This window comes from Brevundimonas sp. C43 (genome assembly GCF_030732185.1).
In the GTDB taxonomy this organism is placed as follows: domain Bacteria; phylum Pseudomonadota; class Alphaproteobacteria; order Caulobacterales; family Caulobacteraceae; genus Brevundimonas; species Brevundimonas diminuta_C.
The window spans coordinates 2004345-2061179 of record NZ_CP132231.1; the positions used below are offsets into that span (position 1 = coordinate 2004345).

General features: G+C 65.7%; 50 protein-coding genes, 1 tRNA gene and 1 pseudogene (2 of these 52 running past the window's edge). 20 read left to right on the forward strand and 32 right to left on the reverse strand.

All coding sequences use genetic code 11. The features are described from left to right. On the forward strand, window positions 1–490 hold the 3' portion of the coding sequence (locus Q9R14_RS10165; protein WP_306002293.1) for a hypothetical protein. It extends 107 nt beyond the left edge of the window; only the last 490 of its 597 coding nucleotides appear in the window; its start codon lies off the left edge, out of view; its stop codon occupies window positions 488–490. A 253-nt stretch (window positions 491–743) separates the two neighbouring features. Continuing rightward, complete coding sequence (locus Q9R14_RS10170) at window positions 744–1154, forward strand: hypothetical protein (protein ID WP_306002294.1); 411 nt, start codon at window positions 744–746, stop codon at window positions 1152–1154. Here the strand turns inward: Q9R14_RS10170 and Q9R14_RS10175 are convergent. Further along, window positions 1151–3649, reverse strand: a complete 2499-nt coding sequence (locus tag Q9R14_RS10175; protein WP_306002295.1) for a site-specific DNA-methyltransferase — start codon at window positions 3647–3649, stop codon at window positions 1151–1153. The two genes, Q9R14_RS10170 and Q9R14_RS10175, sit on opposite strands and share 4 nt — an antisense overlap. 192 nt (window positions 3650–3841) lie before the next feature. Between Q9R14_RS10175 and Q9R14_RS10180 the strand changes: the two genes are divergently transcribed. The 4 genes from Q9R14_RS10180 to Q9R14_RS10195 all read left to right on the forward strand — a co-directional run bounded on the left by Q9R14_RS10180 (window position 3842) and on the right by Q9R14_RS10195 (window position 6619). Beyond that, window positions 3842–4645: a hypothetical protein gene (locus Q9R14_RS10180; protein ID WP_306002296.1), complete on the forward strand. Its 804-nt coding sequence runs from the start codon at window positions 3842–3844 to the stop codon at window positions 4643–4645. A 507-nt stretch (window positions 4646–5152) separates the two neighbouring features. Beyond that, entirely contained in the window at window positions 5153–5389 is a 237-nt protein-coding gene (locus tag Q9R14_RS10185) for a hypothetical protein (protein WP_306002279.1), read from the forward strand. A gap of 31 nt (window positions 5390–5420) precedes the next feature. Next, window positions 5421–5894, forward strand: a complete 474-nt coding sequence (locus Q9R14_RS10190; protein WP_306002278.1) for a GNAT family N-acetyltransferase — start codon at window positions 5421–5423, stop codon at window positions 5892–5894. A gap of 86 nt (window positions 5895–5980) precedes the next feature. After that, on the forward strand, window positions 5981–6619 hold the full coding sequence (locus Q9R14_RS10195) for a recombinase family protein (protein WP_306004142.1): 639 nt from the start codon (window positions 5981–5983) through the stop codon (window positions 6617–6619). Here the strand turns inward: Q9R14_RS10195 and Q9R14_RS10200 are convergent. From Q9R14_RS10200 to cpdR, 5 genes are all read right to left on the reverse strand, one after another. Further along, window positions 6616–6894 (reverse strand): hypothetical protein, encoded by a 279-nt coding sequence (locus tag Q9R14_RS10200; RefSeq protein ID WP_306002276.1) that lies wholly within the window; start codon window positions 6892–6894, stop codon window positions 6616–6618. The two genes, Q9R14_RS10195 and Q9R14_RS10200, sit on opposite strands and share 4 nt — an antisense overlap. A 446-nt stretch (window positions 6895–7340) precedes the next feature. Next, the gene (locus Q9R14_RS10205) at window positions 7341–8132 is read right to left on the reverse strand and encodes a hypothetical protein (RefSeq protein WP_306002297.1); all 792 of its coding nucleotides are present in this window, start codon (window positions 8130–8132) and stop codon (window positions 7341–7343) included. Between the two features lie 116 nt (window positions 8133–8248). Beyond that, window positions 8249–9763: a DUF6538 domain-containing protein gene (locus Q9R14_RS10210; protein ID WP_371929716.1), complete on the reverse strand. Its 1515-nt coding sequence runs from the start codon at window positions 9761–9763 to the stop codon at window positions 8249–8251. Between the two features lie 74 nt (window positions 9764–9837). Then, a tRNA-Val gene (locus Q9R14_RS10215) sits at window positions 9838–9912 on the reverse strand. Between the two features lie 136 nt (window positions 9913–10048). Continuing rightward, on the reverse strand, window positions 10049–10405 hold the full coding sequence (cpdR, locus tag Q9R14_RS10220; RefSeq protein ID WP_017506825.1) for a cell cycle two-component system response regulator CpdR: 357 nt from the start codon (window positions 10403–10405) through the stop codon (window positions 10049–10051). A gap of 112 nt (window positions 10406–10517) precedes the next feature. Here cpdR and Q9R14_RS10225 point away from each other — a divergent pair, with 112 nt between their 5' ends. After that, window positions 10518–11342 carry an N-formylglutamate amidohydrolase gene (locus tag Q9R14_RS10225; RefSeq protein ID WP_306002299.1) on the forward strand — a complete coding sequence of 275 codons (825 nt, stop codon included), beginning with the start codon at window positions 10518–10520 and terminating at the stop codon, window positions 11340–11342. 257 nt (window positions 11343–11599) lie between these two features. Here Q9R14_RS10225 and Q9R14_RS10230 read toward each other — a convergent pair whose 3' ends face one another. Next, window positions 11600–12283, reverse strand: coding sequence for a DUF599 domain-containing protein (locus tag Q9R14_RS10230; RefSeq protein ID WP_055803258.1), 684 nt, complete (start codon window positions 12281–12283; stop codon window positions 11600–11602). Between the two features lie 140 nt (window positions 12284–12423). Here Q9R14_RS10230 and ppa point away from each other — a divergent pair, with 140 nt between their 5' ends. Continuing rightward, window positions 12424–12984: an inorganic diphosphatase gene (ppa, locus tag Q9R14_RS10235; protein WP_039246191.1), complete on the forward strand. Its 561-nt coding sequence runs from the start codon at window positions 12424–12426 to the stop codon at window positions 12982–12984. Window positions 12985–13049: 65 nt separating this feature from the next. Here the strand turns inward: ppa and Q9R14_RS10240 are convergent, their stop codons facing one another. Then, window positions 13050–13580, reverse strand: a complete 531-nt coding sequence (locus Q9R14_RS10240; RefSeq protein ID WP_306002300.1) for a GNAT family protein — start codon at window positions 13578–13580, stop codon at window positions 13050–13052. Between the two features lie 135 nt (window positions 13581–13715). On the opposite strand from Q9R14_RS10240, the gene hslU reads away from it, so the two are divergent. Continuing rightward, window positions 13716–15017, forward strand: a complete 1302-nt coding sequence (hslU, locus tag Q9R14_RS10245) for an ATP-dependent protease ATPase subunit HslU (protein WP_306002301.1) — start codon at window positions 13716–13718, stop codon at window positions 15015–15017. Here the strand turns inward: hslU and Q9R14_RS10250 are convergent. Continuing rightward, window positions 15007–16311, reverse strand: a complete 1305-nt coding sequence (locus tag Q9R14_RS10250; RefSeq protein ID WP_306002302.1) for a YihY/virulence factor BrkB family protein — start codon at window positions 16309–16311, stop codon at window positions 15007–15009. The two genes, hslU and Q9R14_RS10250, sit on opposite strands and share 11 nt — an antisense overlap. A gap of 62 nt (window positions 16312–16373) precedes the next feature. Between Q9R14_RS10250 and prmC the strand changes: the two genes are divergently transcribed. The 3 genes from prmC (at window position 16374) to Q9R14_RS10265 (ending at window position 19156) form a co-directional block, all read left to right on the forward strand. Beyond that, entirely contained in the window at window positions 16374–17285 is a 912-nt protein-coding gene (prmC, locus tag Q9R14_RS10255; protein ID WP_306002303.1) for a peptide chain release factor N(5)-glutamine methyltransferase, read from the forward strand. A 328-nt stretch (window positions 17286–17613) separates the two neighbouring features. Continuing rightward, window positions 17614–18803, forward strand: a protein-coding gene (locus tag Q9R14_RS10260; protein WP_306002304.1) for an IS3 family transposase whose coding sequence is annotated in 2 segments (ribosomal slippage) — window positions 17614–17866 and window positions 17866–18803 — 1191 coding nt in all. Because the reading frame shifts where the segments join, the coding sequence is not laid out codon by codon here. Continuing rightward, entirely contained in the window at window positions 18800–19156 is a 357-nt protein-coding gene (locus Q9R14_RS10265) for an endonuclease domain-containing protein (protein ID WP_306002305.1), read from the forward strand. The genes Q9R14_RS10260 and Q9R14_RS10265 overlap by 4 nt, the downstream gene beginning before the upstream one ends. A gap of 194 nt (window positions 19157–19350) precedes the next feature. Here the strand turns inward: Q9R14_RS10265 and Q9R14_RS10270 are convergent, their stop codons facing one another. From Q9R14_RS10270 to clpB, 3 genes are all read right to left on the reverse strand, one after another. Then, window positions 19351–19896 (reverse strand): hypothetical protein, encoded by a 546-nt coding sequence (locus Q9R14_RS10270; protein ID WP_306002306.1) that lies wholly within the window; start codon window positions 19894–19896, stop codon window positions 19351–19353. Between the two features lie 209 nt (window positions 19897–20105). Beyond that, on the reverse strand, window positions 20106–20609 hold the full coding sequence (locus Q9R14_RS10275; RefSeq protein WP_306002307.1) for a hypothetical protein: 504 nt from the start codon (window positions 20607–20609) through the stop codon (window positions 20106–20108). 54 nt (window positions 20610–20663) lie between these two features. Further along, entirely contained in the window at window positions 20664–23252 is a 2589-nt protein-coding gene (gene clpB / locus Q9R14_RS10280) for an ATP-dependent chaperone ClpB (protein ID WP_306002308.1), read from the reverse strand. Window positions 23253–23426: 174 nt separating this feature from the next. Between clpB and Q9R14_RS10285 the strand changes: the two genes are divergently transcribed. After that, complete coding sequence (locus Q9R14_RS10285; protein WP_306002309.1) at window positions 23427–24068, forward strand: LysE family translocator; 642 nt, start codon at window positions 23427–23429, stop codon at window positions 24066–24068. A 22-nt stretch (window positions 24069–24090) separates the two neighbouring features. On the opposite strand, the gene Q9R14_RS10290 is transcribed toward Q9R14_RS10285, so the two are convergent. Continuing rightward, window positions 24091–26382, reverse strand: a complete 2292-nt coding sequence (locus Q9R14_RS10290; RefSeq protein WP_306002310.1) for a TonB-dependent receptor domain-containing protein — start codon at window positions 26380–26382, stop codon at window positions 24091–24093. 175 nt (window positions 26383–26557) lie between these two features. Between Q9R14_RS10290 and Q9R14_RS10295 the strand changes: the two are divergent. From Q9R14_RS10295 to Q9R14_RS10305, 3 genes and pseudogenes are all read left to right on the forward strand, one after another. Continuing rightward, a pseudogene (locus Q9R14_RS10295) lies at window positions 26558–28443 on the forward strand (BCCT family transporter). A gap of 46 nt (window positions 28444–28489) precedes the next feature. After that, window positions 28490–30130 carry a serine hydrolase gene (locus Q9R14_RS10300; protein ID WP_306002311.1) on the forward strand — a complete coding sequence of 547 codons (1641 nt, stop codon included), beginning with the start codon at window positions 28490–28492 and terminating at the stop codon, window positions 30128–30130. A gap of 89 nt (window positions 30131–30219) precedes the next feature. Beyond that, window positions 30220–30684: a hypothetical protein gene (locus Q9R14_RS10305; protein WP_306002312.1), complete on the forward strand. Its 465-nt coding sequence runs from the start codon at window positions 30220–30222 to the stop codon at window positions 30682–30684. On the opposite strand, the gene Q9R14_RS10310 is transcribed toward Q9R14_RS10305, so the two are convergent. From Q9R14_RS10310 to Q9R14_RS10325, 4 genes are all read right to left on the reverse strand, one after another. Further along, entirely contained in the window at window positions 30681–31424 is a 744-nt protein-coding gene (locus Q9R14_RS10310) for a DUF4893 domain-containing protein (protein WP_228763783.1), read from the reverse strand. The two genes, Q9R14_RS10305 and Q9R14_RS10310, sit on opposite strands and share 4 nt — an antisense overlap. A 60-nt stretch (window positions 31425–31484) precedes the next feature. Further along, window positions 31485–32159, reverse strand: a complete 675-nt coding sequence (locus Q9R14_RS10315) for a DUF4893 domain-containing protein (protein WP_306002313.1) — start codon at window positions 32157–32159, stop codon at window positions 31485–31487. Between the two features lie 39 nt (window positions 32160–32198). Continuing rightward, window positions 32199–33485: a hybrid sensor histidine kinase/response regulator gene (locus tag Q9R14_RS10320; protein WP_306002314.1), complete on the reverse strand. Its 1287-nt coding sequence runs from the start codon at window positions 33483–33485 to the stop codon at window positions 32199–32201. Between the two features lie 83 nt (window positions 33486–33568). After that, window positions 33569–34606: a DUF4167 domain-containing protein gene (locus Q9R14_RS10325; RefSeq protein WP_306002315.1), complete on the reverse strand. Its 1038-nt coding sequence runs from the start codon at window positions 34604–34606 to the stop codon at window positions 33569–33571. A 353-nt stretch (window positions 34607–34959) separates the two neighbouring features. Here Q9R14_RS10325 and Q9R14_RS10330 point away from each other — a divergent pair, with 353 nt between their 5' ends. Then, window positions 34960–36192, forward strand: coding sequence for an NAD-dependent epimerase/dehydratase family protein (locus tag Q9R14_RS10330; protein WP_306002316.1), 1233 nt, complete (start codon window positions 34960–34962; stop codon window positions 36190–36192). Between the two features lie 8 nt (window positions 36193–36200). Further along, window positions 36201–37094, forward strand: a complete 894-nt coding sequence (locus tag Q9R14_RS10335) for an SDR family NAD(P)-dependent oxidoreductase (protein WP_306002317.1) — start codon at window positions 36201–36203, stop codon at window positions 37092–37094. A 129-nt stretch (window positions 37095–37223) separates the two neighbouring features. On the opposite strand, the gene Q9R14_RS10340 is transcribed toward Q9R14_RS10335, so the two are convergent. The 6 genes from Q9R14_RS10340 to Q9R14_RS10365 all read right to left on the reverse strand — a co-directional run bounded on the left by Q9R14_RS10340 (window position 37224) and on the right by Q9R14_RS10365 (window position 44297). After that, on the reverse strand, window positions 37224–37835 hold the full coding sequence (locus Q9R14_RS10340; protein WP_017506335.1) for a DUF1134 domain-containing protein: 612 nt from the start codon (window positions 37833–37835) through the stop codon (window positions 37224–37226). 124 nt (window positions 37836–37959) lie between these two features. Continuing rightward, a complete protein-coding gene (locus Q9R14_RS10345; RefSeq protein ID WP_306002318.1) occupies window positions 37960–39300 on the reverse strand; it encodes an APC family permease in 1341 nt (446 codons plus the stop codon). 43 nt (window positions 39301–39343) lie between these two features. After that, the gene (pheT, locus tag Q9R14_RS10350; RefSeq protein WP_306002319.1) at window positions 39344–41767 is read right to left on the reverse strand and encodes a phenylalanine--tRNA ligase subunit beta; all 2424 of its coding nucleotides are present in this window, start codon (window positions 41765–41767) and stop codon (window positions 39344–39346) included. Between the two features lie 7 nt (window positions 41768–41774). Continuing rightward, window positions 41775–42200 (reverse strand): pentapeptide repeat-containing protein, encoded by a 426-nt coding sequence (locus Q9R14_RS10355; protein WP_306002320.1) that lies wholly within the window; start codon window positions 42198–42200, stop codon window positions 41775–41777. A gap of 4 nt (window positions 42201–42204) precedes the next feature. Further along, the gene (pheS, locus tag Q9R14_RS10360; RefSeq protein ID WP_295198250.1) at window positions 42205–43281 is read right to left on the reverse strand and encodes a phenylalanine--tRNA ligase subunit alpha; all 1077 of its coding nucleotides are present in this window, start codon (window positions 43279–43281) and stop codon (window positions 42205–42207) included. Window positions 43282–43322: 41 nt separating this feature from the next. Next, entirely contained in the window at window positions 43323–44297 is a 975-nt protein-coding gene (locus Q9R14_RS10365; protein WP_306002321.1) for a polysaccharide deacetylase family protein, read from the reverse strand. Window positions 44298–44465: 168 nt separating this feature from the next. Here Q9R14_RS10365 and Q9R14_RS10370 point away from each other — a divergent pair, with 168 nt between their 5' ends. Continuing rightward, window positions 44466–46061, forward strand: coding sequence for an ATP-binding protein (locus tag Q9R14_RS10370; protein ID WP_306002322.1), 1596 nt, complete (start codon window positions 44466–44468; stop codon window positions 46059–46061). A gap of 91 nt (window positions 46062–46152) precedes the next feature. Here the strand turns inward: Q9R14_RS10370 and rplT are convergent, their stop codons facing one another. The 6 genes from rplT to Q9R14_RS10400 form a co-directional block, all read right to left on the reverse strand. Next, a complete protein-coding gene (rplT, locus tag Q9R14_RS10375; RefSeq protein ID WP_017506327.1) occupies window positions 46153–46506 on the reverse strand; it encodes a 50S ribosomal protein L20 in 354 nt (117 codons plus the stop codon). Between the two features lie 55 nt (window positions 46507–46561). Then, on the reverse strand, window positions 46562–46759 hold the full coding sequence (rpmI, locus tag Q9R14_RS10380) for a 50S ribosomal protein L35 (RefSeq protein ID WP_003166435.1): 198 nt from the start codon (window positions 46757–46759) through the stop codon (window positions 46562–46564). A gap of 162 nt (window positions 46760–46921) precedes the next feature. After that, window positions 46922–48208: an MFS transporter gene (locus tag Q9R14_RS10385; protein ID WP_091748941.1), complete on the reverse strand. Its 1287-nt coding sequence runs from the start codon at window positions 48206–48208 to the stop codon at window positions 46922–46924. Window positions 48209–48235: 27 nt separating this feature from the next. Continuing rightward, the gene (locus Q9R14_RS10390; protein ID WP_306002323.1) at window positions 48236–50218 is read right to left on the reverse strand and encodes a S9 family peptidase; all 1983 of its coding nucleotides are present in this window, start codon (window positions 50216–50218) and stop codon (window positions 48236–48238) included. 123 nt (window positions 50219–50341) lie between these two features. Continuing rightward, window positions 50342–50863, reverse strand: a complete 522-nt coding sequence (gene infC / locus Q9R14_RS10395) for a translation initiation factor IF-3 (protein WP_055752751.1) — start codon at window positions 50861–50863, stop codon at window positions 50342–50344. 125 nt (window positions 50864–50988) lie between these two features. After that, on the reverse strand, window positions 50989–51966 hold the full coding sequence (locus Q9R14_RS10400; protein ID WP_306002324.1) for a glycosyltransferase family 9 protein: 978 nt from the start codon (window positions 51964–51966) through the stop codon (window positions 50989–50991). A gap of 71 nt (window positions 51967–52037) precedes the next feature. On the opposite strand from Q9R14_RS10400, the gene Q9R14_RS10405 reads away from it, so the two are divergent. Further along, entirely contained in the window at window positions 52038–52778 is a 741-nt protein-coding gene (locus Q9R14_RS10405; RefSeq protein ID WP_306002325.1) for an alpha/beta hydrolase, read from the forward strand. A 1-nt stretch (window position 52779) separates the two neighbouring features. On the opposite strand, the gene aguB is transcribed toward Q9R14_RS10405, so the two are convergent. The 3 genes from aguB to Q9R14_RS10420 all read right to left on the reverse strand — a co-directional run. Then, window positions 52780–53643, reverse strand: a complete 864-nt coding sequence (aguB, locus tag Q9R14_RS10410; RefSeq protein WP_306002326.1) for an N-carbamoylputrescine amidase — start codon at window positions 53641–53643, stop codon at window positions 52780–52782. Further along, the gene (locus tag Q9R14_RS10415) at window positions 53640–54659 is read right to left on the reverse strand and encodes an agmatine deiminase family protein (RefSeq protein WP_306002327.1); all 1020 of its coding nucleotides are present in this window, start codon (window positions 54657–54659) and stop codon (window positions 53640–53642) included. Before Q9R14_RS10415 ends, aguB begins: the two co-directional genes overlap by 4 nt. 131 nt (window positions 54660–54790) lie before the next feature. Then, window positions 54791–56835, reverse strand: the 3' portion of a protein-coding gene (locus Q9R14_RS10420) for a carboxypeptidase regulatory-like domain-containing protein (protein ID WP_306002328.1). The gene runs 1357 nt beyond the window's last position; 2045 of the gene's 3402 nt are visible here — the last part of the coding sequence; its start codon lies off the right edge, out of view — the gene reads right to left on this strand; the stop codon is at window positions 54791–54793.

A 56835-nucleotide genomic window follows, 5' to 3' on the forward strand; every position in this document is an offset into this window, starting at 1 on the left:
CAGAGACGCTGACTTCGCCGCGCTCTACGTCGCCCTGACTTTGGAGGATTATGCCTCGCGGTGCGCCTCGGTCGCTGGCGACAATTGGAGTTCATCCGGCAGTGCGGGCAAGCAGTATGAGAATGTGCCCGAGATGGCTGACTTCGGCTCCAACGTCGAATGGAAAGCCTTGGGCATCAAGTTGACGTCGAAGGCCCTGTCGTTCCGTGTTCGTGTGGGCCACACGCGCGAAATGTTGTCGGACCTCGCCCAACATATCGCCGAGCAAATTAGCGAGGACGCACATGAGCACTGTGTGAAGCTCGGTCTTGAGGCCATCGCTATCGCCGAGGATTTCCGCAAGGACCGTAAGCTCGGTGCCGCTCATCCCGTGTCCCATTGGAGCGCGAAGACATGGCTTATGGAGAAGTCGGCGCAGATCGCAGAAGCCAAAGCCGAGCGAACCGCAAGAGAGGAGCCGGATTTGCTATCCGGCGAGGCAGAGGGATGATCCAGACCGCGAGATAAATAGTGGGTATGGATATCTACCGCTATTTTCACCTTAACGGTCTATGCGGCTCCAAGAGGGAGTTCAGCAGCAAATATTTGGGCCGAGCAGCTAATTATCTCTGCCTCCGTGGCGGTCGTGGACCTTCGGCTGACGCTCTCATTGAACTCTTCCAAAGTTTATGGCGCGAGGGCCGGTTCGCGCTGGCCATCCGGGTTGGATGGGCAGTGTTGTGGCTGACGCCAGAGGCGCGGCGATGACCCACTGTGTTATCATTTTCCCCGACGACGGCGACGCCACGCTGTCGGCCGTCCTTCACCAGACCAAGACTGGCGCGATCATTTCCAGTCCGATGGAGGACAGGCTCCTGATCTGCGCCACAGAAGCGGACGCCGTTTTCATTCGCTGCGGTTTGGACCTCCAGCCGGTTTCAGACACCTCCTTCATCCTCCCGGTCAGCGACCAAGCGAACGTGAGTGCTTGGCTCGCCACCAATGGACTTCTTCAACGCTGCGAGTGGCGGGCGTTGGAGCACTTCGAGTTCATGTCGCTCGCGGCCACTGACCGACTAATTGAGATTTTCATCGGTGTGACCGGTGACACCCCGAAGCTCTTGCCACTGAACCTCTGGCCAGACGTTTTCAGGTCAACCGTGCGGGCGGCTTAAGCCGCCAATGCGAACTGATCGGATAACCAGACTCTATATTCATCGCCCTGATGTTTCTGGCCCGCGAATGCCGCAACGAGACGCCGCTCGGCCATAGCGCAGTAGTTGGTGGACTGGTCGATGCCAACAAAGCGTCGTCCTTCCATCAACGCCGCCACTCCAGTCGATCCAGAGCCACAGAATGGATCAAGGACCGTTTTGGCTTTCGTTGCGGCAATGATCATGCGCGGCAGTTCGACCGGGAACGGGGCCGGATGAGGATTGTCGCGATCCGGCAGAAGCTTGATGACATCCTTCAGACCATGCTTGTCGCGGAACCTGAACTTCGGCTTGGCGAAGACATAGATCACCTCGTGCGACGGGGTGGCGAACGCCGAGTTGAAGTTCATGCCGGAGCCACGATCCCACACAATGATCTGCCGAAGCGGAAGACCGGGGTTCAGATCGTGGGGCGTCCGCAAAACGCCTTTCTGAACCCGGTTCTTATGCTGATAGAAAATGGCGCCGTCCTCGGGGATGAGGCGCCAGCACTCCCGCAGAAACTCCTTCTGCCATTCGACGTAATCGGCGTAAGGCATCGCGTCATTGTGGCCGTCGTAGCCATCGCGAAGCTTGGCGCGTCCCCACTTTCCATTCTTCGTCGGGAAACCGCCTTGTCCTTCACCGAGATTGTAGGGCGGGCTGGTCATGATGATGTCCACCGAACCGCTTTCGAGCTTCCGCATCTCATCGAGGCAATCGCCGTTGATGATCTCGGCGGACGTCAAGTGCGGTCGGATGCGATCCGGCGCGGCGTTCTCAAGCGGGTTTACCCGATCCGACTGGGACGCGGCGATGTCGGCCGGAGCCGTATCCAATAGGTCACCCTGAAGGTCGTTGCTCGGCACGGCGCAAAGAATGCGCGTGCGGCCTTTTTCAAACCAGTCGGCATCACGTTCGACGCCGATGAAGCTGCGACCCGTAGCCATCGCGGCGGCGCCAGTCGTCCCGCTGCCGTAGCAGTGGTCGAGCACGACATCTCCGGGGTTGGAGTAGGTGCGGATCAGATATTCCGCCAGAGCTTGAGGCTTCTGGGTGGGATGGCCGTGGTCACGCTCGCAGTCGAACTCCAGAACCGATTGGGGATAGTTCGCGGTGTCGTTCGTCCACTCGTCCTTGCTGTAGGTATCCCGATAGACGGCTCCCACTTTCCCGCGACGAGTGACCTTCGCGGCCTTCGGCGTCACACCCTGCGGATTGTAGGTCATTTTTCCACGAGGTCGCGCGAACACCAGCACCTCCTCATGGCTCACCAGATGACGCCGATTGGAGTGAAGGAACCCGACCGGGCGGTTCTTCTTCCAAATCAGTTGCTGTCTGAACCAAGTGCGGTTCGACAGGATCAGGTCGATGGAGAAGGGCTGGGCGGCATGGATCACGATCATACCGTTAGGTGCGAGGATGCGTTTATACTCGCTCCACATCTCGGCCACCGGGAGCGTTTGGTCCCACTCGCAGTTCGTCGTGCCATAAGGCGGATCGACGAGGATCAGGTTCACCGACTTCGGCAGGATCAGCTTCATCTTCTCGATGGCGTCCCCACTGTGGAGATCGGCGAAAAGCTCGACGCCGGTCTCGGTCTTGCCGACGACATGGCGATCAACCAGTCCCAGACGCTTCTCGATGATCGGCCAGTAGCTCGGCTCACGTTCGATGAGAACCGCAGAACGACCGTGTTCGATAGCCGCCGCACCCGTCGTCCCCGAGCCGCCGAACGGGTCGAGCACGACATCACCGAGGTTCGAGCAGGCCAGCACGATGCGCTCGATCATGGCTTGCGGGAACGGGCACGGATGCTCGGTGCGCTCCTTCGCCGTGCCGTGAACCTGCGTGAAGGCCCAGATGTCAGCAGGGTTGGCGCCCGCCGGATTGTTGCGCTTGTCAGCCGACGTCGAAGGACGGCGCACATCGTCGAGATTGAACGTGGGGGTGATCGTCTTCGGACGACCGCGCCCGCCCTTCAGCGCACCGGGCTTCACCAGATAAAGCCAGCGTTCCGAGCGAGTGGAGAAGCGTTGCGTAGTGTTCTGCTGGGCGCGGCGATCCCAGACGATCTCCTGAACGAGCGTCAAGCCGGTGCCCGCGATCAGTGGGAAGAGATAGTAGGTGATGGGCACGCGGCTGTTAGGACCAGCCTTATGCATGCCGACGTTGATCCACATTGACCCGCCGGGCTTCAGCACGCGCGCCGCCGCCGTGATCCACTGGCGCGAGAACTCGATGTAGTCCTCGACGCTCGCGAAGCTGTCACCGTAAGGCATGCCGATGTTCAGATAGGGCGGCGACGTCACGACCAGATCAACCGATCCAGCGACCATCGCGTCCATGGAAGCGATGCACTCACCCTTCACGAGTTGCGCGGTCGGCGCGACGGGCGGCGGCGTGGTGGTGGGCAAGTTATCGTTGGCGGCCGGAGCCTTCTGAACTTGTGCGACCTTCTGGCGGCGGATGACCATGTGCTTGTGATGTCCTCATCGGTTGGTGATGAGGGCGTTGTGATGTCTGGCGTCATTGCGGTCGAGGACGGGGAAATGATGTCCGAGGGCACCTTTTCACTTCGGCATCCGAGTTCTCATGTTGGCGTCAGAGTTCTCATTCCCGGCCACTCCGAAACCTGATTGAAAGCTTCGGGGTGCGAGGCTGGACGAATGTCCGAGGCCCCTAATTCCTACCGTTCGATCACCAAATCCGCGCTCGCTGCGCTCCTCGGTATTTCCGAGAACCAGCTTCGCACCCGCGCAGAAGCGGCCGCCGATCTTGGGGTCAGTCAAGGCACTCTCGCCAATCTGGCCATGCCGGATTCCGAGGGCATCGGCAGCGGCCCAGCCTACTACCGATCAACGACCAGCCCCACAGGCGGAACCGCGTGGTATCCAACATCGGAAGTCGAAGCCTTTGGGAGACATCGCGCTGCGCCGATCAAGCGCAGCTATGATCGCAAAACTGGTCAGCAGGATTGGACCAAGCTCCAAGACGACGTGGATCGGCTACCTGTCCACACCGTCGTCTCGATGATCGAGGAGTGGCGGGATAGCGAACTCTATCGACGCGCCCAAGCCATCCTCCATGACCCTAACCCGATGGCTGGCCGCGCGACCTACGAGGAAGAATGCCAGTTGTTCGGAGCAGCGCATAAAGGTGGTCGCGTCGAAGCGTTTGCTGCCATCGCCGGTTCAGACGATGCTGCCGCCCAGCGAAAGGCAATCTTCGAGAGTCTCGACGATCAGACGAATGCCGTAGCGGCACACCTTCTCGCGCTTGCGGCGTCGCGTGGCCTGTCTGTCTCATCCGCGCATCCATCCTTCTTCGTCCTGACGACGATGTTCGAAAGGGCGTGGGGCGAGGTTCTGGAGGCCGAAACACGCTGGCGGAACTTCGACTACACGGGAATGCCAAAGCACCGACCGAGCACGATTCTTGAGATCACGATATCCGCTGGACTGAAAACGTGATCGACCTGCTGATCCTCGTTGGAACATGACCTCCAACGGTGTCCGCCACCTTACCTTACTTATAACCGTCGAGAACTGGCGGCGGCCATATTAATCGACGTGGGAAGAGAGGGTTCTGGAAGGAGCGGAGCGACCACTTCGTCTTTCGGCCGAACTTTCCCCCATTAATGGCTTTGCTAATAGAGGTCTTATTAGGAGAGCCGATAAAGGGGGAAAGTCCTCCCTCCCTGTGCCCAAGGGTGCCGCCGCCAGATCGGTCGGGAAGATGGCGGCATAGTCGGAGCGAGGTCGGCTACGATCCTGACAGAGGCTTCAGCCTGATCGTGGGATCGTCGGCTGGAAGATCGCACGATAATCCCGCCACGACTGTTCTCGAAAACAGGGGTGGAAATCGCTGTGTTTCACGGCCCGCAAACCCAGTGTTGGCGTAGTCGATTTTTTGTGCCCGCTTCCATCTGTTTGAGGGATCAGCTTGTGCCCCTCGCAGAGCCATGTTCTGCTTCAGCCATGGGACGGCTCCTCGACAAGCTGAAGCGCGGCGCCCCCGCCTACGACGTAAAGGTCGAGCGGGACGGCTTCACGCTGATCGGCAAGCCTGACCACATCGACGAGTTCAGCAACATCGTGCGCGAGGCGGCAGAACAGGCGGGCGAGGAGTTCGTCGTCTTCACGACCAGCGATGGCCACCAAGGCTACAGCCAGATGTTCGTCATGCCCTTGGAAGACATCTCCTCGCCCGGCTAAAGGCGTCGCCCCTCCGATATCCGACGACGCCATGAACAACGACATCCGCATCCGCGCCTACCGCGCAGAAGACCTCGATGTGCTGATCGACCTGTTCGCCGGATCAGTTCGGAGGGTGGCCAGACGAGATTACAGCCCGACCCAGATCGACGCATGGGCGCCGGTCGCGGTGAACCGAGAGCAGTGGGCGACGCGCCTCGGCGGCCGACCGACCTTCGTGGCGGAAGTCGCCGGAGAAATCGCGGGCTTCAGCGATCTGGAGCCAGATGGCCACATCGACATGATGTTCGTCCATGCAGACCACCAAGGCCAAGGCGTCGCGCGTGCCCTGCTGGATCACATCCACGACCATGCGAACCGACACGGCATCGACCGGCTGTTCACCGAGGCCAGCATCACCGCCCGCCCGTTCTTCGAACGCAACGGCTTCGAGGTGATCGAGGCGCAGGACGTCGAACTCCGGGGCGAGACCTTCCGCAACTACCGCATGGGCAAGAGCCTCTGACGCCCGTGCGGTGATTACGGCCGCTATTCACCGCAAAATCTGCGGCGAATAGGTCGGGGCCGATCTGGTTGACGGCCTACCGATCCATGAGAGCCTGTTCTCCAATCACCGGATCGGAGAACACCCTGACCAAGCGTGTGGCGTTGTATTGCCGTGTGAGCACGGCGGACAAAAACCAGACCGTCGAGAACCAGCTTCGTGATCTGCGAGCCGTGGCCCAGAGGCAGGACTGGGAGATCGTGGCGACGTTCCTCGACGAGGGCATATCCGGCGCCAAGGGACGAGACAAACGACCGGGCTTCGACGCTTTGCTGAAAGGGGTCGCACGCAGAGAGTTCGATCTGATCGCTTGCTTCTCGGTCTGCCGGATCGGCCGATCCCTGCCTGACCTGATTCACTTCCTCGGCGACATCCAGACCAAGAACGTAGACCTCTACGTTCACACGCAGGGCCTCGACACCTCGACGCCTTCCGGCCGGATGATGTTCTCGATGCTTGGCGTTTTTGCCGAATTCGAAAGGGCCATTCACAGGGAGCGCGTGTTCTCGGGCCTCCGGCGGACGACGAAGAAGAGCGGTCGCAAGCCCATGCCCGACGACCGTGTGGAAGCGATCAGGAAATCGTTGCGAGACGGTCAGGGCATCCGCGCCACCGCCCGGCTGCATCGTGCGTCGCCCATGACCGTGACCGCCATCAAGCGGTCGATGGAGAGCGTCCCGGCTTAAGCCAAAGCCAGCTTCGCGTTCACCTGATCTTCCTCGCGGCTGAACTGGAAGCGCACCTCGACGCCCCCATTACCCAGCGGGTAGTGCGGCCAGTTCGACGGCTCGATGCCGATAGACATCACTACCGCCTTCGCCCGCTCGGCCAGAACCTGCTGGGCCAGCGCGTTCAGCGACAGCTTCCCGACATCGTAGCCCGCCTTGGCCAGCACCTCGGCGAGCCGCTGCTCCTCGGCGTCAACATCGGACGCAGAGACGACGTGATCCAGCTTCCACACGTTGACCTTCTCCCCGTCCGATCAGAGCCTCGGCGACTCTCTCATCGCCAGCCGCAGAGCCGCTCTCATGGACGACATCGACGATCAAGACGCTTCGGAACGCTCACCGGAAAGCGTGGCAGGAGCGTCCCCTGTCGCGTCCACCATTCCCTCCCAAGACATTGCAAGCGTTGAAGAAACCGCTCTCGGGCGGTCGAAAACGCCTGTTTGCTACAGCGGCTTGCTACAGCAGCAGTGTCTGGATCAGCCCGAAAACGGTTCTGAAACAACGACTTCAGATGATGCGGCTTGCTACAGCAACCTGCTACGAAAACCGTCCCAACGGCTCCCTCAACCGTGTTCACGGCCGCCCCATCGTCGGCGCCCAAATCCTCCCGGCCTGATCATCCGGGGAAGGGTCTTTCACGTTCGGGTGGCGGTGCCCCGGAAGGTTCAGCCGACATGCTTTAGAGCGTGATCACCAGACCAATCGTCGTGAAGATCAGTCCGACAACAGCAATGAGGAACAGGATCAGGTGGTTAGTTGTGATCCACCGGATAAGGGAGACAAAGCTTCCTCCTCGCATCTGCCACCAACTCGTGTTCGTCTTCAGCGCGCGGTCGTGCGCCCGTGACGCAAGGTTGGCGATAACATCGACCTTCCGCAGCGTGGACCTGTGTAGATCGACGTATCGACCGGCGTCGAAAGCCTCTGCCTCGCCCGCGCCGTTCAGCATATCCAACGCTTCGATTTTATTCTGCTGAAGCAGCGTCTCAAGCCTCGGATGGCCTGTGTATCCGACCCCGTAGATGTCGATAAACAGCCTCGCCAGATCGACCTTATAGCCATCGTCCACGACGTAAGGATCACCCCCCAGCACCCGGTAGCGATGCTCTATGGCAGCGAAGCCATAGTTGATGTCTCGCATGTTCCAATGGAGGAAAGTGATGGTCCTATAGCCGGAGATATGTTGGAAAAATTCGTCCAGCATCTGCCGTTCGAGGCCATCGTATTCCTCGGCGATCTGACCGGGCGGCACACGGCGTCTTTCCGCTACCTGATGGATCGAAAACGAGACCGTTTGGCCGGAATGTAGTTTGCGGGTCGCAATCGACGTGATGCGAGGCGAGAACCCATTCGGCCTGTCGTAGAAGCTCTCACACGAATAGTGGATGACCCAGACACCGACTGGATCAGCGAACAGTTTGTCCAGCGTCTTGCGGGCTTCCCGCTGCCTTCTGGCGTTTGGTGCTGTCAATTCCGCCCCCCCAAGGCATGCCCTATCGGGCATTCGGCCCGACCCTATGCGAACCTGTATAGGGAAACCCAGTTTTCTATGCATGTCGGGAAAACGTGCATAGACTTGCGGGCTTTCTATCCTCCACGAGGGCTGGGCAGTAGGTGCTCCAAGTCCAAGCTTTGATAGTCCAACCGACTTATGGCCTCGGCCAGTCGGGCGATCCCAAGGCCCTTACCGTAAGCATCTGAAACGCTCTCTCCGTCTCGACTGGAGGCCGCCCAACCGCCAAGAGCCAAGGCCGCTTCATGGTCCACCCCGGCGTTTCGAAGAGCGTCCCGGTAGCAATGTCGAAACGAATGGAAGCAGGTCTTGGGACGCGCTGCCCCGGCTTTTTCAAGGAACCGGGCAAACCATTTCGAGAAGCTGTCGGAGTAGTAGCCCGCCTTGGAGCGCGGCAGTTCATGGAAGAGCTTCTTACCGCCCGACCTTTCGGAAACGAAGGTCATAAAGCCCGCAGCGATCAGCATCGGATGAATGGGTATCAGGCGTTCGCTCGAAGCAGTTTTCAGTCTCTTGTCACCAGCGTTCTGCGTCGATCCGCCGGTGATCCAGAAACAATCAACTCCATCCACTCGGCGAACGTCAGCGACATCCAACTGGCAAATCTCGTTAAGCCGCATGCCGCTGTAGAGGGCTATTAGCGGAATCCAGAAACGCGCGCGTCGCGGGCGATTTGGTCCCGGCGTGGCAAAATGCCATTCGTCATCGACGCACCCTCTGTAGATCGGTGCTTCAAAAATTAATCGTAGCTGCTCTGACGAAAATGGAAGCCGCTTGTCCTTGTCCCGAATGGGGTCAATCACGTTCAGCCCGGTCGCTGGGTTCTTCCCAATCCATCCTTCGTTTGCGGCGAAAGTCAGCAGGGCGCGAAGTTTCGCCATGTAGCCATTAATCGAGCCGGGGGAGAGGGTCGTTTGTAGACCCTGCCTCTTCGCCATCTTGGCGGCTTGGACGGCACTCAAGGTCGGAAACCGCTTCACAGGATTCGAAGGTAGCCAGCGGAGCACCTCCAACAGTTCACGGCATGCCGAACGGTCTATGGACGTCAGAGAACGATTCTCTCCCCAGACGCTCGACGTGATCCAAAGAAGCCCATCGTAGATCATCTGGGTTTTGGGTGCTCGGACCTTCGATGGGTCGGCATGGAAATGGCGGAACAGATCGCCAAAGGTCATAACGGGGACCGGTGCTGCCTCGACCACGACTGGCTGTCGCGTGGCAATCTCGGTGGCAGGTGCATCAGCAGCCGATATTCCCCCCGCTGCCCAGAACGACCGCTCCAGATTAGCGATCACCACCTTGGATTTTCGGATGGCCTCGGATCGGTTGCCTGTTCCGAGAGATCGCCAGACCTCCGTTCGACCGACTGTCGGCTGAACCTTCCGGGGCACCGCCACCCGAACGTGAAAGACCCTTCCCCGGATGATCAGGCCGGGAGGATTTGGGCGCCGACGATGGGGCGGCCGTGAACACGGTTGAGGGAGCCGTTGGGACGGTTTTCGTAGCAGGTTGCTGTAGCAAGCCGCATCATCTGAAGTCGTTGTTTCAGAACCGTTTTCGGGCTGATCCAGACACTGCTGCTGTAGCAAGCCGCTGTAGCAAACAGGCGTTTTCGACCGCCCGAGAGCGGTTTCTTCAACGCTTGCAATGTCTTGGGAGGGAATGGTGGACGCGACAGGGATTGAACCTGTGACCCCCTCGATGTCAACGAGGTGCTCTCCCGCTGAGCTACGCATCCGCCGTAGGGCTCCGAAAAACGTCTTCGGAGCGGGAAGAGCGGTCGTATAGCGGCGAGGCCGGTCGGCATCAAGCCGATTTAACGGCAAGAATACGATTTCTCGCCAAACGCCGCTCGGCCCAATCGCAGCGAAGGTTCAGGCGGCGACCATCCGCTCGACCTCATTGACCAGGTCGCGCAGGTGGACGGGCTTGGACAACACCTTCGCGTCCGGCGTGGCCTGGGCGGCCGTCAGGGCCACGGCGGCGAAGCCGGTGATGAACATGATGCGCAGGCCGGGTTGGCGGGCGGCGGCGACGCGGGCGACCTCGATCCCGTCGGCGCCTGGCATGACGATGTCGGTCAGCAGGAGGTCGTAGGGACCGTGTTCCAGGGCGTCGATCGCGTCGTCGCCGTTCTCGCAGTCGATGACCTGGTGGCCTGCCCGCTCCAGCGCGCGCGTCAGAAATCCGCGCAACGAACCGTCGTCTTCGGCCAGGAGAATACGCGCCATTCGAGAAACACCCTTGAAACAGACCGCAAACCTAGAGCCCGAACGGTAAACCGCCGATGAAATTCGCCGATCAGCCGACTTCCTTCCACAGCGAAACGCGCTAAGCGGGAGCATGACCGACGGCGGCGACAGCTTTTCGATCACCGCCCCAGCGGCGGACGCGCCCGCGACGGCGCTGGTGTTCGCCTCGCCTCACTCCGGCGACCTCTATCCCGACGACATGGGTGCGGCGCCAGGCCTGTCGCGCGCCAGCCTGAAAAGCGCCGAGGACGCCCTGGTCGGGCGCTTGATCGCAGAGGGACCGCCCAGAGGAGCCGCGCTGATCGAAGGGCGGATCGGCCGGGCCTATGTCGATCTGAACCGTGATCCGTCCGAGCTGGACCCGGCCTTGATCGAGGATCTGGAGGGGCCGGTGGGGGCCAAGACGGCGGCGGGGTACGGCGTTATCCCCCGGTTGGCCGGCGACGGGACGCCGCTCTATGCGCGCCGGCTGACGCTGGCGGAGGCCACGCACCGCATCGCCAGGGTCCACGCGCCCTATCACCAGGCCCTGGGCGAACGGATGCAGGCGACGCGCGCGAGGCACGGACGAGCCGTGCTGATCGACTGGCATTCGATGCCAGCGCGCGCCGTCGGGGCCGAAGTCGTGCTGGGCGACCGTTACGGCTCGGCCTGCAGCGCGCGGCTCAGCCGACGGCTACGCGGCTTGTTCGAGGGGCTGGGCTGGCGCGTGGCGCAGAACCATCCCTACGCCGGCGGCTGGTCGACCCAGCGCTGGGGCCGTCCGGACGAGGGCTACGAGGCCATCCAGATCGAGCTGAGCCGCAAACTGTATCTGGACGAGACGACGCTGGCCCCCAACGCGACCTACGCCAAGACGCACAAGGCCCTGTCGCGCGTGATCGCCGCCCTGTGCGCGGACGCGTGGTCGGCCTGACTGATCGCTGATCAGATCAAAAAAAAGCCGCACCCGAGGGTGCGGCATAAAAGTCTATAGGGAGGAAACGCCCAGGAAGGGCAAGACGCCCGGAGGCGTCAGAGGTCAACTTAGGTTGCGATGCACAATGGGTCAAGACCCATGCGCGCCCGCTTGGTCACGCCTTGTTACGCAAATATGGCGGATCGCCTGACAAGACGGCGCTCTTTCGACCAAAGTCGGACGGGCGTTCGATTTCGCAACTGCGAAGGGATGGGTCAGTTGTCCAGCAGCCGCCGTGCGTTGCGAATGGCGCGGGCGGCGGGCGACGCTTCCTGACGATAGATCAACAGGCCGAACGAGGACGCCACGCCCAAGGCCAGCCACAGCGGCCCGAAAAGCCAGGCCGCCGCCGCCAGGGCGAAGTAATAGCCGCGCACACCCTGACTGAAGGAACTGAGCGCCGGGTTCAAAAGCTGGCCCGCCGCCTCGCTGAAGGCCTTGCGGTCGGTCTTGGTGTGGATCTCCGGCGCCGCGCCGATCAGCGCCAGGGCGTAGTTCATCTGACGCAGCGCCCAGATGAAATCCAGAAAGCCGCGCGCCAGGCAGATCAGCACCAGCGCCAGCTTGGCCTCCAGAATCTTCATCGGCACGTTTTCGGCGCCGACGGCGGCGAACCCCTGAAGCGCGCTCTCGCCGCCGAACAGGATGCCTGCGACCGCCGCGATCAGCAGCAGGTTGGTGGAGGCGAAGAAGGAGGCGGAGTTGATCGAATGACCCATCAGCTGGCTGTCGATCAACTTCATCTCGCGATGGGTCATGGATTGCATCCAGGCCGCGCGGACATGCTCCATGTCCTGGTTCAGCGAGCCGCCCCGTCGGCTGATGAACGCCAGGATGGGGCTGTATCCCAGCCAGCAGATGAAGAAGAGGGCCAGCGCCGCCCAATCGGTCCAGGTCATGATCCAGATGTCCGCGATGATGCGCCGCGACGCAAGCCCGCCGGAGGCGGCCTTCCCCACAGGTCGCCCTTGCCGTGACGGGCCGGGGAGCCTATCACCCTTCGCCTTTCAAAGTTTCGCAGTCGCAGCAAAGACCCGCCATGAACCTCGACGCCATTCCCGTCGGCCCGAACGCTCCCTGGGACATCAACGTCATCATCGAAATCCCGCAGGGCGGCCTGCCGGTGAAATACGAGATGGACAAGGAATCGGGCGCTCTGTTCGTCGACCGCTTCCTGCACACCGCCATGTACTATCCGGGCAACTACGGCTTCGTGCCGCACACCCTGTCGGACGACGGCGACCCCTGCGACGTGATCGTGCTGAACCCGACGCCGGTCGTTCCGGGCTGCGTGATCCGCTCGCGCCCCATCGGCGTGCTGAAGATGGTGGACGAGGCCGGCGGCGACGAGAAGATCCTGGCCGTGCCGGTCGACAAGCTGAACCCCTACTACACCGAGATCGCCAGCTATCGTCAGCTGCCCGCTATCCTGATCGAGCAGATCGAGCACTTCTTCACCCGCTACAAGGATCTGGAGAAGGGCAAGTCGGTCAAGGTCGAGGGCTGGGGCGACGCCGGCGAGGCCGCCGACCTGATCGCCAAGGGCATGCAGGCCCATCAGGACAAGCTGGCCAAGAACAAGGCCGCCAACGCCGCCTGATACGGGCGATAAGCGCTTGAAGCCTTAAGGCGTCCTCCGATCAGGGGACGCCTTTTTGCTGACCGTCAGGCTCGCCATTCGTGTCGCAGAAGGGCGTACTGACACGTGTTGACGTAGATCGGCTGGCCCGCGGCGTCGTTCACGAACGAGATAAACTCGCGGAACAGTCCTTCTCGCCGCATGCCCAGCCGTTCGCAAAGCCTCTGTGACGCCAGATTGTCGTCCTCAACATAGGCGTACAGGCGACGGGCCGCCTTGTCCTTGAAAAGATGGTCGACCAGGGCGCGAGCCGCTTCGGACGCATAGCCGGCGCCCCCATAGGCGCTGTTGAAGTTCCAGCCGATGGACCAGGTGTCCGGCGCCTCGAACATTGCGAAGACATCACCGATGACATGGCCGTCGGCCTTGGACTGGACGGCGATATATTCGCCCTCGGCTCCACGCTTGAGGACTTCCTTTTCGGCCGCCACCATGTCCTGAAGAGTCATCGCGGCGAAACAGGCGGCGCGCGGCTGATGAAGGTAGGCGAACAGGTCTGCGGCGTCGCCGGCCTCAAAGCGTCGAAGGGTCAGACGATCCGTTTGCAGGGGTGTCATCGTTGGCCTGGGGTGCAGCGTGCGCGTTTCTGACGATCGGCATGACGCCCTTTCGCCGATGACGATAGGATTTTGTGCGCGCTGCGACGCCCCGCCCCTCTCCCGCAACGGTTCGGCCTCTCCTATCTGCGTCGCATGACCGAACTGACCCCCCGCGAGATCGTCTCAGAACTGGATCGCTATATCGTCGGCCAGAACGACGCCAAGCGCGCCGTCGCCGTCGCCCTGAGGAACCGTTGGCGCAGGAAGCGCGTGCCGGCGGACCTGCGCGACGAGGTGACGCCCAAGAACATCCTGATGATCGGCCCCACCGGCGTCGGCAAGACAGAGATAGCGCGGAGGCTGGCGCGGCTGGCGGGCTCGCCCTTCCTGAAGGTCGAGGCGACCAAGTTCACCGAGGTGGGCTATGTCGGCCGCGACGTGGATCAGATCGTGCGCGACTTGGTCGAAAGCGCGCTGATCATGGTGCGCGAGCGCCGGCGCGGCGACGTGCGGGCCAAGGCCGAGGCCGCCGCCGAGGACCGGATTCTGGACGCCCTGGTCGGACCCGGCGCGGGGCCGGCGACGCGTGACAGTTTCCGAAAGAAGCTGCGCGCCGGAGAACTGGACGACAAGGAGATCGAGCTCTCGCTAGCGGACACCGCGTCGCCGATCCAGGGCCTCGACATTCCGGGCGGCGGCAATGTCGGCCTGCTGAACCTGTCGGAGATGCTGGGCAAGATGGGCGGCGGGCGCACCAAGACCGTCAAGCTGACGGTGCGCGATGCGACGACGCCGCTAATCGCCGAAGAGGGCGACAAGCTGCTGGATCAGGACAGCCTGACGCAGGAGGCGCTGAAACTGGCCGAGAACGAGGGCATCGTCTTCCTGGACGAAATCGACAAGGTGGCGGCTCGCCAAGGCGCATCCGGCGCCGACGTGTCGCGCGAAGGGGTGCAGCGCGACTTGCTGCCCCTGATCGAGGGCACCACGGTCTCGACCAAATACGGGCCGGTGAAGACCGACCATGTGCTGTTCATCGCCTCGGGCGCCTTCCACGTCGCCAAGCCCTCCGACCTGCTGCCCGAGCTTCAGGGGCGGTTGCCGATCCGGGTCGAGCTGAAGGCCCTGACGCGCGACGACTTCAAACGCATCCTGACCGAGCCGGAAGCCAATCTGATCCGTCAGAACCAGGCCCTGCTGGCCACCGAGGACGTGACCCTGACCTTCACCGACGATGCGGTCGAGGCGATGGCCGATGCGGCGGTGGCGGCCAACAGCGCGGTCGAGAACATCGGCGCGCGCCGGCTTCAGACCGTGATGGAGCGCGTGCTGGAGGAGACCAGCTTCAAGGCCTCGGACCTGTCGGGCCAGACCGTGACCTTCGACGGCGACGCGGTGCGCGACAAGATGGACGCCCTGACCAAGGACGTCGATCTGAGCCGCTTCATTCTGTAGCGACGCGCTCGGCGGCCTTGCGGTTCTGGCGGCCGCGCAGGCGATCCGCCACCCGTTCGGCCTGGCGCTGGGTGAAGGCCAGGGCCGCAGGGTTGCCGCGCCGGGCGCCGATGCTGTCGGCGACCTGGGCGCCCCGCTCGCCGATCGGCAGGGGCTTGCCGGTCGTGGTGTCCACGGCGGTCTGGTGCTCGATCTCGGCGTTCAGCTCGGCGCCCATCAGGATCACCTGCACCGACAGCCAGGTCCACAGCAGAAAGCCCATCATCGCCGCCAAAGGCCCGTAACTGTCGGTCCGCACGAAGTTGGACAGATACCAGCTGAACAGGAAAGAGACGGTCAGGCTGAGCACCGCCGCGAAGATCGCGCCCGGCGTGACCCAGCGCCAGCGCGCGCGCTGACGGCAGGGGCCATAGCGGTAGATGACGGTCAGGGCCGCGATATAGCCCGCCAGCAGCAGCGGCCAGCGCAGCGGCGCGATCAGGCCCCACTCCTCCTCGAGCCCGAACAGCCGCACCACCACCGGCACGCCGACGACCAGGACCGAGGTCAGGAGAACGGCGATGATGGCCCCGACGGTGAAGGCCATGCAGATCAGGTTGTAGCGCACGATGTTGCGGCGCTCGACCTCGTGGTAGGCGACGTTCAGGCCGTAGAACAGCACCTTGACCGCCCCGTTGGCGGTCCACAGCGACAGGGCCAGGGTCCAGGCCAGGGTGAAGGTCAGCTGGCTGTTGGAGTTCTCGGCCAGCCGCTGCATCTCCCCGCCCAGGAACTCGGCGATGCTGTCGGGCAGCAGGGCGTAGAGGAACTGCAGCCGGCCCCACGCGTCGGTCGGATCGGCGAACAGGCCGTAGAGGGTGACGAACGTCCCCAAGAGCGGGAACAGCGACAGCAGGGTGAAGAAGGTCACGCCGCCGGCGACGAAGCCGACCCGGTCGCCGAAGTAGGACCCGCCGGTGCGCCAGACGATGTCAGACCAGCCCTTGTGCGGAATGTGCTCGGGCCGTTTGGCCATGCGGCCGCGACCGGGCTCCTGAGCCTCATAGTCCTCGGGCGTGGGGACCTTGGGCGGCAGGGGTTCGGGGCGGGGGGCGCGCAGTTCGACCCCGACCTTGTGCCCCTGGCTGTAGAGCAGGTGGGCGGCGCCGGCCCCGGCGGCCAGACCCCCGGCGGCGGCGGCCAGGAACTTCCACACCCGGCCGCGCTCGACCGGCGCTGACGTCCGGGCGAACAGGTTGCGAAGCGGGGCGAGACGGGAGGGGCGGCGCGCAGTCATCCCGACGCGAACGGTCAAGCTGGCCTCGCGTTCCTCCCGTCGCGCTTGAAATCGTCGCCGGGCCGGGCCAATCAACGCCCATGACCGACCCCATCACGCCCAAGTCCGACACCGACGCCCCGACCCTGCTGACCGCCTGGAAGGCGGCGCAGGCCCGGCTGAAGACCGGCCGCATCGACAGCCCCGCCATCGACGCCCGCCTGCTGCTGGAGGCCGCGGCCGGCGCCAGCCGCATGGACATCCTGACCGACCCCTATCGGCCCATCACCGCCGACCAGTTGAGCGCCTATGAGGCCATGGTCGAGCGCCGGCTGAAGCGCGAGCCCGTCTCGCGCATCGTCGGCAAGAAGGGCTTCTGGAAGATCATGCTGAACGTCACCCCCGACGTCCTCAGCCCCCGCCCCGACACCGAGACCCTGATGGACGTGTCCATGCTGGCCTTCGGCAAGGCCGAGGTCTTCGACGCCATCGACCTGGGCACAGGCTCGGGCGCGATCCTGCTGGCGCTTCTGGCCGAGCGGCCGGCCGCGCGCGGGGTCGGCACCGACATCTCGTCCGAGGCCCTGGCGGTGGCCAAGGAGAACGCCGCCAACCTGGACCTGAACGAGCGCGCCACCTTCCTGCGCACCGAATGGGCCGCAGGCTTCGGCGACGCCAGCTTCGACCTGGTGCTGTCCAACCCGCCCTATATTCCGACCGACCATATCGCGACCCTGGACCCGGAGGTCCGCGACCACGACCCGCACCTGGCCCTGGACGGCGGTCCGGACGGCTTGCAGGCCTATCGCGACCTGGCGCCCGAGGTGAAACGCATCCTGAAGCCGCTGGGCGTCTTCGCCGTCGAGATCGGCTTTGACCAGGGCCCGCAGGTCAAGGCGCTGTTCGAGGCCGCCGGCTTCACCGACGTCAAGATCATCAAGGACCTGGGCGAACGCGACCGCGTTGTCACCAACGGCCCGGACCCGCGCACCAACCCCATCCCGCAGGACTGACCGAGATCAGACGGTCGGCGGACAAAAACACCGTCTAATTCGTCTAATTCGTCTGATCTGGCCCTCCCCGACCGTGCGACACGTCCCCTGCGGACGAACCGAGACAGGATCGCACGGTTTGGGGGTGTGGGCAGAAGGATGACGCTGCCCGGCGGCAGGGTGTTGGAATCGTTGGCGGTAGGCGTCGCAGATGCGCAGGCTGGCGGCTTTGCGTTAGGGTGCGCCACGAGGAGCCGCCCATGACGACCAACCGCCTGACGCCGCGTGACGTGACCCCCTGAAACTCCTCCAGGAATAGCTAGAGTCCGCCCAACGAAGGACGGATAGAATGAAGCGATCAAGATTCACGGAAGAGCAGATCATCGGGATCCTGCGGGAGCAGGAGGCCGGTGTGGCGACGGCGGAGATATGTCGGCGTCACGGGGTCAGTTCGGCGACCTTTTACAAATGGAAAGCCAAGTTCGGCGGGCTCGATGTGTCGGAGGCTCGGCGGCTGAAGGCGCTCGAGGATGAGAATGCTCGGCTCAAGCGGATATTGGCGGACGCGATGCTGGACAACGTGGCGCTGAAGGACCTGCTGGGAAAAAAGTGGTGACGGCCGCCGGCTATCGCGAGGCGGCTGGTCATCTGCAGGCCGTCTACGAGATGAGCGAACGGCGGGCGTGCCGTGTGCTGGGTGTTGATCGGACGAGCGTGCGCTATCAGGCGACGCGCCCGGACGACGGCGCCCTGCGCGACCGGCTGAAGGCTCTCGCCCAGGAGCGTCGCCGGTTCGGCTATCGCCGCCTGCACGTGCTGCTGCGGCGCGAGGGCCATGCGGTCAACAGGAAGCGGGTTCAGCGAATCTATCGCGAGGAGCGACTGACGGTCCGTCGACGCGGCGGTCGGAAGCGCGCCATCGGCACCCGAAGACCGCTGGAGCTGCCACTGGTGGCGAACCAGCGCTGGTCGCTGGACTTCGTGGCCGACCAGATGACTGACGGGCGGCGCTTCCGCATCCTGACGGTGATCGACAACTGCACGCGTGAATGCCTGGCGCTGGTGGCCGACACCTCGCTGTCGGGCGCGAGGGTCGTGCGGGAGTTGGACGCCGTCATCCGGCAGCGGGGCCGGCCCGACACCATCGTCAGCGACAACGGCACGGAGTACACCTCGAACGCTGTCCTGGCCTGGGCCGACGACACCGGCGTCGGCTGGCATTACATCGCGCCGGGCAAGCCCCAGCAGAACGGCTTCAATGAGAGCTTCAACGGGCGGCTGCGTGACGAGCTACTGAACGAGACGTTGTTCCGATCCCTGCCGCACGCCCGCGCGGTACTGGAGACCTGGCGGCGCGATTACAATGAGCGGCGTCCGCACTCGAAGCTCGGGTGGCTGACGCCGCAGGCTTATGCAGAAGCGCTCACCGGACAGATCGGCCGGTCCGCTGCGCTGGTTGGGGGCTGCGCTGACCGGCCTCTTGCCAACCCCGACAGCCCCAGCTCAGATCAACCCGGGACTCTCGCTATGGCTGGATGAGAAACGGGGGTCACGTCACGCGCGCCCGCGGACTGCGCCAAGTCGGCGGCTTGGCCGAGGAGCGGATATGGGCGCGGTTGCGCGGCGGCGCCGTCGACGGTTGGAAAGTGCGACGCCAGCACCCGGTCGGCCGGTTCGTGGTCGATTTCGCCTGCGTGCCGCTGCGGCTGGTCATCGAGATCGACGGCGGAGTGCATGAGCGCGACGAGGTCGTCTTGAACGACCACTATCGCCAGCAGGCGATCGAGGCGCTGGGCTGGACCGTCATCCGCTTCACCAACGCCGAAGCCCTGGCCGACCCCGCCCGCATCGACGCCGCCATCCGCGCCCACGCCAAAACGCTAGGCCTGTGACCTTCCCTCTCCCATTGGGAGAGGGCTTGAGCGCCCGAGAGCGCAGCGAGCGGCCTTGCGCGAAAGGGTGAGGGTCGCCCGCCGCACACCAACCGCTGCGGCACGACCGTTGCGACGGCTCACGCCGACTTCGACGCCCAACCCTCATCCGTCCGCTTCGCGGCTACCTTCTCCCAACGGAGAAGAGGCGACGTTTAGGCAGCCATCAAAGGCAAGTCTTTCCAATCTGCGCTGGCGGGTCGAACATGAGACGTCACTTGGGAAATGAGCGCTAGCGACTCCGATGGCCACGCATTCAAATCTTCCACAACCGCCTCGCGGGGCCAATCAGGCTGTGCGCGTTGCACATCGGAGAACTTAGTGTGAGCGAACGCTACGGATGGAGGGGCCGGACTGATGATTTCGAAAAGTGCGAAGCGCCCGCTGTTAAGTTTCACGCCGAAATCAAAATCGTATTGACTGCTACTCGCACCGAGCACCGCAATTTTGGAATGAACCATCGGGGTAGAATAAGCTCTTTCAAGTTTGTCTTTGACTACCTCAAAGAGCGCGCGCTCCCGGTTGCGCGTTGACCTGTCCAACATTTGGGCAGCCCATGACCGAGAAGCTTCGGCGACTAGAGCCATAGCTGACGCTAAATTATCCGCGCTTACATCGTCAGCAACAAATGCCTCCCCTTCAAATCGGAGACCGGAAAAATCGGCGATTGCTTCAGCACGTTTGCGATCGCCGGGACGCATGTGATGCACGCCCTCATCTAGAACCGCTGTGCGCCCTAATCCGTCGTCAGAAACACGAAAGCTGCCACTTCGAGTGGGAACAACCGTAAGGCTGATCAGCTCTCCGCTAGGGAACAATGTGGTCGTAGGCACACGAATTACACCGTCAGCAAACCAAGGCTTTTGGCTGCCGGCTATAGCGTCTCTGAGAACTTCGTATTGGTCTGACACTAGAAAAGTTCCGGCCGGTGCGGCGGGGGCGGAATGCTCCCTACAATATTGCATCTCTCTAGAAAGAACATCATCGCGGCGTCCAAATCGGTCAGATTCGATTCAACGTAGGCATCATATCGCTCTCTGGGTTGTCGCTGCCGGGGCCAACGCCGGTTGAATTCCCATGGGTAGTAGCGGGTAACACCTGCCGGCAGCCTGCTCCCCCTCAACTCACGAGGTAGCGTGGGCCGAAGGGAGTTGACGTGCTGCGCCTTGGGTTGAAAGCTCAGCCTTTGAATCGGATCGCCGTCAGCAATAAGCAATAAACTTACCGACTGACGCTGAGTGCGAATGGTCGCATTCCCGCGCACTTCGAGCCCGCGAACGCTGATGCCGTCGAGCAACAGCGTGACAACAAGAAGCGCCCGACCGTCACTGTTGGGGTCTTCTCGCCAGTTAGGCTGTCCAGCAACAACCTTGGTTGAGGCAAGCAGGCGGTCAATCTCGTCAAGCGAAAGCATATCTGAGCATCGCGTGGTTTTCCCCATCGCGTAAACCCCAGATTGTCGCAGTCTTCAATGCACCCGCATCTTCCCGATCTCCAACCCGCCTTCGCCGGCGGTGACGGCGATCACGCCGCCGTCCTCGATCTCGCCAGCCAGCAGTTTGCGCGCGATCGGGTCGACCAGGTCCTTCTGGATGACGCGTTTCAGGGGCCGTGCGCCATACGCCGGGTCGTAACCGCGGTCGGCGAGCCAGGTCAGGGCGCTGTCGTCCAGGTCCAGGGTCAGGCGGCGGTCGGCGAGCAGTTTTTCGAAGCGTGACAGCTGGATGCGGACGATGCCGCCCATCTGGTCGCGGCCCAGGCGGTGGAACAGGATGATCTCGTCGATCCGGTTCAGGAACTCGGGCCGGAAGTGGGCGCGCACGGCGTCCATGACGAAGGGGCGCACGGCCTCCACGTCGTCGCCCTCGCCCTGATCGGCCAGATACTGGCTGCCCAGGTTGGAGGTCATGATGATCAGGGTGTTCCTGAAATCGATGGTGCGCCCCTGCCCGTCCGTCAGGCGGCCGTCGTCGAGCACCTGCAGCAGCACGTTGAAGACGTCGGGGTGGGCCTTTTCGACCTCGTCGAACAGGACGACCTGATAGGGGCGACGGCGCACGGCCTCGGTCAGGGCGCCGCCCTCGTCATAGCCGACATAGCCGGGCGGGGCGCCGATCAGGCGCGAGACGCTGTGTTTCTCCATATATTCCGACATATCCAGGCGGGTGATGGCCGCCTCGTCGTCGAACAGGAAGTCGGCCAGCGCCTTGGTCAGTTCGGTCTTGCCCACGCCGGTCGGGCCCAGGAACAGGAAGCTGCCCAGCGGGCGGTTGGGGTCGTTCAGGCCGGCGCGGGCGCGGCGCACGGCGTCGGAGACGGCGGCCAAAGCCTCGTCCTGACCCACCACGCGACCGCCGAGCGCGGTCTCCATCTGAAGCAGTTTCTCGCGTTCGCCCTCCAGCATCTTGTCGACGGGCACGCCGGTCCAGCGGCTGACGACGGCGGCGATCTGTTCGGCGTCGACGACCTCGGGGGTCAGGGGGCCTTTCCCGCTGGTCTCGTTCGCCTCGGCTTCTTCGAGTTGCTTTTCGATCTGGGGGATTTGGCCGTAGGCGATCTCTGACGCCCGGCCCAGGTCGCCCGCGCGCTGGGCGTTGGCGAGTTCCAGGCGCAGGCGGTCCAGGGTTTCGCGCAGCTGAGCGCCTTGGCCCACCTTGTCCTTTTCAGCCTTCCACTGGGTGGTCAGGTCGTCGGACTGGCCTTCCAGATCGGCGATCTCGTCCTCCAGCTTTTCCAGACGGTGTTGGGAGGCCTGGTCGGTTTCCTTCTTCAAGGCCTCGCGTTCGATCTTGAGCTGGACCAGGCGGCGGTCGATCTCGTCCAGGGCCTCGGGCTTGGAGTCCACGGCCATGCGCACGCGGCTGGCGGCCTCGTCGATCAGGTCGATGGCCTTGTCCGGCAGGAAACGGTCGGTGATGTAGCGGTTCGACAAAGTGGCGGCGGCCACAATCGCGCTGTCGGAAATGCGCACGCCGTGGTGGACCTCGTACTTCTCCTTCAGGCCGCGCAGGATGGAGACGGTGTCCTCCACCGTCGGTTCGGCGACGAAGACCGGCTGGAAGCGGCGGGCCAGAGCGGCGTCCTTTTCGACGTGCTTGCGGTATTCATCCAGGGTCGTTGCGCCCACGCAGTGCAGCTCGCCGCGCGCAAGAGCCGGCTTCAGCAGGTTGGACGCGTCCATGGCCCCGTCGCCCTTTCCGGCGCCGACCAGGGTGTGCATCTCGTCGATGAACAGGATGATCCCGCCTTCAGCCGCCGAGACCTCGGACAGGACGGATTTCAGACGCTCCTCGAACTCGCCGCGATATTTGGCGCCGGCAATCAGGGAGCCCATGTCCAACGCCATGACGGTCTTGTCGCGCAGGGATTCGGGCACGTCGCCGTTGACGATGCGCAGGGCCAGACCCTCGACGATGGCGGTCTTGCCCACGCCGGGTTCGCCGATCAGGACGGGGTTGTTCTTGGTGCGGCGGGCCAGGACCTGGATGGTGCGGCGGATCTCTTCGTCGCGGCCGATGACCGGATCGATCTTGCCGTCGCGGGCGGCCAGGGTCAGGTCGCGGGCGTAGCGTTTCAGGGCGTCATAGCCGTCTTCGGCGCCGGCGCTGTCGGCAGTCTTGCCCTTCCTCACCTCGGCGATGGCGGTCTCCAGCTTGTCGGCCGTGACGCCCGAAGCCTTCAGCACCTCGGCGGCGACCCCGCCTTCCCTGGCGAGCGCGGCCAGCAGCCGTTCGGTGGTGACAAAGGCGTCGCCGGCGGTCTTGGAGGCTTCCTCGGCGGCGGCGAAGACGCGCGCGGTGTCGCCGTCCAGATAGAGCTGGCCGGAGCCGCCGGTGACCTGGGCGCGCTTCTTCAGCGCGGTTTCGACATCGGCCTCAGCGCGGCGGGCGTCACCGCCGGCGGCGGTGATCAGGTTTCTGGCCAGGCCGTCGCGTTCCTCCAGCAGCACCTTGAGCAGATGCTCGGGCGCGAACTGCTGGTGACGGCGGGCGAGCGCCAGCGACTGTGCCGACTGGACGGCCTGTTTGGCGCGGTCGGAATAGAGTTCGAGATTCATGGTGTCAGTCCCCTCGGGAGGCGGATGGATTTCAGCGCGCCCTCTGCTGAGCAGCACGCCGTTGAGATCGAGGTGGGTGTGACGATCGGGTCACACAAGGGGTCCGTAGGGCGGCTTTCGGGGCTGTCCGTTTCGCCGCCCCGCGCCTAGGCTCTGACTGAACAGGAGCGCCTCGTGATCGCCCATTCCGCCTGGCCCGTCGATCCGGCCGTCGTCGGCCCTTTTCTGATCGCCGTGGCGCTGATCGAGCTGACGCCGGGGCCGAATATGGGCTGGCTGGCGCTGGTCGCCCTGGCGCGCGGACGGCTGGCGGGTTTCGCGGCGGTGGCGGGGGTGACCCTGGGGCTGGCGGTGTGGATGCTGGCGGCCGCCTATGGGCTGGCGGAGGTCTTTTCCGCCTGGCCGCCGCTGTATCAGGGCCTGCGCTGGGCGGGCGTGCTGTTTCTGCTGTGGCTGGCGTGGGAGGCGTGGCGCGCGCCGACGATCGAGGCGGCGGCCACGCCGGACGCGCGGTCGCTGCGCGGCCTGTTCGTGCGCGGCCTGATGGGCAATCTGCTGAACCCCAAGGCTGCAGTCTTCTATGTCGCCCTGCTGCCGACCTTCATGCGGCCCGACCACGGCGCGCCGCTGAGCCAGGCCCTGACGCTGGGGAGCCTGCATCTGGCGGTCGCCGTCCTGGTGCACAGTTTGATCGTGATCGGCGGCGCGGGCGCGGCGCGGCTGGCGCCCCGGATGCGGGGTCGCGCCCTGCGCATGGTGATGGCCGGCGGCCTCGTCGTGGTCGCCGCCTGGTTGGCCTGGGAGACGCGAACCTGAGCCCGCATCCCCCGTCAGGCCGTCAGCCCCCGGTCGGGCCGGTCGAGAAGTCGAACTGTTCCGGCTGGCGGCGCGGACCGCCGAAGTTCCAGGTCAGGCCGATATAGAAGGCCCGCAGCTTGATGTCCTGCTCCGAGCGTTCGCGGAACTGCGGCGTCTCGTAGATGGTCGTGGTGTTGAAGGTGTTGAACAGATCGCGCGCGGTGAAGTTGAACGACAGCTGCTCGCTCAGCTTTCTGCGATAGCCCAGATTGACCATGCCGCCGGCCTCGCGCCGGCCCTGGGCCAACAGGCTGTCGCCCTGCCAGAAGCTGGAGACCTGGACGAAGTCCTTGGCCGTCGGCTGCCAGTTCAGGCTGAGACGGCCGCTGGCCAGCGTCGCCTCGCGGTCGCCGCCGCCGACGACGGCGCCCGAGTCGATCTCCTGGCGGAAGACGTTGACGCTGGCGCTGTAGCGCAGGGTCGGATGCAGACGCCCGTTCGCCGTCGCCTCCACCCCCAGGTCGCGACGCGAGCCCAGGTTTTCCGGACGGGTCAGGAAGACGCCGCCGCCGATGTCGGACGCCACGTCGGTGAAGGCCTTGTCGGTGTTCCGCAGATAGGCGGTGGCCTGATAGAAGCTCTGGCCCTTTCGCATCTGCCACATGGCCTCGAAGCTGTCGGTCTCCTGCGGCTCCAGATCCGGATTGCCCGAGCGGACGTTCAGCGGGTCCTGATAGACGACGAAGGGGTTCAACTGGCTGGGCTGGGGCCGCTGGATGCGGCGCGAATAGCTGGCGCGCAGGGTCTGTTCGGGCGTCAGCTGATACTGGACGTGGGCGGTGGGATAGGCGCGGAAATAGTCCTGGGACGCCGCGGCGCCGCCGGTCAGATCCTTGATCTCGATGTCCGCCTGCTCAAGCCGCAGGCCCAGCTGGGCCGACAGCTTCTCGCCCAGCGGCCGCTCGTAAGTGGTGTAGAGGGCATGCACCGTCTGGGTGGCTTCGAAGCGATTGTTCAGGGCCGGGACCGGCGCCAGGGCCGCCTGCGAGGGACCGCGCAGGAACTCGGCGTCCTGCTCGGGCCGCTGGGCGTTCAGCTCATAGCCCAGGCGCAGCTTGCCGCCGTCGGACATCGGGCGGGTATAGGCGCTGGTAAAGCCCCAGGTGACCTGATCGACCGCGGTCTTGGTCCGCTCGTACAGAGCCGCGCCCGCCGGGGTCAGGAAGGTGGTCAGGGTCTGGCTGGTGGTGTCGTTGGCATTGGAATCGTAGCGCAGCTCGTTGGACCACTCATGGCCGTCGCCGTCGAAGCGGCGCAGCACGCGCGCCGTGGCGCCCCAGTTGTTGAAGGTGAAGTCGGAATCGCCGACCCGGCGATAGGCGCTGGTCACCGCGCCGGCGGCGTTGAGGGTTTCATACAGGCCGTCGCCCGAACCCGTGCCGTCGAAGGCCACGCCGCGCAGTTCGCCGGTCAGCTGGGTCTTGTCGTCCAGCTTGTATTCGGCGGTGAAGCGGGCGAAGGCGCCGTTCTGCTCGGACCCGACAGGCTGTTCGACGGTCGTGGTCGAAACCACCGCGCCAGTGACCGGATCCAGCTGTTCACGGACGCGGTTGAACGTCAGTTCGGTCGGATCGGAGCGATAGCTGGCGTCGCCCGACAGGGTCAGGCGATCCTTCTGGTACGAGCCGCTGAGGCCCGCGTTCCAGCGGCCGTTGTCGCCGACGTTGACGCGCAGCGAGCCGGTCGTCTGGGTGCCCGGCTTGGGCGCCGTGGGCTTGGTGATCAGATTGATGACCCCGCCCGAACCCTCGGGGCTGTAGGCGGCGGACGGATTGGTCATGACCTCGATGCGGGCGTACTGGCTGGCCGGCAACTGGATCAGGGCCTGGCCGCGACCGGGACCGGTCAGGATGCCGGACGGGCGGCCGTCGACCAGGATGGTGACATTGGCGTCGCCGCGCAGCGACACATTGCCCTCAGGATCCACGTCCACCGACGGCACGTTGCGAAGCGCGTCAGCCAGACTGCCCGTCGTCGCCTGAAGGTCGTTGGCCAGGCTGTAGCTGACCGAGTCGATCGAGGTGCGCACGTCATTGGCGCGGGCGTTGACGACCACGTCGCCGACGCTGGCGGGCTGCTGTTGCTGGGCCGGTTCGGTCGTCTGAGTGCGCGGCGCGGGCGTCTGGGCCGCCGTCGCCGGGGTCTGAGCGGCCGGCTGGCTCGTCGTCGCCGGCGGCGGGGTCTGAGACGGCGTTTGAGTCTGGGCCAGAGCGGCGCCGGGCAGGGCGACGGCGGCCGCACCCAGCATGAGAACGAATTTGGAAGAGGTCATGCCCCGGCGATCCTGAAAGAGTGCGCGGGCGTCTGTTTGCGCCCGTCGATAAGCCTGACTATCGATGTTACTTTGAATCGCAAAGTTACATCTTCTTCATCGAGACGGCGCGGTTGTGGCCAAGCTGGGAACTGTCAGCTTCGCCATACGCTTTGACCCGATGCTGACCACGAAGATGAACCCCCGCGTGTTCTGGGGCGCGAGCGCCATCATCGCGCTGCTGCTCCTTGTCGCCATCGTCGCGCCGGGAGAATCCGACCGCCTGTTCCAGAGTGTTCAGGCCTGGGTGATCGACACCTTCGGCTGGCTTTATATCGCCTCGGTCGCCGCCTTCGTGGGGCTGGTGCTGGTGCTGGCGATCGGCCCCACGGGCGCGCTGAAGCTGGGGCCGGACGACGCCGAGCCGGACTTTCCCTATCTGTCCTGGCTGGCCATGCTGTTCGCCGCCGGCATGGGGATCGGCCTGATGTATTTCGGCGTCGCCGAGCCGATCCAGCACTATATCAATCCGCCCGAGGGCGCCGGCCGCACCTTCGACGCCGCGCGTCAGGCCATGGGCATCACCTTCTTCCACTATGGGCCCACGCCTGGTCGATCTATGCGCTGGTGGGCCTCAGCCTGGCCTTCTTCGCGCACCGCAAGGGTCTGCCGCTGACGCTGAGGTCAGGCCTGTCGCCCTTGCTGGGCAAGCGCGTCAACGGACCCATCGGCGATGCGGTCGACATCTTCGCCATCTGGGGCACGGCGTTCGGCATCGCCACGTCCCTGGGTTTCGGCGTGTCGCAGATGAACAGCGGCCTGACCTATCTGCTGGGCGTTCCCAACACGGCCTGGGTTCAGGTCGGGCTGATCGTCGTGGTCATGGCGGCGGCGACCGCCTCGGTCATGAGCGGGGTCGGCAAGGGGGTGCGCCGTCTGTCGGAGCTGAACCTGGTTCTGGCGGTGCTGCTGATGCTGTTCGTGCTGGTGGTCGGGCCGACCGGCTTCCTGTTCAAGGCGCTGGTCCAGAACATCGGCTTCTACCTCAGCCATTTCGTCGAGCGGACCTTCACCCTGTACGCCTATGAGCCGCGCGCCTGGATGGCGGACTGGACCCTGTTCTACTGGGCCTAGTGGATCGCCTGGTCGCCCTTCGCTGGGATGTTCATCGCCCGGATTTCGCGCGGCCGAACAGTGCGGGAGTTCCTGTTGAACGTGCTGCTGGTGCCGGCCGGCTTCACCTTCCTGTGGATGACCGTCTTCGGCAATACGGCGATCAGCCTGGACATGGGCCAGGCGGCGGGCGCGATTTCCAACGCCGTTTCGGCCGACCTGTCGACCGCCCTGTTCTACTTCCTGGAGCAACTGCCGGGCGCGGCCTTCACCTCGGGCCTGGCCATCCTGCTGGTGGCGGTCTTCTTCGTCACCTCGGCCGATTCGGGGGCCCTGGTGATCGACACCATCGCCTCTGGCGGCGCCGACGACACGCCGCGCTGGCAGCGGGTCTATTGGTGCCTGCTGCTGGGCCTGATCGCCGCGACCCTGTTGCTGGCGGGCGGGCTGGGCGCGCTACAGGCCGCCACCCTGGCTGCCGCCCTGCCCTTCGTCCTGATCATGATCCTGCTGTCGATCGGCCTGGTGCGCCAGATGACCGCCGACGTCGCGGGCCGCAGCCTCGAGACCGAAGGCGCCCCACTGGCGCAGCAGCTGAAACGCATTCTGGCCCCGGCCAGCCGCAGCGATATCAACGATGAGATCGAGCGCCACGGCCTGCCTGCGCTGGAAACGGTTCACGCCGCCATGGAGGCCGAGGCGGCGGAGTCCGAGATCGGGCGCGACGACGGCGTCGCCTGGCTGACGGTCAAACAGGGCGAGCGCACCTTCATCTATCGCCTGGGCGCCCGCTCGCGGCCGCGTCCCGCCGTGACCCAGCGCGAGACGCCCGAGGGCCGTCGCCTTCTGGAATGGCGACTGACCGCCCAGACCGGCCAAGGCGAACGCCCCCACGACATCACCGGCTTCACCCGCGACCAGATCGTCGCCGACGTGCTGGAAAAGCTTCAACGCTGGCGACTGGCATAGACGACGAAGGGGCGCTAGCGTCCGGCGGTCTTCGCTGGAGTTCGCCATGTCCCTTCGTCTGTCGCGCCGCACCCTGTTCGCTTCCGGAGGCGCGGCGGCGCTGGCGGCGGGACCCGTGTTCGCCCAGAGCGCGCCGGCGAATGACGATGCGTCGCTGGCGGCGGTGGTGGACGCCTATGTGGCCAAGTGCATGGCGGCCTGGCCGGATCAGCCGGCGCTGGGCGTCGCAGTGGTCAAGGACGGGGCGGCCGTTCTGGCGCGCGGTTATGGCGTCAAGGTTCAGGGCAAGCCGGCGCGGGCCGATGAGCACACCCTGTTCGCCATCGCCTCCAACACCAAGAACGTCACCGCCGCCGCCCTGGCCATCCTGGTCGACGAGGGCAAGGTGAAGTGGGACGAGCCGGTTCGGACCTATCTGCCCGGCTTCACCCTGTCCGATCCCTATATCGGCGAGCACATCACGGTGCGCGATACGCTGAGTCACCGGGCCGGGTTCGGCCTGGGCGCCGGCGACCTTCTGTTCTGGCCCAACAGCGACCGCACCCGCGCCGAGGTGCTGGCCCAAGCCGCCTTTGTGCCGATCGAGGACGGATTCCGGGCGCGCTATCACTATTGCAACCTGATGTTCGTGGTCGCGGGCGCGGTGCTGGAGGCCGTGTCTGGGATAAGCTGGGAGGCCTTCATCCAGACGCGCATCCTGGACAAGGTTGGGATGACCGAGACTGTGCCGCTGGCGCGTCTGGCGGATGCGTCCAAGTCCGCCCTGCCCCACGGCCGGGTCGGGCCGCCGCTGCGCTATCAAGGCGCGATGACGCCGATCGCCAAGTCCATCGTCGAGGTGTGGAACTGGGACTCCGCTGCAGCGGCGGGGGGCATCTGCACCACCCCGACCGACTGGGCCAAATGGATCGCCGTGCGGCTGAACGACGGCAAGCTGGCGGACGGGACGCGGCTGTATTCCGAGGATGCGGCGCGCGAGATGTATCGCCCCAACATCATCGTCGGCTCGTCGGCCGGACCGACGGCGGAACTGCCCAACCGATCCATCGCCTCGACCTATGCGATGGGTCTTCAGGTTCAGGACTATCGCGGCGAGCGGATCGCCAGCCATGGCGGCGGCTCGCCCGGCGGGATTTCCGCCACCGTGCTGATCCCTGGCCGCAAGACCGGCTTCAGCGTCTTCTCCAACGCCGAGGAGAGCTTCCTGCTGCGCGCCTTGCGGTCCGGCATCACCGACATCTGCATGGGCAAGGTCGATGTGGACTGGATCGCAGACTCCAAGAAGCTGGAGGCCGAGGGCAATGCGAAATCCATCGCCGCCGCAGCCGAAATCGACGCCAAACAGGCGGCCGGCGCGCCCCCGTCCATGCCGTTGGAAGCCTACGCCGGGACCTGGCGCGACCCGTGGTACGGCGACATCGTCATTGCGCCCAGGACCGAGGGACGCGGCCGAAACAGGAAGAGCGGCCTGTGGCTGAGCTTCACCCATACGCCCGCCCTGCAAGGCTGGCTGGAGCCGTATGACGGCGAGACCTTCCGCACCCGTTTCCCGGACAAGCGCGAGGAGGACGCCTTCGTCACCTTCTCGATCTTGACCGCCAAACCGGCGACCGCGACGGTGAAGGGGGTCAGCCCCGACATCGACTTCAGCTACGACTATCAGGACCTGAGACTGACGCGCGTGTGACTTGGGACGACCCTGTGACCCAGGGTCGCAAACCGGAACGGCCCGGGCGTCCTGACGCTGTCTTCCCATCAATCGAAAGGGAGACCGTCATGACCAAGACCCCAAACCCGCGCGCGCTGGATCGCGACGAGGCGGATATGGTCGAACAGACGAAGGCGTTGGCCGAGCGCTCGCCGGCGGAACTGCGCGACCTGACCGGGCGGCTGCGCGCGCGGCGCGACCGGGTGCAGCGTCAGATCCGAGGACGCGTTCGTGCGGGAGAGAGCGGCCCGGATGCGGGCGCGCGCGAGAAAAAAGCGCTGCTGACGGACGCCATCGCTCGCGTCGCCGATGAGATGGACGGTCGCAAATCGGGTCGGAAGGCTACGACGGCGACCGATAATCTGCGCGATGCCGTCCGTCGCAAGGCCGAAAGCCCGAGCTGGACCGGGCCGGAGGATCGCACCGCCGATCTGGGACCCAGCGAAACGCCGAACACCAAGATCGCCCCGTCAGGCGCGCTTCACGCCGAGGGCATGCGCGCCGCGATCGCCCGCTCGACCGGCGCGCGCTAGCCGGTGATCTCGAGTAGCTCAAGCTTGGCTTCCTGCTTGGGCCACGGCAGGACCAGGCGCCAGCGGTTCTGGCCGATGCGCTCGATGACGCCGACCTGATCGCGTTCGGCCTTGTCGCCATAGGCGGGGAAGGTCTTCTCGTCGGCGCCCCAGGCCTGGGCGCCGACATAGACGGCGCGGCGGTCGGTGTCGGGATAGATCAGGCCGCGCGTGCGCTGCGATCCCGTCGTCTTGGTCAGGACCAGATCGCCGCCGGGCGTCAGCTCGACCGAACAGGCGAACCAGGGATATTCGACATAGGCCAATCCCTGGCCCTCGACGCGGCGGCCCATCTTGATGGTGCGGCAGCGATAGGTTCCGGGTCCCGGCTGGATGCGGCCCGTCTGGGCGGCGTTCGGGTCGGCGAGCGGCCCCAGAGCCTCCACCTGACGCGAGAAGCCGCCGTCCTCCGCCTCGGCGCGGGCCATGCGCCAGGCCTGATCCAGCCGGCCAAGCAGGCTGGCGTCGGCGGCCTTGGCGATCTGACGCCAGGAGTCGGTTCCGCCCTGCATCCCCTCGTCGGGCGCGGCTGCAGACTGCGGCGTCGCTGTAGCCTCAGATGCGGCCTGGGCCGGCACGCCTGGCGCGGGCGTCGTGACGGCGGGCGAGGCCTCGGTCGGGGCGGCGGGACTGTTGTCGCCACAGGCCGCCAGGGCTGTCGTGGTCATCAGGGCCAGAACGGCCAGAGGGGTGCGGCGCATCAGCGTCTCCATCGGTTGCCCTGACCGAACGTGACAGGGCGCCCGAGGTTCAGCCGAACCTTAGCTGCGCGGCGCCGGGACCAGCTCGATCAGGTCCAGATTGGATTCGGTGTTGGGCCACGGCAGGACCAGCCGCCAGCGCGCCTCGCCGATGCGTTGCAGGATGGCGACCAGATCGCGGTCGGGGTTGCGGCCATAGGTGTTGGCGGCGGGCTCCTGCGCCAGGGCCAGCGAGCCGAGCATCACCATATGGCGGTCGTCTTCGGGGAAGAGCAGGCCGGAGGGGCGCTGCGAGCCCGTTAGCTTGGAGAACTTCAGGCCTTTCGGCGTCTGTTCGATGCGGCAGGCGAACCAGCCATAGACGACGTAACCGAGCCCGTCCTCACCGCCCTGGGTGCCCAGTTTGACGGTGCGGCAGCGATAGTCGCCGGGCAGGGGCGCGACGCCGGGCCGGTCGGCCTTGGGGTCGATCAGATCGCCCAGGCTGTTCAGGTCGCCGGAGCCGCGCTGACGCTTGGCCTGTTGCAAGGCCAGGGTCCAGGCGGCGTCGACGCGGCGGTAACGGTCCCGGTCGCCGGAGGTGATGACGCCGCGCCAGTCCATCAGCGCGCCCGATGCGCCGGACGGCGGCGGGGGTGGCGGCGGCGGGGTCGAAGCGCAAGCGGCGACGGCGCACAGGACGGCCAGCGGCGCCAGGCGACGCGCGAGCGAGCGGAACGGTACGAAACGGGACATCGACGCTTCCCTTGGGGCGACCAGGCGAACTTAAGCCTCTTAGGCCCTCTCGCGACCGTCGGCGTCAACCTCCGGGCCGCCCAGCGCCGTATTCAGCGCCGCCGCCAGGGCCGCCAGATCCAGCGGCTTGGCCAGCCAGGCGTCGAAGCCGGCGGCGCGGCCGCGCGCCCGGTCCGGCGCCGATACGGCCGCCGTCAGCGCCAGGACCGGCACGTGACGCGTCAGGGGATCGACGTCCAGTCGCGCCTTGACCTCATAGCCGTCCATGTCCGGCAGGCCGATGTCGAGCAGGATGACGTCGGGTCTGAGCGCACGCGCCAGATCCAGCCCCTCCGGTCCCGTCGTCGCGGCGTGCAGGGTCAGGCCCAGCCCGCTCGCCGCCTGGCGCATCAGGGCGATGTTGGCGGGATTGTCCTCGATATAGAGCACCACCGCCTGACGCGATGACGCCAGACCCGGCGCGTGGGCTGCCGGCAAACTCAGCGAAAAGATCGTGCCCGCACCGGGGTCGCGCGCCATGGTCAGGGCGCCGCCCATCCGCTCGGTCAGCCGCTGGACCGAGGCGACGCCGAGGGCGGTGCCGCCTCTGGCGTCGCGACCATCCAACGGGCGGAAAGGTCGGTCGTCGCCCGCACCGACGGGGATCATGCCGGCGTCATGGATGGCGATGATGATCCGGCCCTCGGCGCGCGACATCTCCATGCGCACCGTGCCTCCGCCGGGCGAATGGCGCAGGGCGTTCTCGACCAAGCGGCGCAGGATGCGGCGGATCTGGCCCGGATCGGCCATGACGGACAGGCCGTGGGCGGGCGGCGGACAGGCCAGCGTCACCCCCGCCTCCCGCGCCTGCGCCTCCAGCCCATCGCAGACCTGGCGCAGCGCCAGACGCAGATCGACGCGGTGCAGCGAAGGCGAACCGCCGCCGTCACCGCCGGTCATGAAGGCTTCGGTTTCCTCAATCAGGGCCAGCAAGACACCGGCCGCGGCCTCGATCTGACGTACGGACTGTGCCTGGCGCGCGGTCAGGGGATTGGCCGGGTCGTCGGCGCGCAGCAACTGGGTGAAGCCCATGATCGTGGTCAGGGGACTACGCAGTTCGCGCCCGAGGGCCTGCATGATCTCGTCCCGCGTCCGAAGCTCGGCGGTCAGGCGGTCGACCTCGCCGTCGGCCGTCGTCAGGGCGCGGCGCAGGCCTTGGGTCTGCTGGGCGATGCGGGCTTCGAGCCGGGCGTTCTCACGACGCAAGCCCTCGGCGACCCCGTGCGCCTGAAGCCAGAGCCAGATCCCCGCGCAGGTTCCCGCCAGCGCCAGGGACAAGACAAGCAAGACAAAATCCATGACGCCCCTCCGACGCGCCATATTGACGCGTCAGAGTTGCATTCAGGTAAACGTGCCCGCTTGGGTTGTTATCAGTCTTCGCTGGCTGCGGCGGCTTCGGGCTTGCGACGCGGCGCACGGCGACGCGGGGCCGCCTCGCCTTCGGCTTGCTCCGCCGGGGCCGACGACACCGGCGCGCGGGTCAAAAAGCCCGGCAGGGCGGTCGGGGCGTCGCCCTCGTCCGCCGCAACAGCGGCGGCGGTGCGGCGCGGTCGGCGTGCGGGACGCTCATCGGCAGCGGGCGCCTCGACGCTCGGGGCGTCAGTGACAGGCGCATTGACCGGCGTCTCGACGACGGGCGCTTCGCTGACGGCTTCGGCGCGGTCGGCCTCGGCGTAGGCAGGGGCGGCGCCCTCAGCGCCGTCTTGGGCGCCGTCCTGATTGTCGAAGCGGCGATTGCGTTCCTCGCGGCGACGCTCCCAGCGTTCGCGGCGGCTTTCGCGACGACCGCCGCCCTCGCCCTCGGCGCGGACCTCGTCGCCCTCGCGCGGCTCGCGGGGTTCGCGCGGCTGCTGGCCGTCGCGGTTCTGGTCACGGTCACGGTCACGGTTTTGATCGCGGTCGCGGTCGCGGTTGTCACGGTCCCGGTCCCGGTCACGGTCACGGTCACGATTGTAGTCGCGGTCGCGGTTCTGATCGCGGTTCTGGTTCTGCTCGGCGCGCTCGGCGGCCTCCGCGGCCTGACGGTCGGCGGCCTGCTGGGCGGCGACGAAGGCGGCGGCCTGGGCGCCGGATTCGTCCTCGAAATCGATGTCGAAGCCCTGGTTGGACTGTTCGCGCGCGGCGATGTCCGAGAAGGAGCGCTGCGGCTGTAGCGCGCGCAGGACGCGGTAATAGTGTTCGGCGTGCTGCTGATAGTTTTCGGCCAGCACCCGATCGCCGCTGGAGGCCGCGTCGCGGGCCAGCTGTTGATAGCGCTCGTACACCGTCTGGGCGTTGCCCCGGACCTTGATGTTCTCGGGGCCCTGCGAATCCCACGAACGATTCGGATTGGCGTTGTTGGCGTTATTGGCGCCCGCCTTGTTCCGATTGCGTCCGCGCTGACGCTTCATGCCCTTGAAATCTCTCATTCGCGCTACCGTGTGCAGGGGCGGACCAAAGCCTGGAGGCCGGTTCCGTCCGTTTCGTGGTTCCGTCTCGCTCGGGGCCGATCCCCGATTGTCGAACTGTCGGAATGCCTTGTCGCCCGCATGGTGCGCCGGTCCTTTCGGGACCGACCGTCATGGCCGGCTCAAGCCGCGAACAGCCGGGTATGCGCCCGTAAAGCTGCGATTGAGTGGGAGACGGCAGAGACTTAACCCGAGTGGGCGGCCTTTCCAAGCGATATTCGTCAATGCGTCGCACCGAACCCTGCACAGCGCCGCTTTGCCAAGCCCGCCGGCTGGGCTAGGCATGACCTTTGAGACGACGACGAGGCTATCCCATGCGCGTGCTGGTTCTGGGCGGCGACGGTTTTTGCGGCTGGCCCACGGCCCTGCATCTGTCGGCCGAAGGGTGGGACGTGACCATCGTCGACAACCTGAGCCGCCGGAACATCGACAACGAGCTGGAGGTCCAGTCCCTGACGCCGATCCGCACCATGGGCGAGCGGATCAAGGCGTGGAAAGACGTGTCCGGCCGCGACATCGGCTTCGTCAACATGACGGTAGGCAAGGAATTCGACCGTCTGGTCGCCCTGATCCGCGACTTCGCCCCCGACAGCGTGGTGCATTTCGCCGAGCAGCGGGCCGCCCCCTATTCGATGAAGTCGGCGCGGCACAAGCTGTACACCGTCGACAACAACATCAACGCCACCAACCACCTGCTGGCCGCCATCGTCGAAAGCGGCCTGGACGTCCACCTGGCTCACCTGGGGACGATGGGGGTTTATGGCTACGGCACCGCGGGCCTGCGCATTCCCGAGGGCTATCTGAAGGTGACGGTGGATACCGACAACGGCCCCGCCGAGCAGGAAATCCTGTTCCCGCCCAATCCGGGCAGCATCTATCACATGACCAAGACGCAGGACGCCCTGCTGTTCCAGTTCTATGCCCGCAATGACAATCTGCGCATCACCGACCTGCACCAGGGCATCGTCTGGGGCACCCAGACCGAACAGACCAAACAGGACGAACGACTGATCAACCGCTTCGATTATGACGGCGATTACGGCACGGTGCTGAACCGCTTTTTGATGCAGGCGGCGGTCGGTTATCCGCTGACGGTGCATGGATCGGGGGGCCAGACGCGGGCCTTCATCCATATTCAGGACACGGTGCGCTGCGTCGAACTGGCGCTGAAAAACCCGCCCAAACGCGGCGAGCGGGTCAAGATCCTGAACCAGATGACCGAGAGCCGCCGCGTGCGCGATCTGGCGGCCATGATCGCCGACAAGACCGGCGCCGAAATCCACAATGTCGCCAATCCGCGTCAGGAGGCCGACGAGAACGATCTGGTCGTCGCCAACGACCAGTTCCGGGATCTAGGGTTGAAGCCGATCACCCTGGCGCAGGGTCTGATGGACGAGGTTACGGACATCGCCCGCCGCTATGCCGACCGGGCCGATCTGGGTCGGGTGCCGTGCGTCTCCGCCTGGAACCAACGCCGGGCGGCGGCGCTGGAAAATGAGGCGCGACCGGCAGCCGACGCGCCGCCTTCCCAAGTTCTGACGGCCTGAGTTTTGTAATGCCTATCGCCTCCCCTCCCCTCGATCTGCTGGTCTTCGGCGGCGGCTATCTGGGACGGGCGGCGGCGCTGGAGGCCATACGGCGCGGCGGACGCGCGACTGCCACCTCTCGCGATCCCGACCGGCGTCGCGCCCTGGCGGCCGACGGGATCATGGCCATCGATCCCAGCGATGCGGCTGCCTTGAAGACGTCGGTGGAGGCGGCGACGGCCGTGCTGATCACCGCCGCGCCGGACGCCCAGGGCTGTCCCGGTCTGCGGGCCCTGGGGCCATTGGCGGGCGACGCCTGGCCCGACTGGATCGGTTATGTCTCGTCCACCTCCGTCTATGGCGACCGGGCCGGCGGATGGGTGTTCGAGGACGGGCCGCTTAACGCCGCCAATCTGGAGGGCGCACGCCGCGTCCGGGCCGAACGCGATTGGCTGGATGGGGCGCAGGGGATGGGGCTGACCGTCCAGATCTTCCGCCTGCCCGGTTTCTACGGGCCGGGGCGCAGCGTGGTCGAGCGGCTGAAGGAAGGCACGGCGAAGCTGGTCAGAAAGCCCGGCCAGGTCTTCAACCGCATCCATGTAGATGACATCGTCTCGGGCCTGTTCGCGTCGATGGCGCAGCCGCGACCGGGCGCCGCCTACAATCTGACTGACGACGAACCGTCGCCCGCCGATGTGGTGATGGAATGGGCGGCGGATCGGATGGGGCTGCCCCGCCCGCCCCAGGTGGACTGGACCGACGACAGCGTCAGCGAGGCGATGCGTCGCTTCTATCTGGATTCCAAGCGCGTCTCGAACGCCCTCGCCAAGGCCGAGCTGGGCTGGCGGCCCGCCTATCCCAGCTGGCGCGAAGGGCTGGCGACGCTGATGGACGCACCGCCGCCGCTCCGATTGGTGAGCTGATTACACCCCGTCATCCTCGGGCTTGACCCGAGGATCGGGCGTTGTTCGGACCATGCGTCGCCCGTTCGCACGAGCAGCGGATCATCCGGTCCTCGAGTCAAGCCCGAGGATGACGGATGGTTGGCGCCCTTAGAACGGCAGCAGATTGCGCTGGCGGCTATAGCTCATGGTGCCGACGTTGGCGCCCAGGCGCAGGCCGACGCCGGTGCGGATCGGGGCCAGGACGATGCCGTCTGCGCGCTGATAGTTCACGCCCAGGCCCGCGACCAGATAGGCCGAGCCCTCGATGCCGGGATAGCGGCGATAGATCATGTCGGGGTGGTACAGGCCATAGACCAGGGTGAAGACGCGGCTGGCGTTGCCGCCCCAGTCCCAACCCACCGACGCGCCCTGCCAGAACACTTCCTGAGAGGCCGACAAGTCCTTCATGTGCAGGGCGCCGCGGCCGTAGCGGGCGCCGACAACGACGGCGCCGGAGCCTTCCTCGCCCGCGATATAGGCGGTCGGGCGGTCGCCCTGGTCGGCGAAGACGCGCTCGATCGCGCCGCCCACGACCTCAGCCGCGATGCCCAGCTCGCGCGAGCCGGCCGAGACCAGTTCATCGAAGCTGTAGGCCTGGGCCGTCTGGTCCGAGCGGATTGGATAGTTGGGATCGCGCGGCGGCGCCGAGGCGCAGGCGCCCAGCGACGAGGCGCCGGCGGCGGTGGCGAGGCCCGAAAGGATCAGTTGGCGGCGATGCATGGAGGGCGCTCCGAAAGGCGACGAGAGGACGGCCGGCTGGCGCGCCGGTCTTGGCCTCACCGTCCCCGACCTTTGCGGCAGCCTTGCGGCTTCAAGGTTAACGGGGTCTTACCGGGCGCGCCGATCAGGCCGCAGCGCGCTTTCGCCGGACCAGCAGCCAAGCCAGCCCGATCAGGACCGCCAGCATTCCCAAGGCCTTTCCAGCCGTCAAAGGATCCTCCACCACGAAGATCACGAACAGGGTCGTATTGATCGCCAAGGCGATGATCGCCGGCAGGGGATAGAGCGGCATCTTCCACGGCCGTTCCAGATTTGGCTCGCGCACCCGCATGACGATGACGGCCGCATTCACCAGGACGCTCATCAGCGCCAGCAGCGAGGTCGAGAAGGTCAGCAGGGTCTCATAGACCCCGATGGTGGCCAGCAGCCCGCCCGCCAGCACCGTCGCGATCAGGGCCAGACGCGGCGTGCCGTTGGCGGCGACCCGGGTCAGGGCCGAAATCTGATACTCGCGCGCCATGGCGAACAGGACGCGCGGGAACACCATGACCATCGCATTGATGATCGTCACCAGCGACACCAGCGAAATGGCCGTGACGATGGGGCCGGCGACATCGCCGAACACCCGACCGGCCGCATCCGCCGCGACGAGGTTCGACCCGGCCATCTCGGCCGGCGTCAGGACGTTCAGATAGGTCAGGTTGGCCAGCACATAGATCACCGTCACCACGGCGATGCCTGAGAAGGTCGCCCGCGCGATCGTCCGGCCCGGATCCACCACCTCCTCGCAGAAATAGGAGGCGCTGTTCCAGCCGTAGTAGGTGCCGGAAATGGCGCGCAGGGCCATGACGATGCCGCCGAAGGTCAAGGCCGCCGCCGTAGCCGGCGCGATCTCGGTCGCGACGGGCGCGCCACGCGGCGCCAGGAACAGGCCGATGATCAGCACGGTGAACAGGGCCGCCTTGACCGCGCTGCCGATCTCCTGCGACCGACCACCGACCTTGGTGCCCAGCCATTGCACGCTGCCCACCACGACCACGATCAACAGGGCGAGGACGCCGATCGGCACGCTGCTCGCAACGCCCAGTCGGTGCAGATATTCGCCAAAGACCACGGCGATGAAGGCGATGCCGCCCATATTGCCCAGCCAGTCGCAGACGCCGACGGCGAGGCCGGTCAACGACCCGAAGGCGCGCCGGGCGAAGATATAGGGGCCGCCCGTCTTGCGGATCGAGGCGGCCAGTTCGACCGTCGACATGGCGTCGATCCAGGCGACCAGACCGGCGACGCACCACAGGCCGATTATGATCGTGGGGTTCTGAACCCCCTCGGCGACCACGCCGGGGGTGCGCAATATTCCCTGACCGATGACGCCGCCGACCACGACGGCGACGCCGAACGTCACGCCCAGGACGCGCAGCAGATGGCCGCGATCCGGTTGGGCCGCCTGAGGTTCCGTCGTCATCGCCTATGTCCCCGCGCCGCCCGAAAGACGGCGCTGCGCCCCCTCAAGCCCGCAGCCTGCCGCCCTGCTTTTCGACCGCTCCGACGACCTTGGCGGTCAGGGCCTCGATCTCGGCTTCGGTCAGGGTGGCTTCGCGCGGTTGGATCATGACCTCCAGGGCGACGGACTTGAAGCCGTCGTCCACGCCCTTGCCGCGATAGACGTCGAAGACGCGCACGTCGGCGATCAGGGCCTTGTCGGCGCCCGTCGCGGCCCGGACCAGATCGCCGACCGGTTTGGCGTCCTCGACCACGAAGGCGAAGTCGCGCGTCAGGGGCATGAGTGCCGACAGATCGGCGGTTCCCCGCGCCTTGTCCGATTTTCCGCGTGGCTCCGGCACGTTGTCCAGCACGATTTCGAAGCCCAGCATGGGGCCGTCGGCGTCCAGCGCCTTCAACACGCGCGGATGCAGTTCGCCGAACTCGACCATCACATTCTTGGGCCCCAGTTGCAGACGGGCTGAACGGCCGGGGTGCCACCAGTCGCGGTTCTGGCCTTGGACCAGTTGCAGCGAGGCGACCGGGGCGCCGATCTCCTCCAGCAGGGTGGTCAGGTCGCCCTTGAGCGCGAACAGAGCGTCCTCACCGGCGCCGGCCCAGTGACGGGCGGCGTGCGGGGCGACCAGACCGGCGATGACCGTGCGCTGATCCGCCGGACCGTCGCCCAGATAGATGGGGCCGATCTCGAACAGGGCGGCGTCGGCGAAACCGCGCGCGGCGTTCCTCGCCGCCGCCTGGATTAGGTTCGGCAGGGCCGAGGGCCGCATGCAGTCCAGATCGGCCGCGATCGGGTTCTCCAGCATCAGCCGATCATCCCCGCCGCCGAACAGTGCTGCGGTCGACTGCTTGGTGAAGGACCAGGTGACGGCCTCGGCGTAACCGAGGGCCGCCAGGGCGCGACGCGCGGTGCGGACGCGGGCCTGGCGCTGGCTCAGCACGCCGCCGGCGGGGCGGGCGACCTCGGGCAGAGGCGTATCGGGCAGGCTGTCGAAGCCCTCGATGCGCGCAACCTCTTCCACCAGATCGGCCGGACCTTGGACGTCGCGACGCCACGACGGCGGAGTGACGAGCCAGGGCTCGGACTGACCGGCCGACGCGGCCTGAACCAGGAAACCGAGCTGGCCCAGGATGGTCCCGATCCGGTCATCGGCCAGGTCCATGCCGCTGAGGCGCTTCACATAGGCGGGGTCGAAGGCGAAGGGCGCCGGGCTCGCCGGCGGTTCGCCGACGAAGACGATTTCCGACGGCTCGCCGCCGCACAGGTCCAGGATCAGGCGCGTCGCCAGTTCCAGCCCCGGCGTGACCGAGACCGGATCGACGCCGCGCGCGAACCGGTACTGGGCGTCGGAATGGATGCCCAGCGCACGGCCGGTCTGGGCGATGACCAGCGGGTCGAACCAGGCGCTTTCCAGGAAGACGTCCGTGGTGGTCTCGTCGCAGCCGGTCGATTCCCCGCCCATGACGCCGCCCAGGCCGATAGGGCGCTCGCCCCCGCCGTCGGCGATGACGCAGTCGGCTGCGGATGCGGCGTAGGTCTTGCCGTCCAGGGCGATCAGATGTTCGTGCTCGCCGGTCGCGGTCGAAACCTGGCCCGCCCGCACCACGATCTCGGTCCCCGACAGCTTGGCGACGTCATAGACGTGCAACGGGCGAGCTCGGTCATAGGCGATCAGATTGGTCACATCGACCAGACGGTTGATCGAGCGCAGGCCGATGGCCGTCAGACGCTTCTGCAGCCAGGCCGGCGACGGGCCGTTCTTTACGCCGCGAATGACGCGACCGGCGAAGACCGGGCACATCTCGGGAGCCTCCAGCCGCACGCTGATCGGCGACGGGAAGGCCCCGCGCACCACGGCGATGTCGAAATGCTTCAGCTTGCCGACGCTGGCGGCGGCCAGATCGCGCGCGATGCCGGCGACGCCCAGCCAGTCAGGCCGGTTCGGCGTGACCTCGAAATCGATGACCGGCTCGGCGCCGAACAGGCCGGCGACCGGCGTGCCGACGGGGATTTCCGGCGGCAGTTCCTGAATGCCGTCGCTCTCGTCAGAGAGCTCAAGCTCGGAGGCCGAGCACAGCATGCCGTTCGACACCACGCCGCGCACCGGCTTCTCGACCAGGGTCACGCCCAGGCCCGGCACATAGGCGCCGATGGGCGCGTAGATGGTGGTCAGGCCCGCCCGCGCGTTCGGAGCGCCGCAGACGATCTCCTTCATCCCATCGACCGTCTCGACCTGGCAGACCTGCAACCGGTCGGCGTTGGGATGACGCTCGGCCGAAACGATCTTGGCCACGGTGAAGGGCGCCAGTTTGGCGGCGGGGTCGAGCACTTCCTCGACCTCCAGCCCGGCCATGGTCATGGCCTCGGCGATCTGATGGACGTCCGCCTCGGTTTCGAGGTGGTCCTTCAGCCAGGACAGGGTGAACTTCATGGTCGTCTCAGGCCTTGGGCTTGTCGGTCAGGGCGCCAGATGGTGCAAGCGTCTCACCCCCCAGCATTCCAATAAGCTGCTGGAGAAAATCAGGCGTGCCCGTGAAGCCGACACCCAGGAAGCGGCAGCGCTCGAACCGACAGTTTCGGAAGGGAATGGCCCCCACGACCTGATAACGACCGAGAGGCGCCAGCATGAGCACGTTCGGGTCGCCGCCATGCTCACCGAAAAAGCAGTCGTCGAAATGGCATCCTTCGATCGGGAGAACCACCGCCGGCCCTTCGAAAAGGCAATCGGTGAATGCACGATTTTCGATCGTGAACCGTCCCTCACGCGCAGCCTCCAGATAGATCTGCGGCAACCAAATGTCGACCTTGTCATACACCGGACCGGGCCCGACGGCAGCGAAGGGGGATTGCACGTGATCGGTCATGTATTCAGCTCAGGCCCGAGGCCGGGTTGGGGGCGGCGAAGGCCGAGAAGCCGTAGTGGGACAGCCAGCGGGTATCCGCGTCGAACATGGGGCGCAGGTCGGGCACGCCGTATTTCAGCATGGCCAGCCGATCCACCCCCATGCCGAAGGCGAAGCCCTGATATTCGTCCGGGTCGATGCCGCAGTTCCTGAGCACATTGGGATGCACCATCCCGCAGCCCAGGATTTCCAGCCAGTCGTCGCCGGTGTTGAAGACCAGTTTGCCGCCCGAACGGTCGCAGCGGATGTCCATTTCGGCCGAGGGCTCGGTGAAAGGGAAGTGGTGCGGACGGAACCGCGCCTGCACCGCATCCAGTTCGAAGAAGCGGGCGATGAAGGTCTGAAGCGTGGTCTTCAGGTGGCCCATGTGAATGTCACGGTCGATCACCAGACCCTCGATCTGGTGGAACATCGGCGTGTGGGTGGCGTCGGAATCCTTGCGGAAGGTGCGGCCCGGCGCGACGATGCGGATCGGCGGCTTCTGGCTCATCATGGTGCGGACCTGCACCGGGCTGGTGTGCGTGCGCAGCACCTTGCGCTCGCCCGTCTCGGGGTCCGGCTTCAGGAAGAAGGTGTCGTGCATTTCCCGCGCCGGGTGTTTGGGCGGGAAGTTCAGGGCGGTGAAGTTATGGAAGTCGTCCTCGATGTCGGGACCTTCGGCCACGGCGAAGCCCATCTCGGCGAACAGGGCGATCATCTCGTCCATCACCTGCATGGTCGGGTGGACCCCGCCCTTCCTGCGCGGACGCGCCGGCAGGGTCAGGTCGATGCGTTCCGACAGCAGCCGGGCGTCCAGCTCAGCGGCTTCCAGCGCGGTCTTCTTCGCGGCGATGGCGGCGGCGACGCGGTCGCGCAGGCCGTTGATCATCGGCCCCTGTTCACGGCGTTCGTCGGGGCTCATCGCCCCCATGCCCTTCAACAGGCCGGAGATGGAGCCGGACTTGCCCAGGGCGGCGACGCGCACCTCTTCCAGGGCGGCGACGGTTTCCGCGCCGCCGATGGCGTTGATCAGGTCGAGTTCGAGTGTGGCGAGATCGGTCATTTGCCCCGTGCCTTAGCGTTCTCGCGCGCGTTCGTCACCCTTCAAGGGGCCGATGCGAGGGCCTGAAGTTCCGACGCCGGCGCCTTGTTGGCCGCAACGATCCAGGCGGGCGGTTCGGGCTCCCAGCGTATGGGCCGGCCGTCGGTCTGCATCCAGCGATGCAGCCACGAGATTCCGTTGGCGCGGACATAGGTGTCGGCATGGCCGTAGATCGGATCGGCCAGCGCCTCTTCCAGCGGCACGAAGCGATAGCCGCGCGCCAGATACAGGGCGTGGATCTGCGGATACCAGGCCTGGTTCAGGCTGTTTGCGTGCAGCAGCAGCACCTGCGCCGGTTCACGCCCGCCCGCCACATCGGCGCTGTAGGGTTCGAAGAAGTCCAGCACCGTCGCCATATGCGCCACATAGGCCTGACCGATGCGCTGCATCAGCGCCTGATCACCGATCTGCTCGGCCTTGCGATAGACGTCGGCGAACATCCAGTCGTTGTTGTCGAGGGTCACAGGCGCGATCGTATAGCCGCGCTGGGCCAGGCCGCCGGCGATGGCGTCGTGCTTTTCCTGTGTCTCTCCGGTGAACAGATAGGGGTGGCGGAACCAACGCAGGGTCTGGCCGCGCGCCTCAAGCGCCTGCCGAACGATCGGCGCGCCGGCGTCCACGTCGGCAAGATAGGCCTCAACCGTCGTCGAGTGGATGTTCAGATGGGTGTTGGTGTGGTTGCCCAGGTCCAGACCAGCGTCCAGCCAGACGTTCAGCACGCGCGGCAGGATCGTGGCGCGCTCGGCCTCGCACACCTTGCCCGCATTGACGAAGGCTGTGCCGTGCGTGTCCAGCGGCTTCAGCATGGCGACGAAATCCTGGGTGATCGTCATCAGGCGCGCCGGATCGCACAGGGTCGCCGCATCCGTCTGGAACGGCAGGTCGTCGAAGGTCACGGCGACGCGTCGGTCCTGCGCGGCGGCGGGAGTGATCAGGGCGAGGGCGGCGACCAGGCCGCAGATCAGGGTGCGCATCATGCGGCGAGGCTATCGAAGTCGCATGCGCGAGGGAATATCGCGCGCAATCCGGACTTTCCATCCGCCCACGGATCGACTGTCGAAAAGCCGCCGCGAAAGGTTCATGAACGGCAAAGCTGGCGTTAAATATCAGCGTCTAATCAGGCCTCCGGACTTGCGAGGATCTTGATGCCGCTGATCGGTGATTTCGTCGACTTGATCGCGCCTGTGGCCCCGTCCACGCCGGGCGCCGATGTGTTCGAACGGTTCCAGAGCGAGCCGAACACCCTGGCCCTGGCCGTCGTCGACGAAGATGGCCGGCCCGTCGGCATCATCGAGCGCAACGCTTTCACCCTGAGGATGGCGGCCGAGTTCGGACGCGCCCTTTATGCCCGAAAGCCCGCCGAAAGCCTGATGGACCGCAATGCGCCGGTGGCGGAGGCGGCGACCAGCGCCGAGGCCTTCTTCCACACCTATGGCGCGGCGGAACTGGGCGCCTTGCTGACGGGCTTCATCGTGGTGGCGGACGGCCGCTACGTCGGCGTTGGCACGGCGCTGCAGGTGGTGCAGGCCGGCGCGGCCCTGCACCGCCAGCGGGCCGAGGAGATGAGCGCCCTGGCCCGCGACCTGGCGCTGGCCGAGGCCGAGGCCGTCGCGTCCAGCCGCGCCAAGTCTGAGTTCTTGGCGGTGATGAGCCACGAGATCCGCACGCCCCTGAACGGCGTGCTGGGCGTCGCAGCCCTGATGGACAAGAAGCTGGAGCAGGAAGAGCTGCGTCCCTACGTCCGCACCGTGATCGATTCGGGCCAGAGCCTGCTGCGGCTGCTGACCGACGCGCTGGACATGTCGCGCGCCTCGGCCGGCATGCTGACGCTGGAGGAGGAGCCGCTGGACCTGGCGGCCGTCGCCTTCGACATCGACGCCCTGTGGCGCGCGCGGGCCGAGGAAAAGGCCCTGGCCCTGACCATCCGCACCGACCTGGCCGTTCCCTGCGTTCAGGCCGACGGGATGCGGCTGAAGCAGCTGCTCAACAATCTGATCGGCAATGCGCTGAAGTTCACCCTGACGGGCGAGGTCGTCGCGCTAATCGAAAGCCACGCCGACGGCGAGGTGATCTTCACCGTGGACGACAGCGGCCCCGGCGTGCCCGAGGCGGCGGCCGCGACCATCTTCGACCCGTTCAACACCGGAAAGGCCGGGCGCGAGGGGGCGGGCGCGGGCCTGGGTCTGGCCATCTGTCGTCAGATCGCCGAACGGATGGGCGGCGCGATATCGCTGGGCGCCTCGCCCCAGGGCGGCGCGCGGTTTCAGGTGCGCCTGCCGCTGCGCGTCGCGACCGAGAGCGCGGCGCCCGCTCCGGCCATGGCTGAGCCGACCCCGCACGACACGCTGCATGTGCTGGTGGTGGACGACAACGCCACCAACCGCTTCGTCGCCGGCAAGCTGCTGGAGATGTTCGGCTGCACCTGCGAGATGGCCGAGAATGGGCGCGAGGCGGTGGATGCCGTCAGCGCGCGCCGGTTCGACCTGGCCCTGATGGACATCAAGATGCCGGTGATGGACGGGGTCGCCGCGACGCGGGCCATCCGCGCCCTGCCCGGCCCGGCCGGCGCCCTGCCGATCCTGGCCCTGACGGCGAACGCCGACGAGCGCGACGAGCTGGACTATATCGCCGCAGGCATGAACGGGGTGGCGCAAAAGCCCATCCAGCCCGACGCCCTTCTGAACGCCATCCGCATGGTGCTGGCGCAGAGCCAGGCATCGCATGTCCCCAAGGCGGCCTGAAACGAAGAACGCCCGCCCCGGAAACCGGAGCGGGCGTCATTCTTGTTGCGCTACGCTCGCGACGCGATCGCTCGCGGCTTGAGCGCGGCCCTTAAGCCAGGGCGGCGCGGACCTTGTCGGCGACGGCCTTGAAGCCGGTCGCGTCGGCGGCGATCGCGGCCAGAACCTTGCGGTCCAGTTCGATGCCGGCCTTGTTCAGGCCGTTGATGAACTGGCTGTAGGTGAAGCCTTCCAGACGGGCGGCGGCGTTGATGCGCTGGATCCACAGGGCGCGGAAGTTACGCTTCTTGGCGCGACGGTCGCGATAGGCGTATTGCCCGGCGCGGTCGACGGCGGCCTTGGCCGTACGGATGGTATTCTTGCGGCGGCCGGAGAAGCCCTTGGCCTGCTCCAGAACCTTCTTGTGCTTGGCGTGCGAGGTTACGCCACGTTTAACGCGAGCCATGTCGCTATTCCTTCAAATTCTTTGGGATGGAGATCAGTCGTACAGCGCGCGCCGATCAGGCGTACGGCATGTAGGATTTGATCTTCTTGGCGTCGGCGTCGGCCATGACCGAGGTGCCGCGGTTCTGGCGGATGTATTTCGAGTTGTGGCTGATCAAGCGGTGACGCTTGCCCGCAACGCCGGCCTTAACCTTGCCAGTGGCCGTGAATTTGAAGCGCTTCTTGGCGCCCGACTTCGTCTTCAGTTTCGGCATTTCAGTCTCCTTTTTGGAGGGCTACCGTCCTTTGGACTACTTGAGCCCGTGGGGAGGTGTCTCTCCAGAGTTTAAGAACCGCCCAGGCATGCCTGTTCGCCTGGCGGTTCGGTACGCGAAGGCGCGGCTTCTACGTGAAGAGCGCCGCCATTGCAAGACGAGTCAGGCCGGGGCTTTGACGCCGCCCTCTCCGCTGCGAATGACGCGTCCGGCGTTGATCGCCATCAGGGCCGCCGGGATGGTCAGTAGCGCCCCGATCACGAAGGGCCAGTCATGCCCCAGCCCCGAGAACAGTGCGCCCGCGATCATCGGCCCGAAGATGCGCGCCACCGAGCTTGAAGCCATGTTCAGACCCAGCATGGCCCCCTGCCGATCAGGCGGCGAGGCGCGGCTGATCATGGCCGAGATGTTGGGCATGGCCAGCGACATGCCGCACGCGCCGATCGCCATCACGATCGGAATGATCCAGCCCTGGACGACCGGGATCGTCAGGGCGCCCAGCTCGAGCCGCGTCGCAGGGAACCACGCGACCGGCGCCAGCACCTGCAACACCAGCGAAGTTCCAAACAGCAGCATGCCGGTGGCCAGCACGCGCGATTCGCCGAACCGCCGCGCCAGCCGCCCGGCGAAGAACCCCTGGTTCAGCGTCGAGACGATGCCCACGATCATGAAACTGAGCCCCACCTCGCGCGCGCCCCATTGATAGCGGCTCTCGGACCACAGGCCGAACACACTCTCCATCGCCGAGAAGCCGGCCATATAGATCAGGGTCACGACCAGCACGCGCGACACCACCGCATTGTCGCGCGCATCCTTCAGCCCCGCCAAAAAGGCCGGACGCGGGGCGGCGGGATCGGCCTTGGCCCGGCTCTCGCGCAGGAAGACGACGACGCCGACCGCCGCGACCGCCGCCAGCGCCGCCGCCAGGAAGATCGGCAGCTGATAGCCCAACCGTCCCAGCTGCGGCTGCGTCAGCAATCCACCTAAGCCCGGACCGACGATGAAGCCCAGGCCGAACGCCGCCCCGATCAGACCCATCCGCCCGGCCCGCTGCTCGGGCGGGGTCACATCGGCCACATACCCCTGAACCGTCGAGATATTGCCCGCGCCAAGGCCGGTGAACAGCCTGACCGCGATCGCCAGCCAGATGTTAGGCACGAAGGCCAGCATCAGATAGCCCAGCGCATTGGCGATCAGGGTCATCAACAGCACGGGCTTTCGTCCGATCCGATCCGACAGTCGCCCCCAGAAGGGCTCGGCGAAGAACTGACCCAGCGAATAGGCCGAGAACATCAGCGTGATCTGCCACGCCTCGGCCTTCAGGCTCTGGGCGAAGAACGGCAGCAACGGCACCACCAGCCCAAACCCGACCAGATTGATAAACACCGTCGCAAACAGCACGGCCAGCGCCGGCGTCTTGAGCTTGGGCGGGGTCGGGTTCACGGTCATGTCGCAGCCTTAGCGCGACCCCCTGCCTCAATCGACTGGATTGTTGGCCGCAAGAAACCGCACCGTCTCACGAAGCATCTGCTGGCGCGTGTCGGCGCGCGACAGCCAATGGTCCTCGCCAGCCAGTTCAATCAGTTCGACCGGCTTGCCTGCCCGCTTCATCGCCTCGGCCATGACGCGGCTCTGCTCGATCGCCACCACCGTATCGTCGCGGCCATGGATAAGCAGCAACGGTTTATCGACCGTGTCGGCCAGATAGGCCGGCGATAGAGCGTCCAGCGCCCGGTCGTTCAGACGCGCCGCGCCCATGAACCGGTTCCAGTAGCGAACGGTCTGACTTTCGCGCCGTCCTTCCTGGCGCGCCTCCCAGTTGACCATGCGGCGCAGGTCGGACACGCCGGCGACGGCGACCCCACAGCGATAGACTCCCTTGTCCAGGGTCAAACCAGCCATGGCGGCATAGCCGCCGTAGCTTGCGCCGACGATGCACACGCGTTCGGGATCGACGATGCCCTGCTCTGTCAGGAAACGCACGCCGTCCGACAGATCCGTCTGCATCTTGCGGCCCCATTCGCCATAGCCCGCCTCCATGAAGGCCCGCGTATAGCCGTCCGACCCACGGAAGTTGGCCTGCAGCACCGCATAACCGCGCGATGCCAGGGCCTGGGCCCACCAGTCAAATCCCATCACGTCGCGCGACGCGGGGCCGCCATGAGCCAGCACGATCAACGGCAGCTTCTCCGGCGTTGCGACGCCAGGCGGCAGGGTCAGATAGCCCGGAATGTCCAGCCCATCTGCGGCGGTATAGCGAATGTGTCGCACAGCGCCGACCTTCTCGGGCGGAATGTCTGGATAGGCGAAGGCCAGGGCGTCAGCCGTTCGTCTGTCGAAATCAACGAGTTGATAGAGGCCGGATTCGCCTGAGTCGGTGAAGACCAAAATCCGCTTTTGATCTGCGTTCCAGGACACCAACTGCGGCACCTTCTCGCCAAAGGCCCGCGTGATGGAACGCCATCGGCTGGCGGAGGCGGGCTCGATGAACTCGTAACGCACGCCATCGTCTTCGGTGCGTGACCCGCCGATCAGGAGGCGGGTCTGAGGATGACGCAAAAGGTTGTCGGGATGATGCTCGAATGGCAGTTCGGTCCAGACACCCGTGTCCATATCGACCTCGAACAGATTGTTGGCCGTTTCGCTCTCCGGATCGGCGGCGGCGAGATCAGGCCGATCCGCAGCGACAAGAATCGTACGCGGCGTTCGCCCCATGCCGAGCAACGCCGGAGGATCGAGTGGAGCGTTCACTGACCAAGCATCGCGCAAGCGACGGCCGTTCGGCAGCATCAAGGTCCAGCGACCGCTACGCTCGACGTAGGTCGACATGGCGATAACGGCGCCCTCGGCGTCCAACACATAGTCTTCGGTGTCCCAGTCCATAGGCGCGACGGACCGCCCCCGGCCCGAGGTCAGGTCGATCCGGAAGAGATCGACTTGGCCGCTATAAAGATTGAGCGCACGCGCGAACAGCGCAGGCCCTTGGGCGGTGTCGCGGATCTGGGCGCCGCCATAGAGAACCGGAAGAACATCGTCCGTGCGGTCCAGAACACGCGCCAGCTTCTGGGTCTTAAGGTCCAGTATCACGCCGAAATAGAGCTCGGACCGCGGGATGCCTAAAAGATGCAGCGCACGCGTCTGGGAGCTGATGATCAGCACCTTGTCTTCGCCGATCCAGCGCAGATCGCGGACCTTCGCCTGACCGATGGTCGAGGCGAATAGATGCTCGCCCGTGTCGATATTTGTGACCGCGATGGCGCGCTCTTCACCGGTCACGACGATGCGGGCGATAAGCGTTCCGCTGGGCGAAAGCTCCATCAATTCCACGGCCGGAGAAGCGGCGTACACATCGATGGGGGGAGGTGCGTTCTGTGCGAGGGCCGCCGAAACCGAGCCGCCCATCAGGGCGGCGACACTCACCACGGCCAGGATCAACCCCGACAGACCAGACTTCAGCATGAACGCCCCCACTCAAGGCAAGGCTCAACCAGAAGACGCAGATTTACGCAAGCGGCAGATGCGCAAAAACAAAACGCCCCGGTCGTAAAACCGGGGCGTTTCGTATTCAGCGATGGATCGCGATCAGCGCGGGGCCAGGATCATGATCATCTGGCGGCCTTCCATCTTGGGCGAGAACTCGACCTTGGCGACTTCGTCGAAGTCGGCCTGGACCTTGTTCAGCAGCTTCATGCCCAGTTCGGGGTGCGCCATTTCGCGACCGCGGAAGCGCAGGGTGACCTTGACCTTGTCACCTTCCTCGAAGAAGCGGTGCATGGCCTTGGCCTTCACCTCATAGTCGTGGGTGTCGATGTTCGGACGGAGTTTGATCTCCTTCAGTTCGACGACCTTCTGCCGCTTGCGCTGCTCGGCCTTCTTCTTCTGTTCCTGGAAACGGTGCTTGCCGTAATCGAGGATCTTGGCCACCGGCGGCTCGGAGGTGGAGACGATCTCGACCAGGTCCATCCCGGCTTCCTCGGCGGCTTCCAGAGCAGCGGAGGTGGGCATGACGCCCTGTTTTTCGCCGTTCTGGTCGATGAGCAGAACGCGAGGGGCGCGGATATCCTGGTTCATACGCGGCCCGTCTTTCACGGGTGGCGCTTGCATGGGACGGCGAATGGGCGTCGTTTCCTTATGTGGTCAGAGAAGGCATATGTCGTGATGAGCGAATGCACGCGGCGATCGCCACGTTCCCCTCAAGGCCGGCAATATGCGCCGCGAGCCCCGATTTTTCAAGGGTTCGCAGGCGTTTCGACGATGTAGGCGTCATGCAGCGCCAGCACCGCGTCGAAGACGTGATCCACCGTCAGGTCCTCGATCGGCGCGAACTGGCCGCGCGTCTCGTTGGACGCCGCCGTGCGCGTCTTGGGCCCCCACGGCCCATACAGCCACCATTCCGTCGGCCCGAACAGACCCAGGGTCGGACGGCCCAGCGCGGCGGAGACGTGCATCAGACCCGAATCGTTGCCGACGAACAGATCGGCCCGGTCGATGGCGGCCGCCGAGGCCAGGATGTCGCCCTTGCCGACGAAATCGATGCCGCGCCCTCCTTGCTCTGCATGGCCAGCAGCTTCCAAAGCCGGGGTCGCCGGGGGCCGGTCACCCGGCCCGCCCACCGGCATGAAGCGCCAGCCGTTGAAGCGCGGCTCGGCTTTCAGCTTCTCGACCAGCGCGCCCCAGCGATCGGCGGGCCAGCTCTTGCCCGGCTGATGCGCGATGGGGGCTAGGGCGATTATCGGGCCGGGACCCGCGCCGCCCGCCAGCTGCGGATCGATCACGGCGGCGGCCTCGGCCCGCGCCTGATCGTCCAGGAAGATTTCGGGATCCAGCGGCGTCGGCGAACCCATCAGCCGCGACACCATCTCGACCTTGCGCAGGCCCGTCTCCCAGGAGCGATTATAGACGATGCGCCGCTTCGCCGGAATCAGATAGCTGAGCGCCGAACCCCGGATGTCGATCACCAAATCCCAGCGCGTGCCGACGACCTGTTTCCACAGATCGAGCCAGTGGCCAGACAGCTTCTTCTTGTCCAGCACGATGGTGCGCACCACGCCGGGCGCATTGCGGAAGAAGGGCGCGGGCGGCCGGCCGCAGGCGACGGTGATCTCGGCCCCCGGGACCTGACGCGCGATCTCGCGGATCACGCCCGACGAGATGACGCAGTCGCCGATGCGGTTGGAGGTGACGAACAGGACCTGGGGTGCGGACATGGGTCTGTGTTCCGCCATCGCGCGTCGCGGTCAAGGGTGACGACGGCGGAAAGTCCGGGCAGAACATCCGCATGAGCGACATCCAGCACCAGTCCCGCCCCGACGGCGAAACCCTGGCCTTCAAACGCGTCGACGGCGACGGCCCGACCGTGATCTGGGTCGGCGGCTTTCGTTCGGACATGGAGGGGACCAAGGCCCTGGCCCTGGACGTCGCCGCGCGCGAACGCGGCTGGAACTTCGTCCGCTATGACCACTTCGCCCACGGCCAGTCCTCCGGCGACTGGAGACAGGCCACCATTGGCCGCTGGCGCGAGGACGCCGTCGCCCTGATCGACAGTCTTTCCGGCCCGGTCATTCCGGTCGGCTCCTCGATGGGCGGCTGGGTCACGCTGCTGGCGACCCTGGCGCGGCCGGACCGGATCAAGGGGCTGGTCCTAGTCAATCCGGCCCAGGACTTCACCGAACGGCTGATGTGGCCCGGCCTGGCGGACCACGAGCGCCAGGCCATTCTGCGCGAGGGCGAGACCCTGATCGTCGAGGAAGGGCTGGGCGAATATGTCCTGACGCGGCGTATGTTCGAAGAGGCGCGCGACTGGCTGCTGCTGGACGGCGTGATCGACGTCGCCGCGCCGGTTCACATCCTGCAAGGCCGCGCCGACGACGTCGTGCCGTGGCGACATCAGGTCGAGTTGGTCGAACGGCTGACGGGCGGCGACGTGCGCCTGGACCTGATCGAGGGCGGCGATCACCGGCTCTCGACGCCGGCGGACCTCGACCGACTGGTCGCGGCGGTCGAGGCGATGCGGGGCTAAATCAGCCCTTACCCGTCAGCGCCCCGTACAGGTCCGTCCGTCGATCGCGGAAGAAGCCCCAGGCCGCGCGGTATTTGTCCAGCTCGTCCAGATCGAAGCGGTGCACCAGCACCCCCTCCTCCTCAGCGCCCAGTTGCTCGACCAGTTCGCCCTGCTGATCGGCGATAAAGGAATGGCCGTAGAAGGTCTGGCCGACCTCGGTCACGCGCTCATGACCGATCCGGTTGGCGCCGACGACCGGCACGGCGTTGGACACCGCGTGTCCCTGCATGGCCCGCCGCCACGGCTCGGCCGTGTGCAGGGTCGCATCATGCGGCTCGGTGCCGATGGCGGTCGGATACATCAGGACATCGGCGCCCATCAGCATCATCGCCCGCGCCGCTTCCGGGAACCACTGGTCCCAGCAGATGCCGACCCCGACCTTGCCGAAGCGCGTCTTCCAGACCTTGAAGCCCGTGTCGCCCGGCCGGAAATAGTATTTCTCCTGATAGCCGGGGCCGTCGGGGATATGGCTCTTGCGATAGACGCCCAAGGCCTCGCCGTCGGCATCCAACATGACCAGCGAGTTGTAATACTGCGGCCCGTCCTTCTCGAAGATCGAGACCGGAATGGCCACGCCCAGTTCCTTGGCCACCGGCGCCATGGCCGTGACGCACGGATGTTCGCGCCACTCATAGGCCTGGGTGAACCAGTGCTCTTCCTGCGAGACGCAGAAATATGGCCCCTGGAACAACTCCGACGGCAGGATCACCTGCGCGCCCCGCCCCGCCGCCGCCCGCACGAAGGCGATGGTCTTGTCGATGTTCGCCTGCATGTCCTCGCCATACGAGGTCTGGATGCCGGCGACGGTGATGTTGCGGGTCATGCGGGCTCCTGCTGGGAGATGCAGTGGAACGAGCCGCCGCCGGTCAGGATGGCGTTGGACGGCAGCGGAATGATCTCGCGATCGGGGAAGGCATCCTTCAACGCCTGGCAGGCCATGTCGGCGGCGCGCACATCGCCATAGGTAGGCACGATCACCGCGCCGTTGGCGATCAGGAAGTTCATGTGGCTGGCCGGGATCGGGCGCTCGTCCGCGTCCAGCACCAGCCCCGGCGACGGGATGCGCACGACCTTCAGCGGACGGCCCGCCGCATCGGTCACGGCGGCCAGATCGCGCGCCGTCGCGTCATAGACGTCGGCGTTGACGTCGTTCGTCCCCCAGGCGACCGGGCAGGCGACCACGCCTGGCGCGACGAACCGCGCCAGATTATCGACGTGCCCGTCGGTGTGATCGTTCAGCAAACCGTCGCCCAGCCACACCACCACCTTGGCGCCGACCGCCCTTTCCAGCGCCGCCGCCGCGACGGCCTCATCCTGGTTCCAGGCGGGATTGCGGTTCGGGTTCAGCAGGCATTGGCGCGTGGTCAGAACGGTCCCCTCCCCGTCATGATCCAGCGACCCGCCCTCCATGACAAAGTCGTTCCAGGTCAGGTCCACGCCCGCATGTCGGCCAATCTGGCCGGCGACCAGGTCGTCGCCCGGCATGTCATATTTCCCGCCCCAGCCGTTAAACTTGAACGCCGCCGCCGTTTTGGATCCCGCGCCGAAAATCGGCCCGGTGTCGCGCAGCCAGACGTCGCCGAACTCGCCGGCCACGACCTCGACATTGGCCACACCCGCAAAACGCGCTTGGGCGTCGGCCAGCACCTCGGCCTTGCCGACCATCAGCTTGACCTGCTCGCGACCCGGACCGGCCAAAGCCCGCACCATCCCTTCGACCTCGTCCTGCGCCTGTTCCAGCGCCTCGAACCAATATTCCGCATGGCTGGGCCAACCCACCCACATGGCGCGGTGCGGCGCCCATTCTGCGGGGATGGCGGCAGTGATCGGATCGGTCATGCGGGCGTCCTCAGGAAGGGCCGAACTCGGAGCCGCGCCATATGGCCCCAAGCGCCCCCGACTTCAACGTCAGCCAAGAAAAAGGGCGGCCCGCGAACGGGCCGCCCTTCTTCTGGAGATCGCGCGTCAGATCAGAAGGAGATCTTGGCGCCGACTTTGATCTGCCAGGTCGAGGCCGGCAGGATTTGTTGCGGACGACGAGCTTCGTCGCGCGGAGCGTTGTTCGTTCCGCCCTGCGCCAGATTCGGCGTCTGCAGTTGCGAGTAGTTGTAGACCGCGCCGGGAGCGCCGCAGTTCGCGGTGGCTCCACCCGCCGTCTGGCAGTTGAGGACGACCGTGCCGACGCCGCGATAGAACGGATACTGCTCGGTCACGCCCCACTTGTCGTTGAGCAGGTTTCCGAAGTTCTCGACGTCCATATACAGCTTGATCTTGCCGGTCGGGACGAACGCGACCGGGATTTCCTGCGACAGGCGCAGGTCAACCGTGGTCACCGCCGCCGAGCGGAAGCCGTTACGCGGGGCGATCGAACCCGCGTATTTGATCAGGCCGGTGTTGTTCAGGAAGGCGTTGAAGTCCGTCAGGTTGATGCCGGTATAGGTGATGCGCGGATCGCTGGTCGCGGTCACGACACCGTTGGCGTCCGTCTGCGGCACATAGAACAGCTGGTTCGAGGTGCCGAAAGCGCCCGAATAGGACTGCGGCACGGCATTGCCGAAGTCGTTGTCGAAGTTGCCCGAACGGCTGTTGTGATAGACGAAGGAGTAAGGCAGGCCCGAACGACGCTGAGCGAAGACGTTCACCGAGGTTTCGTTGTCGCCGAACAGGGCGCGGGCCCAGCTGACGTTTACCGACAGGCGATTGCGGACTTCGTAATCCGAGGTCGCCAGGGCCGGGTTGTTGTGGTCCGACGAAGCGAAGCGAACGAACGAGGAGTCCGGCTGCGAGCTGGTCATCGGGTTGCCGTCTTCGGCTTCCGTGTAGGTGTAGGTCGCGCGAACGTCGAGGCCCTCGAAGACGCCTTCCTTCCAGCTCTTCTGCGCGGTGATCGCCGCCGAGGCCGAGTAGCCGCCGTCCTTGAGGTTGGTCAGCAGCAGATCGAACTGGTTGGCGCCGATCGTGCCGGTCGTGGTGCGACCGTAAACGGGGCGACCGTCCGGCGCCGTACCGGTCTGAAGGGCGCGCAGGTCCTTGTAGTACAGTGCGTTCTCAAACTGGTTGTAAAGCAGGTCGGCTTGCAGACGGAAGTCTTCGATCAGCGGCAGGCGGAAGTCGCGCGCCACGGTCAGGTTGTATTTCCAGGCGCTGGGCGTCACGAAATCGGGGTCAAGAGCGACCACGTTGCCGTTGCCCGGCGTGAAGGTGCAGTTCGCCCCGGCAGGAACTTGCGACAGGTTGGTGATGCCCGTCAGCGGGCCAGTGCAGACCGAGTTGGTGATGCGCGCGCCGTCGTTGCCGAAGGGGTTGCCGATCTGCACGTTGGTGCCGATGGCCGAGAACCGGCCGATGCCGCCCGACACCGTCCACTCGCCCGGCGTCCAGTTGAAGCCGAAGCGCGGCAGGAACAGATCCTGACCATCGAGGTTCGCAGTGTTTGCGAAGCCTTGGCGCGACACGAAGTTGGCGTTCAGCACCGGCGCGTCATCCATGGCGAACCAGTCGTAACGCAGGCCATAGCTGACGCGCAGGCTATCCGTCACTTGCCAGTTGTCTTCGGCGTAAACGGAGTTGAGGTCGTAACCGAACTCGACCGCACCATTGCGAGCCGTGCCGAAGGTGGCCGGAACGGTGCCGCCCGCCGGATTGACGGCGCCGCGAATGAACAGGCTGGCGGCGTTGCCGTTCACGAAGTCGTTGTAGCTGTTGAAGGTCCAGGTGCCCAGCGACTGGGAGACGAAGACGTTCAGGAAGTCGCGCTTCTCTGCCCGGATGCCGGCCAGGATATCGTGCGACCCAATGTTATAGCGCGCGATCAGCTCGGCGTTGGTGTTCTCGCTGTACAGATAGTTGTCGTGGCGGAAGTTGTCAGCGCCGAACTGGATTTGCGGCGTTCCCGACCCGGCCAGAACGCCCGGCAGGTCGGCGACGTTAACAGTCACCTGACCAACGCCAAGGCCGCCCGTGGGCAGTTGGGTAGTCTCGGTTTCCTTATAGCCCACGCGCAGTTCGGTCGAGA

Coding starts and splice junctions, on each gene's coding strand:
- Q9R14_RS10170 (WP_306002294.1), top strand. CDS start 744: ATGACCCACTGTGTTATCATTTTCCCCGACGACGGCGACGCCACGCTG.
- Q9R14_RS10175 (WP_306002295.1), bottom strand. CDS start 3,649: ATGGTCATCCGCCGCCAGAAGGTCGCACAAGTTCAGAAGGCTCCGGCC.
- Q9R14_RS10180 (WP_306002296.1), top strand. CDS start 3,842: ATGTCCGAGGCCCCTAATTCCTACCGTTCGATCACCAAATCCGCGCTC.
- Q9R14_RS10185 (WP_306002279.1), top strand. CDS start 5,153: ATGGGACGGCTCCTCGACAAGCTGAAGCGCGGCGCCCCCGCCTACGAC.
- Q9R14_RS10190 (WP_306002278.1), top strand. CDS start 5,421: ATGAACAACGACATCCGCATCCGCGCCTACCGCGCAGAAGACCTCGAT.
- Q9R14_RS10195 (WP_306004142.1), top strand. CDS start 5,981: ATGAGAGCCTGTTCTCCAATCACCGGATCGGAGAACACCCTGACCAAG.
- cpdR (WP_017506825.1), bottom strand. CDS start 10,405: ATGGCGCGTATTCTCCTGGCCGAAGACGACGGTTCGTTGCGCGGATTT.
- Q9R14_RS10225 (WP_306002299.1), top strand. CDS start 10,518: ATGACCGACGGCGGCGACAGCTTTTCGATCACCGCCCCAGCGGCGGAC.
- Q9R14_RS10230 (WP_055803258.1), bottom strand. CDS start 12,283: ATGACCTGGACCGATTGGGCGGCGCTGGCCCTCTTCTTCATCTGCTGG.
- ppa (WP_039246191.1), top strand. CDS start 12,424: ATGAACCTCGACGCCATTCCCGTCGGCCCGAACGCTCCCTGGGACATC.
- Q9R14_RS10240 (WP_306002300.1), bottom strand. CDS start 13,580: ATGACACCCCTGCAAACGGATCGTCTGACCCTTCGACGCTTTGAGGCC.
- hslU (WP_306002301.1), top strand. CDS start 13,716: ATGACCGAACTGACCCCCCGCGAGATCGTCTCAGAACTGGATCGCTAT.
- prmC (WP_306002303.1), top strand. CDS start 16,374: ATGACCGACCCCATCACGCCCAAGTCCGACACCGACGCCCCGACCCTG.
- Q9R14_RS10265 (WP_306002305.1), top strand. CDS start 18,800: ATGAGAAACGGGGGTCACGTCACGCGCGCCCGCGGACTGCGCCAAGTC.
- Q9R14_RS10270 (WP_306002306.1), bottom strand. CDS start 19,896: ATGCGTCCCGGCGATCGCAAACGTGCTGAAGCAATCGCCGATTTTTCC.
- Q9R14_RS10275 (WP_306002307.1), bottom strand. CDS start 20,609: ATGCTTTCGCTTGACGAGATTGACCGCCTGCTTGCCTCAACCAAGGTT.
- clpB (WP_306002308.1), bottom strand. CDS start 23,252: ATGAATCTCGAACTCTATTCCGACCGCGCCAAACAGGCCGTCCAGTCG.
- Q9R14_RS10290 (WP_306002310.1), bottom strand. CDS start 26,382: ATGACCTCTTCCAAATTCGTTCTCATGCTGGGTGCGGCCGCCGTCGCC.
- Q9R14_RS10300 (WP_306002311.1), top strand. CDS start 28,490: ATGTCCCTTCGTCTGTCGCGCCGCACCCTGTTCGCTTCCGGAGGCGCG.
- Q9R14_RS10305 (WP_306002312.1), top strand. CDS start 30,220: ATGACCAAGACCCCAAACCCGCGCGCGCTGGATCGCGACGAGGCGGAT.
- Q9R14_RS10310 (WP_228763783.1), bottom strand. CDS start 31,424: ATGCGCCGCACCCCTCTGGCCGTTCTGGCCCTGATGACCACGACAGCC.
- Q9R14_RS10315 (WP_306002313.1), bottom strand. CDS start 32,159: ATGTCCCGTTTCGTACCGTTCCGCTCGCTCGCGCGTCGCCTGGCGCCG.
- Q9R14_RS10325 (WP_306002315.1), bottom strand. CDS start 34,606: ATGAGAGATTTCAAGGGCATGAAGCGTCAGCGCGGACGCAATCGGAAC.
- Q9R14_RS10330 (WP_306002316.1), top strand. CDS start 34,960: ATGCGCGTGCTGGTTCTGGGCGGCGACGGTTTTTGCGGCTGGCCCACG.
- Q9R14_RS10335 (WP_306002317.1), top strand. CDS start 36,201: ATGCCTATCGCCTCCCCTCCCCTCGATCTGCTGGTCTTCGGCGGCGGC.
- Q9R14_RS10340 (WP_017506335.1), bottom strand. CDS start 37,835: ATGCATCGCCGCCAACTGATCCTTTCGGGCCTCGCCACCGCCGCCGGC.
- Q9R14_RS10345 (WP_306002318.1), bottom strand. CDS start 39,300: ATGACGACGGAACCTCAGGCGGCCCAACCGGATCGCGGCCATCTGCTG.
- pheT (WP_306002319.1), bottom strand. CDS start 41,767: ATGAAGTTCACCCTGTCCTGGCTGAAGGACCACCTCGAAACCGAGGCG.
- Q9R14_RS10355 (WP_306002320.1), bottom strand. CDS start 42,200: ATGACCGATCACGTGCAATCCCCCTTCGCTGCCGTCGGGCCCGGTCCG.
- pheS (WP_295198250.1), bottom strand. CDS start 43,281: ATGACCGATCTCGCCACACTCGAACTCGACCTGATCAACGCCATCGGC.
- Q9R14_RS10365 (WP_306002321.1), bottom strand. CDS start 44,297: ATGATGCGCACCCTGATCTGCGGCCTGGTCGCCGCCCTCGCCCTGATC.
- Q9R14_RS10370 (WP_306002322.1), top strand. CDS start 44,466: ATGCCGCTGATCGGTGATTTCGTCGACTTGATCGCGCCTGTGGCCCCG.
- rplT (WP_017506327.1), bottom strand. CDS start 46,506: ATGGCTCGCGTTAAACGTGGCGTAACCTCGCACGCCAAGCACAAGAAG.
- rpmI (WP_003166435.1), bottom strand. CDS start 46,759: ATGCCGAAACTGAAGACGAAGTCGGGCGCCAAGAAGCGCTTCAAATTC.
- Q9R14_RS10385 (WP_091748941.1), bottom strand. CDS start 48,208: ATGACCGTGAACCCGACCCCGCCCAAGCTCAAGACGCCGGCGCTGGCC.
- Q9R14_RS10390 (WP_306002323.1), bottom strand. CDS start 50,218: ATGCTGAAGTCTGGTCTGTCGGGGTTGATCCTGGCCGTGGTGAGTGTC.
- infC (WP_055752751.1), bottom strand. CDS start 50,863: ATGCAAGCGCCACCCGTGAAAGACGGGCCGCGTATGAACCAGGATATC.
- Q9R14_RS10400 (WP_306002324.1), bottom strand. CDS start 51,966: ATGTCCGCACCCCAGGTCCTGTTCGTCACCTCCAACCGCATCGGCGAC.
- Q9R14_RS10405 (WP_306002325.1), top strand. CDS start 52,038: ATGAGCGACATCCAGCACCAGTCCCGCCCCGACGGCGAAACCCTGGCC.
- aguB (WP_306002326.1), bottom strand. CDS start 53,643: ATGACCCGCAACATCACCGTCGCCGGCATCCAGACCTCGTATGGCGAG.
- Q9R14_RS10415 (WP_306002327.1), bottom strand. CDS start 54,659: ATGACCGATCCGATCACTGCCGCCATCCCCGCAGAATGGGCGCCGCAC.